This window comes from Deinococcus apachensis DSM 19763, assembly GCF_000381345.1.
Taxonomy (GTDB): Bacteria; Deinococcota; Deinococci; order Deinococcales; family Deinococcaceae; genus Deinococcus; species Deinococcus apachensis.
In genome coordinates, this window is record NZ_KB906413.1 from 52,853 (window position 1) to 105,111 (window position 52,259).

Annotated in this window: 50 protein-coding genes, 1 tRNA gene, 2 pseudogenes and 1 riboswitch (1 of these 54 cut by a window edge); of the genes and pseudogenes, 36 read left to right on the forward strand and 17 right to left on the reverse strand. The window is 68.3% G+C overall.

Translation table 11 applies throughout. The features are described from left to right. Positions 1-813 carry the 3' portion of a GGDEF domain-containing protein gene (locus F784_RS24820; protein WP_083939267.1) on the forward strand. It extends 273 nt beyond the left edge of the window, so only the last 813 of its 1,086 coding nucleotides appear in the window; the start codon falls outside the window, past its left edge; the stop codon is at positions 811-813. 13 nt (positions 814-826) lie between these two features. Here the strand turns inward: F784_RS24820 and F784_RS0117670 are convergent, their stop codons facing one another. Next, positions 827-1,492 carry a flavin reductase family protein gene (locus F784_RS0117670; RefSeq protein ID WP_019588063.1) on the reverse strand — a complete coding sequence of 222 codons (666 nt, stop codon included), beginning with the start codon at positions 1,490-1,492 and terminating at the stop codon, positions 827-829. Between the two features lie 45 nt (positions 1,493-1,537). Between F784_RS0117670 and xseB the strand changes: the two genes are divergently transcribed. From xseB to F784_RS0117700, 6 genes are all read left to right on the forward strand, one after another. Next, complete coding sequence (gene xseB, locus F784_RS0117675; protein ID WP_019588064.1) at positions 1,538-1,831, forward strand: exodeoxyribonuclease VII small subunit; 294 nt, start codon at positions 1,538-1,540, stop codon at positions 1,829-1,831. 37 nt (positions 1,832-1,868) lie between these two features. Continuing rightward, positions 1,869-2,501, forward strand: a complete 633-nt coding sequence (locus F784_RS0117680) for a lysophospholipid acyltransferase family protein (protein WP_026332564.1) — start codon at positions 1,869-1,871, stop codon at positions 2,499-2,501. 33 nt (positions 2,502-2,534) lie between these two features. Further along, positions 2,535-2,648, forward strand: a riboswitch (cobalamin riboswitch). A 140-nt stretch (positions 2,649-2,788) separates the two neighbouring features. Next, the gene (locus F784_RS0117685) at positions 2,789-3,658 is read left to right on the forward strand and encodes an ABC transporter substrate-binding protein (RefSeq protein ID WP_019588066.1); all 870 of its coding nucleotides are present in this window, start codon (positions 2,789-2,791) and stop codon (positions 3,656-3,658) included. 11 nt (positions 3,659-3,669) lie between these two features. Then, positions 3,670-4,695 (forward strand): FecCD family ABC transporter permease, encoded by a 1,026-nt coding sequence (locus F784_RS0117690; RefSeq protein WP_019588067.1) that lies wholly within the window; start codon positions 3,670-3,672, stop codon positions 4,693-4,695. After that, a complete protein-coding gene (locus tag F784_RS0117695) occupies positions 4,688-5,506 on the forward strand; it encodes an ABC transporter ATP-binding protein (protein WP_051086999.1) in 819 nt (272 codons plus the stop codon). The genes F784_RS0117690 and F784_RS0117695 overlap by 8 nt, the downstream gene beginning before the upstream one ends. 3 nt (positions 5,507-5,509) lie before the next feature. Continuing rightward, positions 5,510-5,857 (forward strand): (2Fe-2S) ferredoxin domain-containing protein, encoded by a 348-nt coding sequence (locus F784_RS0117700; RefSeq protein ID WP_019588069.1) that lies wholly within the window; start codon positions 5,510-5,512, stop codon positions 5,855-5,857. Between the two features lie 47 nt (positions 5,858-5,904). On the opposite strand, the pseudogene F784_RS27325 reads toward F784_RS0117700, so the two are convergent. The 6 genes and pseudogenes from F784_RS27325 to F784_RS0117725 all read right to left on the reverse strand — a co-directional run. Then, a pseudogene (locus F784_RS27325) lies at positions 5,905-6,219 on the reverse strand (M15 family metallopeptidase); the annotation flags it as partial. A 9-nt stretch (positions 6,220-6,228) separates the two neighbouring features. Beyond that, the gene (locus F784_RS0117705) at positions 6,229-6,486 is read right to left on the reverse strand and encodes a hypothetical protein (protein ID WP_019588070.1); all 258 of its coding nucleotides are present in this window, start codon (positions 6,484-6,486) and stop codon (positions 6,229-6,231) included. A gap of 30 nt (positions 6,487-6,516) precedes the next feature. Continuing rightward, the gene (locus F784_RS0117710; protein WP_019588071.1) at positions 6,517-8,892 is read right to left on the reverse strand and encodes a diguanylate cyclase domain-containing protein; all 2,376 of its coding nucleotides are present in this window, start codon (positions 8,890-8,892) and stop codon (positions 6,517-6,519) included. A 98-nt stretch (positions 8,893-8,990) separates the two neighbouring features. After that, on the reverse strand, positions 8,991-10,577 hold the full coding sequence (locus F784_RS0117715) for an HRDC domain-containing protein (RefSeq protein ID WP_026332565.1): 1,587 nt from the start codon (positions 10,575-10,577) through the stop codon (positions 8,991-8,993). A gap of 97 nt (positions 10,578-10,674) precedes the next feature. Beyond that, on the reverse strand, positions 10,675-11,454 hold the full coding sequence (locus tag F784_RS0117720) for an AMP nucleosidase (RefSeq protein ID WP_019588072.1): 780 nt from the start codon (positions 11,452-11,454) through the stop codon (positions 10,675-10,677). 206 nt (positions 11,455-11,660) lie between these two features. After that, positions 11,661-12,491 carry an isoprenyl transferase gene (locus F784_RS0117725; RefSeq protein WP_026332566.1) on the reverse strand — a complete coding sequence of 277 codons (831 nt, stop codon included), beginning with the start codon at positions 12,489-12,491 and terminating at the stop codon, positions 11,661-11,663. A 258-nt stretch (positions 12,492-12,749) separates the two neighbouring features. On the opposite strand from F784_RS0117725, the gene F784_RS0117730 reads away from it, so the two are divergent. The 5 genes from F784_RS0117730 to F784_RS0117750 are packed head-to-tail and all read left to right on the forward strand — an operon-like array spanning position 12,750 to position 16,374. Further along, the gene (locus F784_RS0117730; RefSeq protein WP_245557938.1) at positions 12,750-13,319 is read left to right on the forward strand and encodes a precorrin-2 dehydrogenase/sirohydrochlorin ferrochelatase family protein; all 570 of its coding nucleotides are present in this window, start codon (positions 12,750-12,752) and stop codon (positions 13,317-13,319) included. Further along, the gene (gene hemA / locus F784_RS0117735) at positions 13,316-14,419 is read left to right on the forward strand and encodes a glutamyl-tRNA reductase (RefSeq protein ID WP_019588075.1); all 1,104 of its coding nucleotides are present in this window, start codon (positions 13,316-13,318) and stop codon (positions 14,417-14,419) included. Before F784_RS0117730 ends, hemA begins: the two co-directional genes overlap by 4 nt. Before the next feature lie 52 nt (positions 14,420-14,471). Continuing rightward, positions 14,472-15,353, forward strand: a complete 882-nt coding sequence (ygfZ, locus tag F784_RS0117740) for a CAF17-like 4Fe-4S cluster assembly/insertion protein YgfZ (RefSeq protein ID WP_019588076.1) — start codon at positions 14,472-14,474, stop codon at positions 15,351-15,353. Next, a complete protein-coding gene (locus F784_RS0117745; protein ID WP_019588077.1) occupies positions 15,346-15,789 on the forward strand; it encodes a hypothetical protein in 444 nt (147 codons plus the stop codon). The genes ygfZ and F784_RS0117745 overlap by 8 nt, the downstream gene beginning before the upstream one ends. A 60-nt stretch (positions 15,790-15,849) precedes the next feature. Next, positions 15,850-16,374, forward strand: coding sequence for a GNAT family N-acetyltransferase (locus tag F784_RS0117750; protein WP_019588078.1), 525 nt, complete (start codon positions 15,850-15,852; stop codon positions 16,372-16,374). A gap of 60 nt (positions 16,375-16,434) precedes the next feature. Here F784_RS0117750 and F784_RS0117755 read toward each other — a convergent pair whose 3' ends face one another. From F784_RS0117755 to F784_RS0117765, 3 genes are all read right to left on the reverse strand, one after another. Beyond that, positions 16,435-17,451, reverse strand: coding sequence for an ABC transporter permease (locus F784_RS0117755; protein ID WP_019588079.1), 1,017 nt, complete (start codon positions 17,449-17,451; stop codon positions 16,435-16,437). Then, positions 17,451-18,473, reverse strand: a complete 1,023-nt coding sequence (locus F784_RS0117760; protein WP_019588080.1) for an ABC transporter permease — start codon at positions 18,471-18,473, stop codon at positions 17,451-17,453. Before F784_RS0117760 ends, F784_RS0117755 begins: the two co-directional genes overlap by 1 nt. Before the next feature lie 250 nt (positions 18,474-18,723). Continuing rightward, the gene (locus tag F784_RS0117765) at positions 18,724-20,442 is read right to left on the reverse strand and encodes an ABC transporter substrate-binding protein (protein ID WP_019588081.1); all 1,719 of its coding nucleotides are present in this window, start codon (positions 20,440-20,442) and stop codon (positions 18,724-18,726) included. A 207-nt stretch (positions 20,443-20,649) separates the two neighbouring features. On the opposite strand from F784_RS0117765, the gene F784_RS0117770 reads away from it, so the two are divergent. The 6 genes from F784_RS0117770 (at position 20,650) to F784_RS0117795 (ending at position 29,642) form a co-directional block, all read left to right on the forward strand. Then, entirely contained in the window at positions 20,650-21,669 is a 1,020-nt protein-coding gene (locus F784_RS0117770; protein ID WP_019588082.1) for a D-alanine--D-alanine ligase family protein, read from the forward strand. 60 nt (positions 21,670-21,729) lie between these two features. Then, positions 21,730-22,323, forward strand: coding sequence for a TetR/AcrR family transcriptional regulator (locus tag F784_RS0117775; RefSeq protein ID WP_019588083.1), 594 nt, complete (start codon positions 21,730-21,732; stop codon positions 22,321-22,323). Between the two features lie 72 nt (positions 22,324-22,395). Next, the gene (locus F784_RS0117780) at positions 22,396-23,832 is read left to right on the forward strand and encodes a TolC family protein (protein WP_019588084.1); all 1,437 of its coding nucleotides are present in this window, start codon (positions 22,396-22,398) and stop codon (positions 23,830-23,832) included. Next, on the forward strand, positions 23,829-24,866 hold the full coding sequence (locus F784_RS0117785) for a TolC family protein (RefSeq protein ID WP_019588085.1): 1,038 nt from the start codon (positions 23,829-23,831) through the stop codon (positions 24,864-24,866). Before F784_RS0117780 ends, F784_RS0117785 begins: the two co-directional genes overlap by 4 nt. 5 nt (positions 24,867-24,871) lie before the next feature. Then, on the forward strand, positions 24,872-26,131 hold the full coding sequence (locus F784_RS0117790; protein WP_019588086.1) for an efflux RND transporter periplasmic adaptor subunit: 1,260 nt from the start codon (positions 24,872-24,874) through the stop codon (positions 26,129-26,131). A gap of 85 nt (positions 26,132-26,216) precedes the next feature. Further along, a complete protein-coding gene (locus tag F784_RS0117795) occupies positions 26,217-29,642 on the forward strand; it encodes an efflux RND transporter permease subunit (RefSeq protein ID WP_019588087.1) in 3,426 nt (1,141 codons plus the stop codon). Between the two features lie 15 nt (positions 29,643-29,657). Here F784_RS0117795 and F784_RS26355 read toward each other — a convergent pair whose 3' ends face one another. Further along, the gene (locus F784_RS26355) at positions 29,658-29,828 is read right to left on the reverse strand and encodes a hypothetical protein (RefSeq protein WP_019588088.1); all 171 of its coding nucleotides are present in this window, start codon (positions 29,826-29,828) and stop codon (positions 29,658-29,660) included. 268 nt (positions 29,829-30,096) lie between these two features. Between F784_RS26355 and ypfJ the strand changes: the two genes are divergently transcribed. Beyond that, entirely contained in the window at positions 30,097-30,945 is an 849-nt protein-coding gene (ypfJ, locus tag F784_RS0117805; protein ID WP_026332567.1) for a KPN_02809 family neutral zinc metallopeptidase, read from the forward strand. A 51-nt stretch (positions 30,946-30,996) separates the two neighbouring features. Continuing rightward, positions 30,997-31,713, forward strand: coding sequence for a M48 family metallopeptidase (locus tag F784_RS0117810; RefSeq protein ID WP_157465344.1), 717 nt, complete (start codon positions 30,997-30,999; stop codon positions 31,711-31,713). A 15-nt stretch (positions 31,714-31,728) separates the two neighbouring features. Here the strand turns inward: F784_RS0117810 and F784_RS0117815 are convergent, their stop codons facing one another. Further along, positions 31,729-31,935 (reverse strand): hypothetical protein, encoded by a 207-nt coding sequence (locus tag F784_RS0117815; RefSeq protein WP_019588091.1) that lies wholly within the window; start codon positions 31,933-31,935, stop codon positions 31,729-31,731. 172 nt (positions 31,936-32,107) lie between these two features. Between F784_RS0117815 and F784_RS23720 the strand changes: the two genes are divergently transcribed. The 6 genes from F784_RS23720 to F784_RS0117840 all read left to right on the forward strand — a co-directional run bounded on the left by F784_RS23720 (position 32,108) and on the right by F784_RS0117840 (position 38,000). Continuing rightward, positions 32,108-34,324: a hypothetical protein gene (locus tag F784_RS23720; protein WP_157465345.1), complete on the forward strand. Its 2,217-nt coding sequence runs from the start codon at positions 32,108-32,110 to the stop codon at positions 34,322-34,324. Further along, on the forward strand, positions 34,324-34,797 hold the full coding sequence (locus F784_RS27900) for a pilus assembly FimT family protein (protein ID WP_040383516.1): 474 nt from the start codon (positions 34,324-34,326) through the stop codon (positions 34,795-34,797). The genes F784_RS23720 and F784_RS27900 overlap by 1 nt, the downstream gene beginning before the upstream one ends. Then, positions 34,794-35,258, forward strand: a complete 465-nt coding sequence (locus F784_RS0117825; RefSeq protein ID WP_019588093.1) for a type II secretion system protein — start codon at positions 34,794-34,796, stop codon at positions 35,256-35,258. The genes F784_RS27900 and F784_RS0117825 overlap by 4 nt, the downstream gene beginning before the upstream one ends. Further along, positions 35,255-36,094, forward strand: a complete 840-nt coding sequence (locus tag F784_RS0117830) for a PilW family protein (protein ID WP_019588094.1) — start codon at positions 35,255-35,257, stop codon at positions 36,092-36,094. Before F784_RS0117825 ends, F784_RS0117830 begins: the two co-directional genes overlap by 4 nt. 55 nt (positions 36,095-36,149) lie before the next feature. Next, positions 36,150-37,844 (forward strand): dynamin family protein, encoded by a 1,695-nt coding sequence (locus F784_RS0117835; RefSeq protein WP_019588095.1) that lies wholly within the window; start codon positions 36,150-36,152, stop codon positions 37,842-37,844. Positions 37,845-37,925: 81 nt separating this feature from the next. Next, positions 37,926-38,000: transfer RNA gene (locus F784_RS0117840), tRNA-Thr, on the forward strand. Between the two features lie 117 nt (positions 38,001-38,117). Here F784_RS0117840 and F784_RS0117845 read toward each other — a convergent pair. Genes F784_RS0117845 through F784_RS0117855 form a run of 3 tightly spaced genes read right to left on the reverse strand, consistent with a single transcriptional unit; the run spans position 38,118 to position 40,413 of the window. After that, positions 38,118-39,311: a tyrosine-type recombinase/integrase gene (locus tag F784_RS0117845; protein WP_026332568.1), complete on the reverse strand. Its 1,194-nt coding sequence runs from the start codon at positions 39,309-39,311 to the stop codon at positions 38,118-38,120. Further along, positions 39,304-39,525, reverse strand: coding sequence for a helix-turn-helix domain-containing protein (locus tag F784_RS0117850; protein WP_040383517.1), 222 nt, complete (start codon positions 39,523-39,525; stop codon positions 39,304-39,306). The genes F784_RS0117845 and F784_RS0117850 overlap by 8 nt, the downstream gene beginning before the upstream one ends. A gap of 36 nt (positions 39,526-39,561) precedes the next feature. Beyond that, positions 39,562-40,413, reverse strand: a complete 852-nt coding sequence (locus F784_RS0117855; protein WP_157465346.1) for a hypothetical protein — start codon at positions 40,411-40,413, stop codon at positions 39,562-39,564. A 174-nt stretch (positions 40,414-40,587) separates the two neighbouring features. Here F784_RS0117855 and F784_RS0117860 point away from each other — a divergent pair, with 174 nt between their 5' ends. The 7 genes from F784_RS0117860 (at position 40,588) to F784_RS24830 (ending at position 47,942) form a co-directional block, all read left to right on the forward strand. After that, positions 40,588-40,776: an excisionase family DNA-binding protein gene (locus F784_RS0117860; RefSeq protein WP_019588099.1), complete on the forward strand. Its 189-nt coding sequence runs from the start codon at positions 40,588-40,590 to the stop codon at positions 40,774-40,776. Positions 40,777-42,809: 2,033 nt separating this feature from the next. After that, positions 42,810-43,088: a hypothetical protein gene (locus F784_RS0117865; protein WP_157465347.1), complete on the forward strand. Its 279-nt coding sequence runs from the start codon at positions 42,810-42,812 to the stop codon at positions 43,086-43,088. 237 nt (positions 43,089-43,325) lie between these two features. Then, a complete protein-coding gene (locus F784_RS25545) occupies positions 43,326-43,817 on the forward strand; it encodes a phage tail protein (RefSeq protein ID WP_019588101.1) in 492 nt (163 codons plus the stop codon). A gap of 201 nt (positions 43,818-44,018) precedes the next feature. Then, complete coding sequence (locus tag F784_RS0117875) at positions 44,019-46,190, forward strand: hypothetical protein (RefSeq protein ID WP_019588102.1); 2,172 nt, start codon at positions 44,019-44,021, stop codon at positions 46,188-46,190. A gap of 132 nt (positions 46,191-46,322) precedes the next feature. Next, positions 46,323-46,835: a hypothetical protein gene (locus F784_RS0117880; RefSeq protein ID WP_019588103.1), complete on the forward strand. Its 513-nt coding sequence runs from the start codon at positions 46,323-46,325 to the stop codon at positions 46,833-46,835. An 85-nt stretch (positions 46,836-46,920) separates the two neighbouring features. Then, a complete protein-coding gene (locus F784_RS24825; protein WP_019588104.1) occupies positions 46,921-47,382 on the forward strand; it encodes a protease inhibitor I42 family protein in 462 nt (153 codons plus the stop codon). Positions 47,383-47,495: 113 nt separating this feature from the next. Then, entirely contained in the window at positions 47,496-47,942 is a 447-nt protein-coding gene (locus tag F784_RS24830; protein WP_157465349.1) for a CHRD domain-containing protein, read from the forward strand. A gap of 237 nt (positions 47,943-48,179) precedes the next feature. Here the strand turns inward: F784_RS24830 and F784_RS0117895 are convergent, their stop codons facing one another. Next, entirely contained in the window at positions 48,180-49,376 is a 1,197-nt protein-coding gene (locus F784_RS0117895; protein ID WP_019588106.1) for an MFS transporter, read from the reverse strand. A 29-nt stretch (positions 49,377-49,405) separates the two neighbouring features. Between F784_RS0117895 and F784_RS24835 the strand changes: the two genes are divergently transcribed. Together F784_RS24835 and F784_RS25550 are read left to right on the forward strand one after the other, a co-directional pair. Next, positions 49,406-50,083 (forward strand): winged helix-turn-helix domain-containing protein, encoded by a 678-nt coding sequence (locus tag F784_RS24835; protein WP_169405706.1) that lies wholly within the window; start codon positions 49,406-49,408, stop codon positions 50,081-50,083. Between the two features lie 210 nt (positions 50,084-50,293). Continuing rightward, a pseudogene (locus F784_RS25550) lies at positions 50,294-50,959 on the forward strand (IS6 family transposase). Between the two features lie 246 nt (positions 50,960-51,205). On the opposite strand, the gene F784_RS0117910 reads toward F784_RS25550, so the two are convergent. Next, a complete protein-coding gene (locus F784_RS0117910) occupies positions 51,206-51,757 on the reverse strand; it encodes a hypothetical protein (protein ID WP_019588109.1) in 552 nt (183 codons plus the stop codon). A 274-nt stretch (positions 51,758-52,031) separates the two neighbouring features. Here F784_RS0117910 and F784_RS27645 point away from each other — a divergent pair. Beyond that, positions 52,032-52,259: transposase (locus F784_RS27645; protein WP_019588110.1), on the forward strand; the 228-nt coding region annotated here is incomplete at its 3' end.

A 52,259-nucleotide genomic window follows, 5' to 3' on the forward strand; every position in this document is an offset into this window, starting at 1 on the left:
AAGCTGTGGCTGGCCCTGATGGTCGAACACACGGCCTACAGCCTGGGGGGCTACTCGTACTGGCTGATGCTGAACTACTTCATCGCCGCGCTCGTCTGGCGAGGCCGCGCGGCCCTGTGGGTGTCCCTGGGGTGGTTCGCGGTGCTGCTCACGCTGGGCGGCCTGTACTGGTTTTCCTCCAGCATTCCCCTGAGCACGAAGCAGCAGTATGGCAACACCCTCCTCCAGCTTTACCTGACGCACGCCACCCTGATCGCGTTCCTGACCCTCCAGGGCCGGTTGCTGGGGCAGTACCTCGCCGCCATTGTGCGGGCCGAGGGCGCGGCGCGGTTTGCCCATGTGGACGGCCTGACGGGCACGGCCAACCGACGGCAACTGGAGGCGTGGCTCCGGGCGCGGCACGAGCACGCCGGGCGAACGGGGGAACCCTGGAGCGTCATCCTGTTCGACCTCGACCACTTCAAGGGCGTCAACGACACGTACGGGCACGCGGCGGGCGACCGGGTGCTCCAGGCGACTGCCGCCGCCGTGCGCCAGGCCCTGTGGGAGGGGGACCAGATGGGCCGCTGGGGGGGCGAGGAGTTCCTGGTCATCCTGCCCGGAACGGGCCCGGCGGACGCCGTGCGGGTGGCGGAACGTCTCCAGGAGGCGGTGACCGCGGTGGAGTACCCGGACGTGGGCCGGGTGACCATCAGTTGCGGCGTGGCGCAGCAGGCACAGGGTGAGAGCGTCGAGGCCCTCCTGCACCGGGCAGACGAGGCCCTGTACGCGGCCAAGCGGGGAGGCCGGGCCCTCGTGGAGGTGGCGTGGTGAGAAGGAGCTTGACTCAGCGCCCTGCGCTGTCCTCCTGCGCCCGCTGCCACGCCGCGTAGCTCACCCGGTCGAGGGTGAAGGTGTCGCGCGTGCGGGTATACGTGCCCCGGCCCCCCATGCGCCCCACCAGATCGAGGGCGGCGGTGTCCACGTACATCCGTGCCTCGTCGAGCAGGGCGTCCGCGCGCAGGTGCAACCCCAGCACCTCGCCCAGGATCACGCGGGTTCGGCCGATCAGCACCGTCTGGACCTCGCGGCATTCCAGGGCGGCGGGGCTGGCGGCCACGCGCGGCACCCGAACGGTGATGCCGGGCGCGAGCGGCACGCCCAGGGTGTCCGGCTCCGCCATCCCCTGGGGAAAGTCGGTCGCCGTGGCGTTCATCAGGGGCGCGAGGTCCGCGCTGACGAGGCTGACCGTGAACTCGCCCCCGGGGCCGATGTGGAGCGCAGTGTCCTTGGGCGTGCCGTCCGCCCGGTCACCGGGCCCGAAGGCCACGACCGCCGGGTCCGACCCCATCAGCCCGAAATAGGAGAAGGGGGCGAGGTTGACGTGCCCGCCCTCGCCCAGCGTGCTGACCCAGGCGATGGGGCGGGGCACGACCACGTTCGTCACGAGCTTGTAGCGGTCGGCGGCACTCAGGGTCGTGAGGTCAAAGTGTCGAAAGGCAGGAAGGGTCATGGCCCAGGGTAGCGGCCCCCACGAGAGGGGCACTATCCTCGGCCTGTGCCGGAGAAGTCCACCCCCCTGAGCTACCGCGAGGCCTACACCCGGCTCTCGCGCATCGCCGCCGAGCTGGAGACGGGGGAGGCCGACCTCGACCGCGTGCTGCCGCTGCTGGAAGAGGCGCGGGCCGCCTACGCCGCCTGCCGCGAGCGGATTGAGGCGGTGCGCGCGGTGCTGGCGGGCGACTGGGCCGACGCGGAAACGGGCCCCGAGGATGAAGACGACGAGGACGAGGTCATGGGAAACGGGGCGCGGGACGCCTCCGGGGACGACCCCTACGCCGACCCATTCTGATCTGCCTTTCGGGTGGCTGGGGGCGTATCCTCGCCTCATGAGCGATGCTCGTCACTCCACCGCCGCTCCAGCCGAAGGGGCCCGGGTGCCCCGCGTAATCCCCTGGGTCTACCGCCTGGTCGTGTTCGCCACCACGCTGCCCATCTTTCTGCGCGGCCAGCGCGTCGAGGTGTATGGCCGCGAACATGTCCCGCCGCCCGGCACGCCGCTGATCGTGGCGGGGAACCACCGCACGGGCTTCGACCCCTTTCTGATCGCGTACAGCCTGCCGCGCGGCCGCTTCCTGCAATTCATGGCGAAAAAGGAGCTGTTCGTGCCGGTGATCGGGCCGATCATCCGCGCGGGCGGCTCCTTCCCGGTGGACCGCAGCGCCAACGACCTGGGCGCCGTGCGGACCAGCCTCCGCATCCTGCAATCGGGGGGCACGCTCGGCATCTTCCCCGAGGGCACCCGCGGCGGCGGCGAGATGCAAGGGGGTGTGGCCCTGCTCGCGCTCAAGGGCAAATCTCCCGTGCTGCCCGTGGGCCTCAGCCGCCAGGGCAGGCGCTGGATCGTGCGCTTTGGCGAGCCGCTGCCGCCTACCGGGAGCATGAAGGTGTTGACCGCCACCCTCGGCGAACGGCTGACCGAACTCGCGCGGCCGTTGGGCGAGAAGATCAGCGGGGCCTGAGCGCCCATCACAGTGCCCCTTCTGCGGGAAGGGCTATAGTGGCGCCGACGGGCGTGGGGGAAGACCGGCGAAAATCCGGCACTGTCGCGCAACGGTAACTGCTTCTGAAGCGGAAGTCCGAACACCTGCCCCGTCCCGGCCCGCGCCGCAAAGGCGGGGCCGGTGGCCTGACCTCTCGCGGAAAGAGGGACCGCCCGGACAACCCCAGGAGGGTCTACCGCCCGGATGTGTTCACTTCCGCCCCCCACCGGGGCGGCTTTGTTTTCCCTGAGGGCAAGGAGGAACGTATGAAGACCCTTCTGACCCTGACCGCCGTCACCCTCGCCCTGAGCGCCGCCGCAGGTGCGACGAGCTACCCCCTCACCCTGACGGACGACTTGGGCCGCAAGGTCACCCTCAAGGCTGAGCCGAAGCGCATCATCAGCGTGCTGCCCAGCACGACCGAGACATTGTGCGCCCTGGGTCTGTGTGACCGCCTCGTCGGGGTGGACGACTACAGCGACTTCCCGCAGCAGGTGACCAAGCTCCCGAAGGTGGGCGGCCTGTACAACCCCAACATCGAGGCGATGGTGGCCCTGAAGCCCGACCTCGTGATCGTGAGCAAGTACGGCAAGCTCGTCGAGCCGCTGACGCAGGCGGGCGTGACGGTCCTCGCCATCAATCCCGAGACCTATGACGAAGTGTTTTCCAAGACCCTCACGCTGGGCCGGGTCGTGAACCGCGAGGCGCAGGCCAAGGGGCTGGTGCTGAACATGCGCCGCGACATCGCGCGGGTCGAGATTCTGACGAAGAATGCCGTCCGCAAGCCCACGACCTACCTGGAGATCGACCCCACCCCGTACTCGGTCGGGCCGAACTCCTTCATGGGGGTGCTGCTCACCAAGGCTGGGGCGCGCAACATCATCCCCGCGAGCATGGGCGACTTCCCCAAGGTGGACCCCGAGTTCATCGTGAAGGCGAACCCGCAGCTCATGCTGGGTCTGGATGCGAGGGCGGCGGCAGGTCGCCCTGGATGGAATTCCATCCAGGCCGTGAAGACGGGCCGGGCGCTGGAGATTCCCAAGGAACTGGACACCATTCTGAGCCGTCCCGGGCCGCGTCTGCCGCAGGCGCTGCGAGGGCTGGCGCGGCTCGTCCACCCCGAACTCTTTAAGTAAGGCGGTGAGCCGTGAGCCTTGAGCAGGAGGCGGGGGCGCTCTCCCTCCCCACCCGCGGGCCGCGCCGATTGGGCCGCACCGCCGCGTTGGTGGCCGTGCTGCTCGCCGTGGTCGTCCTCGCGGTGGGGCTGGGCAGCGTGACGATCCCGCCCGGCGAGGTGCTGGGCGCCCTGTGGAGGGGCCTGAGCGGGGCCGACCTCGCCGGAAACGACGTGATCGTCTGGCAGATTCGCCTGCCGCGCGTGGCGATGGGCGTGGTTGTCGGCGCCTGCCTCGCCGTGTGCGGCGGCGCCTTTCAGGGCGTGTTCCGCAACCCGCTTGCGGACCCCTACCTGCTCGGCGTGGCGAGCGGGGCTGGGCTGGGGGCAACGGTCGGGATTGTGGCGGGGTGGCCGCGTGCCAGCATTCCCCTGGTGGCGCTGGGGGCGGCCCTCGGGGCGGTCGCGCTGACCCTCGGCCTCGCGCGGGAGGGTAGGCGCTTTCCGCCCACCCGGCTGATTCTGGCGGGCGTGGTCGTCGGAAGCATTCTCAGCGCCTTTTCCACCTTCCTGATCCTGCGCGGCGAGGACCGGGCGCGGCAGGTCCTCGCGTACACCCTGGGCGACCTGGGCTTCAGCGGCTGGCGGGACGTGGCGACGGTGCTGCCGTATGCAGTGGTCGGCTGCGGAGTGCTGGTTCTGCTGGGCCGGGCGCTCGACACCCTGGGGCTCGGCGACCTGACGGCGCGCAGCCTGGGCGTGCCCGTCGAGCGGCTGCGCTTGCTGGTGGTGATCGCCGCGAGCGTGGCGACCGCTGCCGCCGTCGCGTACGTGGGCATCATCGGCTTCGTGGGGTTGATCGTCCCGCACGTCGTCCGGCTGGCGTGGGGCGCGAGTCACCGCATCCTGCTGCCCGTCTCCGCGCTGCTGGGTGGGGCGCTCCTCGTGCTCGCGGACCTGCTCGCGCGGACCACCATCCTCTCGCAGGTCGGCGTGGTCACGACGCTGCTGGGGGGGCCGTTCTTCCTGTGGCTGCTGCGGCGGGGGCGGCATGAGTAGGGAGGTCAGCGGTCAGCCGTCTGCCGTCAGTGTAGACACGCTGGGAGCGCATGATCTCCACGTCCGGGCCGGGAGTTTCCCGGCGGTGCGGGGGGTCAGCGCCTGCTTTCAGGCCGGGCAGTTCGCCGCCGTGATCGGGCCGAACGGGGCGGGGAAAAGCACCCTGCTGCGTGCGTTGCTGGGCCTGAACACCCCGGAGACGGGGGAAGTGTGGCTCTCGGGCCGTTCCCTGCGCGGGTGGCCCCGCTCGGAACGGGCGCGGCGACTCGCCTACCTGGCGCAGGGGGAAGTCCTGCCCCCCGATGCGCGGGTGCGCGACGTGGTGGCCCTGGGGCGTGGGGCGGGCGAGTGGCGCTGGGGCCTGATCCCGACCCGGCCCTGGACTCAGGCCGACGAGGACGCCGTGACGGACGCCTTAACCCGCACCGACACGCTGAGATTTGCGGACCGACGTGTGTCGGAACTCTCCGGCGGCGAGCGGCAGCGGGTCAGCCTGGCCCGCGCGCTCGCCGGGCAGCCGCGCTTTCTGCTCCTCGACGAGCCGACGAACCACCTCGACCTCGCCTACGGGCTGGAGGTGATCCGCCACGCCCGCTGCGAGGCGGCGGGGGGACTGGGCGTGATCGCCGTGCTGCACGACCTGAACCTCGCCGCCCGGGCGGACTGGCTGCTGCTGCTGCATGAGGGCCGGGCGCTCGCGCAGGGCACGGCCGAAGAAGTCCTCACCCCGGCGAATCTGCACGCCGCCTACGGCCTGCGCGCCCGTGTGATGCGGGATGCGGACCGCCTGCTCGTGATCCCGGAGGATTAGCCGATGCCGCCGAAGTTCTTTTCCACCAGGGGCCACCTCCTCGTCTGCCAGGGGCCGAGCTGCCAGGCACGGGGCTCGGGCCTGTTGTACCGTGCCCTCTGGAATCACCTCGAACGCTCGGGCCTCGCCTACTACAAGAAGGGCGGCAGCCTGCGCCTCACGGAAAGTGGCTGCCTGGGCGCGTGCTCCTTCGGCCCGACCCTCTGTGTGTACCGCCAGCGGGAGGGCGGGTTGGAGGAGGGCTGGTACGCGGCGACCGACTTTCCCCTGGCCTCACGTATCGCGCAGGCAGTGCATGAGGGGATGGAGTTGCCGGAGGACCGGAAGTACGGGCCGGAGGGGGAGGGGTAGCCCGCCTCAGCCGCACGCCCCGTCAGCTCCGGGCGGTACTCGAAGTGCATGGTGTCGTGGTGGTACCAGCGGCCCCCCCAGACCCAGCCATATCGCTCGAACACGTGAACCAGGGCGGGGGGAAGGCGGTTGCGGGAGCGAATCCCGACCTGCCCCTCCCGGTAGCCCTTCGAGAGCCAGGAGTCGGCGTGGGCCGTGTTGAGGTCGATGGCGGCGCCCCAGGCGTGCAGGCTCAGGCGGGAGGTTCCGGCAATGTTGCGCCACAGAAGCGCCCCGGCGCTCGGCCGCGCGTAGGGCAGGAGGGCGGGCTGCCGGGCCAGTTCGGCGGCAACTGCCCGCAGGGACGCGGCGGCCCCGTTCACCCGCGTGACCTACCCCAACCAGTTCACCGCGTCGAGGTGGGCGGCCGCTTCCCGCGCCGAATCGCCGTACATCTTGCGGAAGAGGGACTCGTACCGCACCCGCGCGGGGACCTTCAATGGACGGCAGGCGGGGTACACCGTGTCCAGTTCGTAGGAGGCCGGGCCGGTCGAGCCGGGCGGAATACGTGGCCCCCCTCGCCCGCACGAGCCGCCCGGCAGCAGCAGGGCGACGAGGAGAGCGCAAAGCCTGCGGGAGCTGTCTCCCATGCCCTCAGGGTACGCCGTATTCTGGCAGCGTCAGGAGGCCTGGAGAGCGCGTTTTTCGGCCTTGTCCGCGTACATCCGCAGGTCGCTGAGGCGGACGAGGTCGGCGGTGTCCTGGGTGTCCGCCGGGAAGCAGGCCACGCCCGCGCTCGCGTCCACCCCCTCGAAGCCCGCCGCCCGCGTCCGGTCCACGGCGCCCCGCACGCGCTCCAGGATGATCGCCGCCTCGGCCGGACCCACGCCCGGCAGCACGACGGCGTACTCGTCGCCGCCCAGGCGGTGGACCCGGTCCTCCTCGCGCAGGCACTGGCGCAGGGCGCGGGCGAACTCGCGCAGCAGGGTGTCGCCGCGGGCGTGGCCCAGCGTGTCGTTCACCCGCTTGAGGCCGTCGAGATCGACCGAGAGCACGGCGACCGCCGCGCCCTGGCGGCGCGCCCGGCTGAGTTCCGCCGTGAGGTCAATCTCGAACGCCCGGCGGTTGCCCAGCCCCGTCAGGATGTCGGTGCGGGCCGCCGTCTCCAGGCTGTGCAGGTGACGCTGCCGTTCCACCCCGGCGGCCAGCGTGCGCGCCGCCGCCGCGAGCAGGCTGCGCTCGAAAGGAGACCACTCCTCGCAGGGGCCGGTCCGGTAGACCCCCAGCACCCAGGCCTGCTCGGGGAGGCCCAGGGCCACCGGGAGCAGCGCGGCCCCCCGCAGCCCAGCCTCTGCGCAGGCCGGGAGGGTCGCGGGCAGCTCCGTCGGGGTCAGGAAGACCGCCCGGCCACCCAGAACGCCCGCGGCCTCGACCTGCCGGGTGGGGAGGTCCCAGGTGGGCAGCGGGAGGTCCCCGTGGGTGGCGAGCGGACGTAGCACGTCCCCCGCGCGCTGCCACAGGACGAGCGCCCCCTCACCCAGGGCGCGGTTGACGGCGGCCAGGGCGGTCTGTGCCAGTTCCCGGGCGTCCGCCTGCCCGTCCAGCAGGTGGGAGAGTTCCAGCAGGGCCTCGGCCTGCTCGCGGGCGCGCACGGCCTCCCGCTGGGCCTGCACCGCCGCCGTCACGTCGTAGCCGGTGCCAACCAGTCCCGCCGGGCGTCCCCCGGCGTCCTGCAGCGGCCCGTAGTGGGCCTCGAAGACCTGCCCCCTCACCTCCACGTGGGTCGTGAAGCTCTCCCCGGCGAAGGCGCGGTCCAGATTGGTGAGGACCGCCGCGTCCCCGGCAAAGGCCTCCCGCACCGAGCGGCCGACCAGCCCCGCCGGGATCGCTCCCAGGGCGGCCAGGCCCCGGCCCTCGACGAGGGTAAAGGTGCCCGACAGGTCCGTCGTCCAGAGGACCACCGGGGCGGCCTCCAGCGCGAGGCGCAGCTTCTCCTGGCTCTCGCGCAGGGCGGCCCGCTGCGCGCTCTGGCTCAGGCTCTGGCGCACCGCCCGGCTCACAGCGTCCACGAGCTGGCGGTCCCGCGCGGTCCAGGGCCGCTCCTGGTGCAGCCGCAGCAGGGTCATCATGTAGGTCGCCTCCCCCTCCTGCCCCAGGCACACGCTGACTGCCGAGCGCACCCCGGCAGCGACGAGGTCCGCGTGGCTCCCGGGGTCGCGGGCGTAGTCGGAGACGAACAGGGGGGTGTCACACCCGGCCGCCTGCCACATCAGGCCGCCCTCCTCCCGCCGCATCTCCCGGGTGGCCTGCCGGGCGAGGTCCGCCCCCGCCGGGCTGTGCCAGGCGCTGCGCGAGGTGGCGCTATCCCCCCGGATCACCACCAGCCCCCCCCAGTCCACGTCGAGGGCGGCGCCGGTCAGTTCGACGACGTGTGGCAGCAGCTCCCCCGTCGGCAGGTCGAGGTCGGTGAGGTCGCCGATGCCCTGGAGGAGCCGCGAGAGGTTCAGGGCGTCTTGCAGGCTCCGGGCCTGCGTCTCCCGGAGCTGGGCCGCGCGGTCCGCCTCCAGCCTCCCCAGCCGCAGTTCCAGCTCGTCGATCACGAGCGCGGCGAAATCCTTCAGGGCGGCCCGTTCCTGAGCGGAAAAGCTCGCCCGCGGCCGCTCGTCCAGGATGCACAGGGTTCCCAGTGTGTGCCCATCCGGCGTGACGAGCGGCGCCCCCGCGTAGAAGCGCAGCCCCGGCGCCCCGGTCACGAAGGGGTGGCGCGCGAAGCGGGCGTCGGCGGCCAGGTCGGGCACCACCAGGACGTCCAGGCTGTGCAGGGCGTGGGTGCAAAAGCTCAGGGAGCGGTCGGTCTGCCGCATATCCAGGCCGAAGCAGGCCTTGAAGAAGGTGTGCTGCGACCCGACCAGCGAGATCAGGGAAATGGGGACCCCGAACAGCCGCGCGGCCAGCGCCGTGAGCCGGTCGAAGGCCGCCTCGGGCAGCGTGTCCAGCACCGCGTAGCGTTCCAGCGCCGCCAGCCGTCCCTGTTCCCGAACCGCAGTCGTTTCCATCCCCGTCAGCTTAGGGAGGAGCGTCTGTCACGGCTCTGACACGCTTTGCCGCGCCAGGAGGTGGAATTTTCGGCTTTGTCGGGGCCGGAGCCGCTTGCCTACCCCCGCACGACCTCCAGAATCTTGTCCCCGTACTTCCGCAGCCGTTCCGGCCCCATGCCGCGCACGGCCTTCAGGTCGTCGAGGGTGTAGGGCACCCGGCGCGCGATCTCGGCCAGCGTCGCGTTGCTGGCGATGATGAAGCGGCTGACCTCCTGGCGCCTGGCCTCGGCGTTGCGCCACTCGCGCAGCCGGGCGTAGATCGCGGCCTGCTCGTCGGTGAGGTCGGCGGCGGGGTCGAGCGCCCCACCCTCGCCCGCGTTGCTGGGCAGGTCAGGGGTGAGGTCGGGCGCGGCGGGGGCGGGTTCGGGTTCCGCCGGTTGGGAGGGTGAGGCGTCCTCCGCTGGCGTGTCCTCCACCTCCGGCTCGGGCTGCGGTTCCGCCTCCGGCACCTCGGCGGTGGCGAGGGGCGGCTGGACCTCCAGCTCGGGCTCGTCCGGCCCGCCGCTGACCGGGGTGGGGAGCGGGGGAAGGCTCTCGGGCTCGAAGTCGCTGAACACGATCTCGGGGGTCCAGGTCACCTCCTCCTCGGCGGGGGGGGCGGGCTCTGCGGGCGCGGCGTCCTCGACCGGCGGCGCGTCGAAGGTCACGCGGGCCGGGGCCTCGGGAGCGTCCGGGAAGGCCTCGTCCGGGCGGGGGAGGTCGGGCTGGGGCGAGGGCGGGCGGAACTCCCGTTCCTGGCGGGGGCGTTCGGGTCGGCTGTCGCGCCCGGAAACACGGGCGATGGGCTCAGCCTCCCTGACCTCCGTCAGCTCGCGCACGAGCGGCAGCGGGTCCGCCACCGGCCGCGGCTGGCCGCGCAGCAGGGCGAGGGCCGTCTCGGCGTCTTGCAGGCCGGGGGTGAAGACCACGCCGCCCTCCACGCTGCGGGTGGCGGCCAGCACCCCGCCGGGGAGCCAGGGCGTGTTGGGCGCCGCGTCGGGCGGGAGAAGCAGCGCCGTGGGGCCGAAGGGCAGCGCCCCGCCCCCCAGCCGCTCGGCGAGGAGCCCCACCGTGCGCGCGCTCCGGGCCAGCCGCAGCGGCAGCGTCGCCACGTCGCGCAGGGCGAGCGCGACCGTCACGTCGGCGGGGGCGGGGGCCGCGGGCGCGGGGCTCTCCCCCGTGCCGAACAGCAGCGCCAGCCCCCCCTCGCCGAAGCCGGTCAGCGTGACTCCGTCGCGGTACACCACGAGGGCGGCGCCCCGGGTGAACCACCCGCCCCCCGGCGCCAGGGTGGCGTCCACGATGACCGGCACCCCGGCCCGCTCGGCGCGGCGCAGAAGCCGCTCGTCGGGCTCGGCCAGCCAAGCGGCCCGGGCGCCGGTCCAGTCGGCGTCCAGCCCGGCGGCGGCCAGGCCCTGCTCGGCCAGCGCCGCGCGGTTCACGCCCAGCCGCTCGTCCACCCGCACCACGCCGGGACCCAGCAGCGCGGCGAGTTGCCGGGCCAGAGCGGCCTCGCCCCCCAGCGTCAGGCCCCAGTCGGCCCCCTCCAGGGCGGCCAGCGCGGCGCTCAACCGGGCGTGGGGATCACCCCGTTCGGCGTGCAGGCCGACCAGCCGGGCGTCGGGGCGGGGATCGGGACGGGGAAGGTCGGGCGAGTCGGTCATGCGCCCCATTGTGCCGCACGGGACCGCCATGGCGCGGAGGACGTGCGCGGGAAAAAGTTCATGCGGCAGCACCAGCCCCCCGCTCAAGGTGTTCTCCTCAGGTGCTCTCGAAGCGCAGGTGCCGGACGCTGCGGCCCACGCTGCGAATCTCGCGCAGGGCCTGCATGCCGATCTTCACGTGCTGAGTGGCAAAGGTCTCGGTCACCCAGCGGTCACTCTCGGTCGTCTTGACCCCCTCGGGCACCATGGGCTGGTCCGAGACCAGGAGCAGCGCCCCGGTGGGGATGTGGTTGGCAAAGCCAACCGTGAACACGGTCGCGGTCTCCATGTCGATCGCCATGCAGCGGGTCCTGGTCAGGTACTCCTTGAAGGCCGCGTCGTGCTCCCACACCCGGCGGTTCGTCGTGTAGACGGTGCCCGTCCAGTAGTCGAGCCCCGCGTCCCGGATGCTCGACGAGATCGCCCGCTGGAGGCTGAACGCCGGGAGCGCCGGAATCTCGGGCGGCAGGTAGTCGTTGGAGGTGCCGTCGCCCCGGATGGCCGCGATGGGCAGGATGAGGTCCCCCACCTTGTTCTTGCGCTTGAGCCCGCCGCACTTGCCCAGGAACAGGACCGCCTTGGGCTCGACGGCACTCAGCAGGTCCATGATGGTGGCCGCGTTCGCGCTCCCCATCGTGAAGTTGATCAGGGTGATGCCGTCCGCCGTGATCGTCGGCATGGCCTTGGTCGGGTCGTGGATGCTCCCCCCGGTCAGCTCCGCGAAGATGTCGAGGTAGCCCAGAAAGTTGGTCAGGAGGATGTAGTCCCCAAACTCGGAGAGCGGCAGGCCGGTGTATCGGGGGAGCCAGTTTTCGACGATCTCCTGTTTGGTTCGCATCTGACCTGCCAGGGTAGGAAGCGGCCAGTACAGTGTCAATCGGGACAAGCCTTACCCAGAACGCCGACCGGGCTCAGGGCCTCCAAAAGTTTCGGGCGGACCCGTCGAGGCCTCACGTACAGGTACGTGGCAAAACGGTCTCTCGACCCTCCGGGCCAAGTCTGACCTCTGCCCTTGGACTCGCCCGGCTTCCCCCCCCCCTCAGCCTACTTCCCGAATCGGCGCTCCCGGCCCTGGAACTCGCGCAGCGCCCGCAGGAAATCCACCCGCCGGAAGCCCGGCCAGTACACGTCACAGAAGTAGAACTCGGAATACACGCTCTGCCACAGCATGAAGCCTGAGAGCCGAATTTCGCCGCTGGTGCGGATGATGAAGTCGGGATCGGGAACCCCGGCCGTGTACAGGTGCGCGCTGATGTGCTCGGGCCTCAGCGTCTCGATCACCTCGGGGAGTGTGTGGCCCTGCGCCGCCTGCCCGGCGAGGTGCTGCTTGACCGCGTCCACGATCTCCTCGCGGCCCCCGTACCCCACGGCGATGTTCAGCAGCATGCCGTCGTACCCGGCGGTCCGGGCCTCCAGCTCGCGCAGGGCGTCGAGGACGTGCCCGGGAAAGTCGTGGTGCTGGCCGATGGCGCGCACCCGCACCCGGTTAGCGTGGATGCGGGGATCGGTGGCGAGGTTGCGCGCCTCCCGCTCCAGCAGGCTCAGGATGTGGGCGAGTTCCTCCGGGGCGCGGCTCACGTTGTCGGTGGACAGCACCCAGATCGTCACGGTGGGAATGCCGAGTTCCAGGCACCACTGCAACACCTCGTGCGCCTTGTCGGCGCCGAAGGTGTGGCCCATCTCGCGCTGAAGACCGCTGGCCCGGGCGAAGCGGCGGTTGCCGTCGAGGATCAGGCCCAGGTGGCGGGGCAGCCGCCCGTGGGCCCCCACCTCGCGGGCAAGGCGCTGCTCGTACCCCCACAGCAAGGCGCCGCGGGCCACGTCGCGCGTTTTTTTCGCGGTGCGGACGGCGAGCTTAAGGGGCCTACGGCTCATAACGCGGGCCAGTGTAGCGCGTGGGGGGGAGGGGAGCGTCTATCAAAAGGGGCAGGGGTCCTGGAACGAGTGGCCCACCCCAGTTCCCCTGAGGCCCGCACCCCGCAGGCCAGGGGGAAGGGGGCCCTTCCTCAGGCCCTCGCCACCTCCTGACCCCCGCGAGTGCCGCCCAGTCATCCCGAAAATCCCGTCCTGCCCGCATTCTTACCGGTCGGTCGGGGACGCCCGCCCCGGCCGGGACGCGGTATGCTGCGCCCCGTGAGTTTGGCGGCGTTCCTCGATTTGCAAGGCGAGCGGGCCCTGGTGGTGGGCGGCGGCCCGGTCGCTCTGCGCCGGGTGCGGACCCTGCTGGGCGCAGGCATGGGCGTGACGGTCGTCGCCCCCGAATTGCACCCCGACCTCCTGGGCCTGCCGGTGCGCGCCGAGCGGCGGCCCTACCGGCCGGAGGATGTTCGGGGGGTGCGCGTGGTCGTTGCCGCCACCGACAGCGCTGCCGTGAACGACGCCGTGACCGCCGATGCGCGGGCGGCGGGCGTTCTGGTCAATCACGCGGGCGACGCCGCGCGGGGCACCCTGCGCTTTCCGGCGGTGATCCGGCGCGGAGGGGTGCAGGTGGCCGTCACGACGGGGCGCGAGCTGCCCCTGCTCGCGCAGGCTGTAGGTGAGCGCGTTGCGGCGCTGCTGCCGGACGATTCCGCCGTGGAGGCCTGGGCGGGGCGGCGCGAGCGGGCGCTGACCCTGGCCCCCGCCGAGCGCGAGCGCGAACTCGCGGGGCTGCGGGCCGACATCCGCGCGGCGTTGGGCCTGGCCGCTGGGGGGGCCGCGTGACGCTCGCCTGCCCGACCGCCCGCGCCTTTCTCGCGCAGCCGAGAGCTCTGCCCCCCGCGCCGCTGGACTTCGTGGTGGTCGGCCTCAACCACCAGACCGCCCCAGTTGAGGTCCGCGAGCGCGCCGCCGTCCGCGCGGGGGAGGAGGGGGCGATCCTCTCGCACCTTTCCCTCCACGCGCGGGAGGTCATGCTGCTCGCCACCTGCAACCGCACCGAGGTGTACCTCGCCGGAATCGAGGGTGACCCCGTCAGCGCCTTCGAGGGCGCCTGGGGCCACGCGCTGGAGGGCCACCTCTACGTCCACCGGGGGGACGCGGCCGTCGCGCACCTGTACCGGGTGGCGGCCGGGCTGGACAGTCTGGTGATCGGCGAGACGCAGATTCAGGGCCAGGTCAAGCGCGCTTGGCAGGAGGCCCACGCCCGGGGCCTGTCGGGCACGCTGCTGAACAAGATCGCGCAGGGCGCCCTGGCTGCGGGGAAGCGTGTTCGCAGCGAGACGGGCCTGAGCGACAAGGTGGTCAGCGTGTCGAGCGCCGCCGTCGAACTCGCCCAGGCCGCGCTGGGGGACCTTACGCGCCGCACGGCCCTGATCCTCGGTGCGGGCGAGACGGCCGAGCTGACGCTGACCCACCTGCGGGCCGCGGGTGTGCGGGACGTGATCGTGGTCAACCGCACTGAGGCGCGCGCCCGGCAGCTCGCTGACAAACTCGGGGGCCGCGCCTGCGCCGCCGAGTACCTGCACGAGGTCCTGCCGGAAGCCGACGTGGTGATCGCGTCGAGCGCGGCGCCCCACCATGTCCTGAACGGGGTGGGGGTGGAGGCGGCCCTGGCCGGGCGCCCCGGGCGGCCCATGTTCCTGATCGACATCAGCGTGCCGCGCATCCTGGCCCCGGACATCGCCGCCGTGCCCGGCGCGCACCTGTACAACCTCGACGACCTGACCGCCATCGTGAGCCGCAACCTGCAAAGCCGCCGCGCGGCCCTTCCTCGCGCCGAGGCGATCATCCGCGAGGCGGTTTCGGATCTGGCGCGCTGGCACCTCACGCGGGAGGCGCAGATGAGCCGTCAGGAACGGCAATTGGCGCTGGCGAGCGACTGAGCTGGGGAACCACGCCACGAACCGCCTCCCCGTTTTCCCGTACCCTGCCCTCATGTGGACCCGGCTTCCTTCGAGCGCCCTGCGCGTAACCGGCGCGGACCGCGTGGACTTCGTGCAGGGGCAGATGACGAACGACCTGCGGGGCGCCCCCACGCCCGGGGTCGTGGCCTGCGGCTTCCTGAACGTGCGCGGCCAGATCGAGTTCTTCGCGCGGGCCTACAAGCGCGAGGGGGACGTGTACCTCCACCTTGACGCCGGGCAGGCCGAGGCCCTCGCCGCGCGGCTGCGGCGCTACATCATCTTCGACCAGGTCGAGGTGGAGGACCTGTCGGGGGAGTTGCGGACGGTCCACGTCTGGGACGAGGCCGCTGTGCCTGGCTGGAACCCGCAGGGAGGGAGCGCGCAGACTTTCGAGCTGGCGGGGGGAACGGTCCTCGCGGGCCGGGTCGACCGTACGGGAACTCCCGGCGTGGACCTGCATTTCCTGGCCCGCCACGAGGAGGCCGTCCTCGCCGCGCTCGGGGGAGGAGAGGCGCCGCTGGATGCCCTCGATGGGGCGCGGGTCCGGGCGGGCATCCCTGACATCACCCGCGACGGCTTCGTGGGCGTTCTCCCGCAGGAGGTCGGATTGGACGTGGGCGGCCCCCTGCCCTCCATCAGCTACCGCAAGGGCTGCTACGTGGGGCAGGAGATCATGGCCCGGCTGGAGGCGAGGGGTAACGCTCGCTATCACCTCGCCCGATTGCGCGGGGAGGGGCTGCCCGACCACGCCGCGGTGACGCGGGAGGGCCGGGCCGTCGGGCAGGCGGGCCTGCAGGCGGGGGGCCTGAGCCTCGCCCGGCTGCGGAAGGAACTGCTCGCGGGGGATGTGGTGGAGGTCGGCGGCGTGCCCGCGTCCGTGGAGTTCCTGGCCCCCGCCCCCGCCGATGCTTGAGGCCTTCGCCCGCGAGCTGCGCTCCGGGGAGCCCGCCGACCTCACCCGCGCCGCCCGCCGCGCGCAGGTCGTCGCGTTCCTGGCGCTCGCCCTGCCGGGGCTGCCGTTGGGGGGCCTGTACCTGCTGACCCGGCCCACCCCGCTGACCCTGCCCTGGGCCGCCGGGCTCGCCGGGATGGCCGCGCTCCTCGCGCTCGTCGTCCTGCGCCTCGCCCGGCGGGCGGCCCACGGCGGTGCCCAGCCCCCCTCCCACGCAGCCCTCACGGCGGCCATGCAGGGCGGCGCCGCACCCGCCGTGCCCTTTCTGCTGGGGTGTGCCTTCCTGAACCAGCCCGCTGTCCTCGTCCTGCTCTGGGGAGTCGCGGCCCTCGCCCTCGTCCTGGCCTGGTCGAGCGTTCCCCGCTGGGTACGGGCGGCGATAGCCCGGGGCAGCTGACGGGGGCGCTGAGCCATTCGGCGGACGGACCCGGGGCCTGCCTCCCCTACCCTGGGCCCCATGTACGCCGAGACCCCCCGCCTGCTGCTCGTCCCCCTCACGCGCGAGGTCATCGAGCGGCGGCTGACCTGCGACCACTTCACGGCGGAGGTGCCGACCCCCGCTGGCCCGCTGACCGTCACCTACCCGCCCGCCTGGCCCGGCGACCCGCTCCCGATGTTCCCGCACAAGCTCGCCGCCCTCGACCCCGGGAAGGAGGCCTGGAGTGCCACCCTGGTTGAGCGCGCCACCCTGACCGCCGTCGGGCAGATGGGGGCCAAGGGCCAGCCGAGTGAGCAGGGAGACGTGGAGATCGGCTACGGGCTCAACCCGGAAGTCTGGGGCCGGGGCTACGCGACCGAGGCAGTGGGCGCCCTCGTCGCGGCCCTGCTCGCCCGGCCGGACGTGCGGCGGGTCACCGCGCAGACGGCGACGACCAACCCGGCCAGCGCGCGGGTGCTCGAAAAACTGGGCTTCACGCGGGTCGGCACCGCGTGGGACGAGGAGGATGGGGACCTGACCGTGTGGGCGAGAGGGGCGGGGTAGTCGCCCCCCAAACGAACACGCCCCAGCCTGTGCGGCGGGGGCGTGCCTTGGAGGTGCGGCTTAACGGCTCTTGGGGTCCAGCGCGTCGCGCAGGCCGTCACCGAACAGGTTGAAGGCGAGGCTGAAGGTCACGATGAACAGCGCCGGGAAGACCAGCACGTACCAGTAGTCGGGCTTGAGCCAGGGGCGGGCAAATTCGACAAGCTGGCCCCACTCGGCGTACCCGCTCTCGAAGCCCAGACCCAGGAAGGACAGCGCGGCCACGCTGAGGGGCACGGTGCCCAGGTCCAGCACGGCGAGCGTCAGCACGCTGGCGAGGCTGTTGGGAATGACGTGTCTCAGGATCAGACGCCAGTCGCGTGCCCCGAGGCTCCGGGCGGCGTCCACGTATTCCAGTTGCCGGGTCCGCAAGACGTCACCGCGCACCACACGGGCATACCCGGCCCACCCCGCAATGCTAAAGGCGAGGATGATCGGCCCTGTGGGATCGCCCCCGGGATTTTTGGCGCGCAGGATGGTGAGCAGCACGACCGTCAGGATCAGGGGCGGCATGGCGAACAGCACGTCGATGAACCGCTGAATCAGGTTGTCGATCCAGCCGCCGTAGTACCCGCTGACCGCGCCGATGACGACGCCCACCACCAGCGTGATCGCCACGATGATGAACGACATCTTGAGGGCAGTGCGGGCCCCCCAGATCAGGCCGTAGAAGATGCTGTAGCCGTTGGAGGTGCCGAAGATGGCCTCGGGACCGGGCGGCGTGGGCGTCGAGGAGAAGCTGAGGCGCTCAATCTGGTAACAACTGCGCGGGGGAGCGAGGACGGCCTGCCAGAACGCACCACCCAGCGGGTTATAGACCGCGGTAGGGGTGGAGATGTTCAGGTCGCGCAGGCAGTTGCCCTGCGGTGGGGCGATGAGCGGCGCGAACAGGGCGACCAGACCGAACAGCAGCGTGATGACCAGGCCGGTCACGGCCAGCTTGTTGCGCCGCAGCTTCCGCACCGCCGGGCCGGTCCAGAACAGCTCCCAGCGGCTGCGCTTGGGGGCGGGGGCAGGAACAGGAGCAGTGGTCGTCATCAGTCGAACCTCACGCGCGGGTCAACGACCCCATACAGGATGTCCACGACTGTGCTCACCACGACCACGATCAGCGCCGAGAGCAGCGCGAAGCCCAGCACGGCGGGGATGTCCAGGCGCAGCCCGGCGTCCACCATCCACAGCCCCACACCCGGATACCCGAAGATAAACTCGGTGATCAGAGAGCCGCCCAGCAGGTTGATGATCAGGAAGCCGCCCAGCGTCACGATACTCAGCAGCGCGTTGCGGCGGGCATGCTTGTTGTTCACTGTACGGTTAGACAGGCCCTTGGCGCGCGCCGTCCGCACGTAGTCGCTCGTCAGCGCCTCCAGCATATTGTTCCGCATCACCTTCACGATCGTGGCGGCGCTGACCACCGTCAGGGTCGCTGCGGGCAGGATCAGGTGCTGAATCACGTCCCAGGCGATATCCCAGCGGCCATTGAGGGCAGCGTCCAGGCTGAGCAGCCCGGTGTAGCGTCTCAGGTCACCGATGGAGAACTGGTTGATGACATTGACCTGCCCGGCACCGGGAAGCCAGCCCAAATAGCCGTAGAACACCGCCAGCAACACGATGCCCAGCACAAAGGTCGGAAGGCTATAACCGATAATAGTCAGGACACGTAAGATCTGGTCGATCAGCTTGTCCTTGTTCAGGGCACTGAGTGTTCCCAGCCAGATGCCCAGGAGCAGGATCGGGAGGGCCGTGAGCAGCGTCAGCTCAATGGTATTCGGCAACCTCTCACGGATAGTGTCGGTCACGTCCTGGCCGCTGGCACGCGAGAAGCCCAGGTCACCCTGAAGAGTACTGCCGAGCCATTTGCCGTACTGCGTGATGAACGGGGCATCCAGTCCCCGTTCCCTGATAATCGCCTCCAGGCGGGCGGCCTGCTGGTCGCTGCGGATATACCCCGCGGCGCGCTGCTCAGGCGTCAGCAGTTGCGTCAGCCCGACGATCAGCAGGGAGAGCGCGAGCATGACCAGGGGAACCTGGAGCAGCCGCCTAACGATGAAATTGAGCATGGATTCCTCGGGAAGTGGGCCGTGGTCTTCCGGTCAGGGGCGCGGAAGGGGGCCGGAGTGAAAAGCGTGGAGCGAAGGAGCAGCCGGACAGGACGGTCGAGCAGCCTGGGAAGCGAAAGACAGTGTAAACCCTTCGCTGCCGGGGCCGGGAGACCAACCGCCCATATGAGCAGGCAAAGCTGAAGGCCGGATGAAACGAGGTGGCGGGGGGATGGCTGTCCTCTCGCCATCCCCCCGCTGCCCGAGCAGCTTACTTCTTGCTGAGGTTCTTCCAGAAGGTGCCCAGGTCGAAGCTGATCAGCGGGTTGTAGTTGGCCGCACTGGCACCGACCAGGTTGTTGCGGAAGAACATGTAGTTCACACCCGCCGGGACGATGATGTAGGGTGCCTGCTCGTAGGCACGGTTAGCAACCAGGCTGTACAGGCGGTTACGCTGCGGGCCATTGGGAATGGTGCGCGCCTGCTTGAGCCACGCGTCCACCTGCGCGTCCTTGAAGTTGGCGCGGGGAGCGTAGAAGCCGTCCGAGGCGTAGAAGGTGTACATGAAGTTGTCGGGGTCGGCGTAGTCCGGGACCCAGTCGAAACGGATCATGGCTTCCTTGCCCGCGCGGGCGCTGGAGAGCATCTCCGACCACTGCTTGGCCTGAATGTTGACCTTGAACTTGGGGTTCAGGGATTCGATGTTGCGCTTCAGGATCTCCATCGTGGTCTGGCTGGGCGTGCTGCCAGCGCGGTAGTTGGCTGTCAGAACGAAGCCGTTCTTCCACACCTGGCCGCCAAAGGCCCGCTGGAAGTACCGCTTGGCCGCCGCCGCATCGAACTTGTAGGTCTTCACCTTGGTGTCGTACCCCGGGAAGATTTCGGGAAGCAGCATCGTGCGCTGCTTGCCCTTGCCCGCGTTCACGTCCCGGGTGTACTGGTCGTAGCCGAAGGCGTAGCTGAAGGCGCGGCGCACGTTCGGGTCGGCGAAGAAGTTGGCGGGAATGCCCTTGCCGTCCAGCTTGCCGCTGCCCAGCACCTTGGGGTCCGCGATCTTCTCGTTCATGAAGACGGCGCCAGCGTTCACGTTGGGCAGGTCATCCACCCAGGTCACGCCGGACTTGCCCTTGACCTGCTCCTGATCCACAGCGCGGCCGCCACCCTCGATGGCGTCGGCGTCACCGCGCAGGAAGGCCTGCTGGCGCGCAGCGAGTTCCGGCACAATCTGGAAGACGACGTTCTTGATCGCGGGCTTCGTGCCCCAGTAGCCGTCGAAGGCCTGGGCCAGCAGCGTGTTCGCGTCGCGGCGAACGATGCGGTAGGCTCCGGTGCCGCTGGGGTTCTTGCTCAGATTGCTCCCCGTGAGGTCCTTGCCGACCCAGTTCTTCCAGTCGGCCTCGGTGCCCTTCCACTCGCCGTTGGCAATGGCGTACTTGCTGTCCACGATGCTCTGGCCCACGAAGGCCAGCTTGGCGAGGAATGCCGGGTCCACGGCGGGCAGCGTGAAGACGAGCTGGCCCGCGTTGTTGCACTCCACCGCCTTGTCGATCTTGGCCCAGGTGATCGACTTGTCGTCGCTGGCGTTGCTCCCCGTGCCCAGCAGGCTCTCGGACAGGAACCAGTTGCCGCTCTCGGCGCTGTTCGTCACCAGGTTGCGCTCGAAGGTGTACTCCGCGTCACGGCAGGTCATGGTGTTGCCGGAGTGGAACTTCACGTTCTTCCGCAGATCGAAGGTGTACGTCTTGCCGCCATTGCTGGCCGTCCACTTCGTGGCGAGCAGAGGCTGCAAGTCACGCGCACTGGAGCCCTTGTAGGTCACCAGCGTCTCGTACACGTTCTCCACGACGGAGCCCGACGACGTGTCGTAGGTCGCGCCGGGGTCCAGGGTAGGAATATCCGCCGACTGCTGGTACACGAACGTATCCTTGGGCGTGGCTGCAAAGGCCGCGCCAGCGAGAAGGAGGGTGCTGAGAATCGCCAGTTTCTTCATAGCTTCTCCTACAGAACGGTGCCGATCACGCTCCCGTTTCGGGAGTCATGCCAAACACCTGTTAGGTAAACGGTAAGCATCATAGCGTAGGCTGAGCAACAGATGTGAGAAAACTCGGAGAAGCCAAAGTGGCAAAGCCCGCAGTCCCGCGCGCGTCTCTTGCTCTCCTTGAGCCCCTTGAGCCTTGACAGTGCCATACTGCGCCCCGTGAAGAAGCGCATCCTGCTGCTGGCGGGCGGACAGTCCGGGGAACACGAGGTCAGCCTGATGAGTGCCCGCAGCGTTCTGAGTGCCCTGCCGCGTGATCAATTCGACGTCACCCCCGTGGTGATCAGTCCTCAGGGCCGCTGGCTGCCCCCCACCGACACGCAGCGGGCACTGGAGACCGGTCAGGCCCAGCGCGGCGGCGACCTCGTGCTGCACCGCGCCGCGAGCGCCGAGGGCTACGACGTGGTCTTCCCGCTGCTGCACGGCCCGATGGGCGAGGACGGCACTATCCAGGGCCTGCTCACTCTGGCAGGCATTCCCTTTGTGGGCTCGGGTGTGCTGGGCTCGGCCGTCAGCATGGACAAGGTGATGACCAAGCAGGTGCTCGCCTCGGCGGGACTGCCGCAGGTCGGGTGGCGCCTCGCCGTGCGCCGCGAGTGGCAGGACCGCCCGCAGGAGGTGTGTGCCCGCGCGCAGGAGCTGGGCTACCCCCTCTTCGTGAAGCCCGCCAACCTGGGCTCCAGCGTGGGGATCAGCAAGGTGAACCACCCCGACGAGCTGACGCGGGCGCTCGACCTCGCCTTCAGCCTCGACCGCCGGGTGATCCTGGAGGCGATGACTCCTCACCGGCCCCGCGAGGTCGAGGTGGGTATCCTGGGCAACGATGCGCCCATCGCCAGCCCGGTCGGCGAGCTGCGCTTTGACGCCGAGTTCTACGACTACGAGACGAAATACACCGAGGGCCGCGCGGTCATGCACATCCCCGCGCCCCTGCCGGGTGAGGTGGCCGAGCGGGTACGGACATTGGCCCTCACGGCCTTCCGGGCGCTCGACTGCGCCGGGCTGGCCCGGGTGGATTTCTTCTACGTGGAGGAGACGGGCGACCTCTTCCTGAACGAGGTGAACACCATGCCCGGCTTCACCACGACGTCCATGTACCCCAAGCTGTTCGAGGCGGCGGGCCTGAGCTACGGCGAACTCGTGACCCGGCTGGTGGAGCTGGCCCTGGAAAGGCGGTAGCCCGGCCAATGTACCCTGCCTTACAGCCGGGTAGGTGAATTAGCGAGTATCTCCTCACTTATGGCCCGCCCCCGCTCCATCACCGATGAGCAGATCGTGGCGGCGGCCCGGGAGGCGTTTCTGGAGCAGGGGTTTTCCGCCACGACCCTGGAGATCGCCCGGCGCGCGGGAGTCTCGGAGGGCACCCTGTTCAAACGCTTCGCCACCAAGGAGGATCTGTTCGAGGAGACGGTGGGCCTGCGCGACTCTGCCGGGTGGCGCGAGGAGTTGCGCGGCCTGGTCGGCACGGGCGACGTGCGGCGCAATCTGGAGCGGTCGGCCCTGCGCTTTCTCGAGACCGCCGAGCGGATCGTGCCCACCCTGATGCTGATCTTCTCGCGCGGGCATGCCCCCGCCCACAACCCCATGCTCGAACGCCTGGGCAATCCCATCCGCCACGATGCCGACGCCCTGGCAAGTTACCTGCGGGCCGAGGTCGCGCTGGGCCGCGTCCGCCCCGTGGACGCCGACGTGACGGCGCTCACCCTGATGGGCACCCTGACCCACTACGTCCACCGCGAATTGATGACGCCCGAGCCGGGCCGCGAGCCGCTGGACTCCGGGCGCTTTGTGCGCGGGCTGCTGGACGTCCTGTGGCCCGGGCTGGAGCCCTGAGCGCGTACCCTGGCTGAGTAAGTAAGTCCCGACTCACTCATCCTCCCCTTTCCCCTGATCCCGAGGTTCCCGATGCGTTCCCCACCCGTTCTGCTGCTCCTCTCGCTGGCGCTGCTCGCCCCCCCGGCGGCGGCCCAGTCCACGCCGCCGCCTGCCCAGTCGGCCCCCGAGGCGACCCCCACCCCCCTCACCCTGGCGCAGACCCTGGCGCGGCTGCGGGGGAGCCCTGGCTGGCTCAGCGCCGATCTCCAGTACCGGGGAGCGGAACTGGCACTGGGCAGCGCGCGGGCACGGGCCGGGGTAAACGTGACGGTGGGCGTGGACGCGAGCGCCGTGAAAGTCCCCGTGAGCACCGGGGAGACCACGCTGGGGGCGACCGTGACGGCGCAGGTGTCGGTGAGCGTCCTGCCCTGGTCCCCGACGCTGGAAGCGGTTCGCGGCGCCGAGCGTGACCTCGCCCGGGCGGGGTCGGATCGGCGCGCCGCCCAACTGAGCGCCACTGTGAATGCCGTACAGGCGTACTACGCGGCCCGGAACGCGGCGGTGAACCTCGCGCTGGCGGGGGAGCAGGTTGCCCTGGCCGAGCGGCAACTTGCGGTGGCGCAGGCGCAGCGGACGGCGGGCACCCTGCCCCCGGAAGGGCTGCTCGCCCGCCAGGGGGCTCTTGACGACGCGCGGGCGGCGCAGCGGCAGGCCCAGGCGAACGTGGACCTCGCGGCGCGGTCGCTGGCGAACCTGCTGGGGGGCGCGGTGACCCTGCCCACCGATCCCGCCGCCTTCAGCCCCCTGCCCGCCGCGCCCAGTGACCCGGGACCGCTGGACGCGCTGGTGGCCCGGGCCTTAACGGGTCGTCCAGAAGTCGCCCGGGCCGGGAACGACCTGGCGGACGCGCGGGCGAGGGTGCAGGCCGCTCAACTCGACGCCCGTCTCCCCGACCTCACCGCCAGCGCGCAGTACGGCGAACTCGCGGGCGCCCAGGGGACGGCGGGGCGAGTGGTCGGGGCCAGCCTGAACGCGAAGACGGGCGTGCTGGCCGGGCAGATCAGCGTGCCGCTGCGCGATTCCGGCGAGCGGCCGACCGGCCTGGCCCTGGGCCTGAGCGGCTCCTTCCCGGTCGTCGGTGGAGGGAAGGGGACCGCCCTCGCCTCCGCCGAGGTGGGTGTGCAGGCGGCTACGCTCGCCCTGGAGACGGCGCGGCAGAGCGTGGACCTGGAGGTGCGGCAGCGGTACGCCGACCTCCAGAGCGCGCGCGATTCCTTGAGCAGCGCCCAGAGTGGCCTGATCCGGGCGCAGGCAGCGCTGACGACCGCGCAGGCCCGGCTGGGAGCGGGCCTGGTGACCGAACTCGACGTGCAATCCGCTCAGCTCAATGTGGCCCAGGCGCAACTTGCCCTCGACAACGCGGTGGTGAACGCCTACCTCGCCTCGCTGCGGCTATCTCAAAGCACCACTGACCTCGACCCCAGGCTCCTGACTCCCTCGTCCCCCGCCCCGGAGGCCCGCCCATGAACCGCTTTGCCCTCGCGCTCGCCCTGACCCTCGCCGCTCCCCCCGCGCTCGCGCAGGCGGTGACGCTGACCCTGCCCGACGCGGTGGCTCGCGCCCTCGCGGGCGGCCCCGACGTGACGACCGCCCGCGCCAACCTGCAAAAGGCACAGGCGACCCTAAGGGCTGCGCAGGCCGACCCCACCTCCATCATCACCACCCTAACGCAGGCGCAGCAGGGGGCTGCCGCCGCCACGGCCACCCTGGCGGGCACCAAGCTCAATGTCGGGCAGACGGTGATCAACCAGTACCTCGCCGCGTTCGAGGGAGCCGGGGCGGTGACGTTGAACGAGGCGCAGGTGAGGCTCGACGAGCGCAACCTCCAGATCGCCCAGGCCCGGCTGCGGGCGCGCGTCGCCACGCAGCTCGACGTGAACCGGGCGCAGACCAGCCTGAACCAGAACCGCCAGGAACTCGCCAACGCCCGCGCCCAGCTCCCCGTGCTGGAGGCGCAGCTCGCCCGCACCCTCGGCCTGAACACGGGGACCGACCTGCGCCTCGCCGCGCCGCCCGCCCCGCCCAAGCTCGGCCTCACGCTCGCGGCGCTCCAGAGCGGGCTGGAGGGGCGCCTGCCCACCCTGGTGCAGGCCTTCCAGGGGGCCGAGTTCGCCTCCCTCCAGGTGCGCCTGGCCGACAACGACTACACGCCCGTCCGCACCCTGCAGGATGCCCGGGTCGCGCTGGAGAATGCCCGCCGTGACCTCGAAGGCGCGCAGCGGGCCGCGAGCACCGGGGTGCGCGACGCCTACCGCGCGGTGCAGGACGCCCAGGAACGGGTGGCCCTCGCCCGGCAGAGCCTCGCCAACGCGCAGACCAGCCTGACGCAGGCGCAGGCCCGCCTGAAGGCCGGGACCGCCGCCGCCGTCGAGGTTCAGCAGGCCCAGGTGCAGGTTCAGCAGGCCAGCTTCGCGGTGACCCAGGCGCAGGACAACCTCTGGCGGTCGCTCGCCGCCCTCTCCACCGCGGCGGGCACCGACGTCACCGGACTGGTGAGGTGAGGGGGATGGCCCGCCACCTCCTTCCCCTCACCCTGCTCCTGCTCCTCGCCGCCTGCTCGCCGGGCGGGGGACAGACGCAGTCCCAGGCGTCCACCCCCGCGGGCAACAATCTCGACGCCGCGCCCGCCAAGACCACCGCGCTCGCCGTGCGGACCCTGACGACGCGGGAAGGTACCCTGACGGTGGAGCGTACCCTGGCCGCGACCCTGCGCGCCGCCCGCGACAGCAACGTGGCCGCCCAGACGGGCGGGACGGTGACCAGACTCCTGGCCGACGAGGGCGAACGGGTCCGCGCCGGGCAGGTCGTCGTGCAACTCGACGACACCCAGGCGCGGCAGGCGCTGGAGAACGCGCGGCTCCAGGTCCGGCAGGCGCAGATCAACCTCGACCAGACCCGCACGAACACCGGGGAGGCGATCACCTCGCTTCAGGCCGCCGTGCAGGCGGCCGAGGCGAGCCTCCAGAAGGCGCGGCAGGACGCGCAGAGTGCGGCGGACCTCTACCGGCTGGGCGGGATCAGCCAGGCGGACCTCACCGCCGCCCGCAGCGCCCAGGCGCAGGCGGAAAGCGCCCTGGCCCAGGCCCGCAACAATCTCGCCCAGAACGGGCGGGGTGGGCAGGGCAGCCTCGCGCTCCTCCAGGCGCAGCTGGAGTCCGCCCAGGCGGGCGTGCGCCAGGCCGAGGAGAACCTGGCACGGACGGGCGTGAAGGCCCCCTTCGCGGGCGTGGTCGTGTCGCGCGCGGTGGAGGTCGGGGAGTTCGCCGGGCAGGGAAGCCCCGTCTTCCGCCTGGTGGACCCCGGCAGCCTCAAGGCCACCTTCAACGCGACCCCGCAGGACGCGCGGGCCTTGACCCCCGGCACCCGCCTCAACCTCGACTATGGCGGCCAGACGTACCTCGCCGTCGTGCAGGACGCGACCGGTGTAGCGGGCAGCGACCGGCTGGTGCCTGTCACCGCGCGGGTGGAGGGCGGCGGGAAAAACCTCCCCGTGGGCGGCAGCGCGCAGGTGCGCTACCGGGCCAGCCTGGGGGGCGGCGTGCTCGTGCCCAGCGGGGCGGTGCAGACCGACGGCGGCGAGAACGCGGTGTACGTCGCCGAGGGTGGGGTGGCCCGCCGCGTCCCCGTCACCGTCGTCGCCGAGGCGCAGGGGCGGGTCGCCGTGCGGGGCCTGAGCGCCGGGGCACAGGTGATCTCGCCCGTGCCGCCCAGCCTGCAAGACGGGGCGAGGGTCCGGGCCACACCCGGGGGAGGGGAGACGCCGTGAACCTGCCGGACCGCCCTTCGTTCCGGGGACCCGGTCCTCTCTCCTGCCCGCCCCGGCCCGGGTTCCCGGGCGCCCCGGAGGTCGTATGAGCACCCACGATCCGCCCGAATTCAGCGCGCCGCGTGGCACCCTCCCCGACGGCACGCCCGAACCCGCCCTGCACCCCGCGGTGCGCTTCAGCGTGCGGAACTACGTCTTCTCCATCGGCATCTTCGTGGTGGCGGTGCTGCTGGGCCTGATCGCGGCCACCCGGCTGGGAGTGGAACTCCTGCCCAACTTCGAGGTGCCCGTCCTCGCCGTCTCCACGGCCTACCCCGGTGCGACGCCCGACCAGGTGGACCGTGAGGTGAGCCAGAAGGTCGAGGACGCCGTGAGCACGCTGGGCGGCGTGGTGGACATCAACACGACGAGCGTGAGCAACCAGTCGGCGGTCGTGATCACCTTCGCCGACGGGACGAACATCGACTCGGCGGCGAACAGCGTGTCGCAGGCGGTGGCGGCCATCCGGGCCACCCTGCCGGACGGGGCCGAGGCGCCCGTCGTGCAGAAGTTCGACCCCAACGCCACGCCCATCCTGACGCTCGCACTGCTGGGCGGCTCCGCCCGTGCCGCGGACGTGACGACCTACGCCGAGGACACCCTGGTACCCCGGCTGGAGCGGGTCGAGGGCGTGGCCGACGTGAGCGTGTCGGGCGGCCCCGAACGGCAGATTCAGGTCCTCCTCGACCCGGCAGCGCTCCAGGCGTACAACCTGGCCCCCGCCCGGGTCACCGCCGCCATCGGCGCCTCCGCGCTCGACCTTCCCGCGGGGAGCCTGACCCAGAATGGCAACAGCATCGGCTTCTCCACCCGCAACACCCCGACCTCGCTCGCCGACGTGGAGCGGATCGTGGTGGACCCCGCCTCCGGCCTGCGCGTCTCGGACGTGGCGACGGTACGCGACACGACCGCCCGGCCGACGACCTACGCGCGGGTGAACGGGCAGCCCGCCGTGCTCCTCGACATCCGCAAGGCGAGCGGCACGAACAGCGTGGCCGTCGCCGACGCGGTGCGGGCGGCGATGGAGGCCCAGCCCCTCCCCAAGGGGTACGAACTCACGCTCGCCAGTGACACGACCCGCACCACCCGCGCGACGGTGAACGACACCTTCAAGGAATTTCTGATCGCCGTCGGAGCGGTCGGCCTGATCGTGCTGCTATTCCTGGGGCGGCTGAACACCGTGTTCGCGGTCATCCTCGCCATTCCCATCTCGATCAGCGCGGCGCCGCTGCTCTACAGCGTGATGGGCTTTTCCTTCAACATCATCTCGCTGCTGGCGATCATCGTCGCCATCGGCATCGTGGTGGACGACTCCATCGTGGTCGCCGAGAACGTGCAGCGCTACCGGGACATGGGGTACAGCCTGCTGAGAAGCGTGCTGCTGGGCGGCTCGGAGGTCTTCTCCGCCGTCACCGCCGCGTCCTTCTCGCTGCTCGCCGTGCTGATCCCGCTGAGCTTCATGCCGGGCATCCTGGGGCAGTTCTTCAGCCAGTTCGGCCTGGGCCTGGCCGCCGCGATCACCCTGAGCTGGCTGGAGAGCCTGCTCTTCCTGACTGTCCGCATGGCGTACACCCGCGACCCCGAGCCCCTCGGTTGGGGGCAGGTCCCCGGCGTGCTCGCCCGGCTGCCGCGCTTTTTCCGGGAGGCGCTGTCAGGAGTCCGCACCCTGCCCGGCCTGCTCCTCCTCGCCCTGTTCGGGGCCGCCGGATGGATCGCCCTCGACCGCGCCACCTCGCTGCCCGTACCCGCCGTCGCCGTCCTAGCCATTCTCCTCGCGCCCGTGCTCCTGACGCTGGTGCGATATGTCCTGACGGTCCTCCTCGCCCTGCTGGAGGCCCTGACCGGGACGCTGCACGGGTGGACGAACCGGGTGGTGATGGGGACGGCCCGCGCCTATGCCCGCACGGTCAGCCGCGTCCTGCGCCGCCCCTGGGTCGTCATGCTCATCGCGGGGCTCTTCCTCCTCAGCGTGCCGCTCGCCCTGCGCGGGGTTGGCTTCTCCTTCGTGCCCAGGAGTGACAGCGGCATCCTCAGCGTGGACGTGGAGTTGCCCGTGGGCACCGACCTCGCGCGCACAAATGCGCTGACCGCCCGCGTGGAGGACAGCCTCCTGAACCGCCCCGAGGTGAGGCTGGTGCAGACGAGCGTGGGCTCAGGCGGCGTCCTGGGCGGCACGAACGCGAACCGGGCCAGCCTGACCGTGACGCTGGTGGACCGGGCGAAACGCCCCCCCATCGACACCCTGATCGCGCGCTACGCCGCCGACCTCGGGCGGCTCGCGGCTCCGCTGCCCGGGGCGGAGGTCCGCGTCGTGGCCGAGGAGACCGGCCCCGGCGGCAGTTTCGACCTCAGCCTCGCGCTTACGGCTCCCAATCAGGCCCTGCTCGTTCAGCGCAACCGCGAGGTCGTGCGCCTGCTCTCCGCCGATCCCAACATCACCACCCTGGAGAGCAGCCTGAGCGCCACCCGCCAGGAGCGGACCTTCGTGCCCGACCCCAGCCGCCTGGCGGGCAGTGGCCTGAGCGCCAGCGACGTGGCCCAGGCCCTGCGGACCTACAACGACGGATCGGTCGCGGGCACCCTGCGCGACGCCGACCGCAGCGTGGACATCGTGGTCCGGCTCGACCCCGCCCAGGTGCAGGGCGAGCAGAGCCTGCTCTCGCAGACGGTGTACTCGCAGGCCCTGGGCGCGAACGTGCCGCTGTCCGAACTCGGCGCCTTCCAGCTTCGCCAGGCGCCCGCCACGCTGAGCCGCCTGAACAAGGCGTACACCGCGACGCTGAACATCAACCTGCAAAAGGGAGGCCCCAACCCCTTCGCCTACCAGCGCACCATCGTCGACAAGGTGCGGGCGGCGGGACTCCTCAGCGATAACGTGACCCTGGGGAACGCCTCGGCCTTCGGGAGCGCGGGACTGACCGCCGACCTGGTGTTTTACGGGCCCATCGTCCTCGTGCTCGCGGTGCTGCTGACGTACCTGGTGCTGGGGTCGCAGTTCAACTCGTTCCGCTACCCGGTCTACCTGCTGCTGCCGGTGCCGCTCGCCATCGTGGGGGCGCTGTGGACCCTGCACCTCTTCCGGGTGAACCTCGACGTGATCACGGTGCTGGGCATGGTGATCCTGCTCGGCCTCTCGACGAAGAACTCCATCCTGTACCTGGAATTCGTGACCGAGCGGATGCGCTCGCTGCCGCTGCGTGAGGCGCTCATCGAGGCCGCCGAGCTGCGCTTCCGGCCCATCCTGATGACCACCCTGACGGTGCTCGTGATCAGCCTGCCCCTCGTCTTCGGGCAGGGCGAGGGCGCGGAGTTCAGGCGGGGCCTGGGCATCGTGATCCTGGGCGGGGTGATCACCTCCACCCTGCTCACCTTCTTCGTCGTGCCCAGCGTCTTCTATCAGTTCGAGCGGCGCCGGGCCGGTCCGCGGGAGGCCGCCCCCACGCCGAACACCCTGGCCCCCACGGGCGACTGACCGGGGCGAGCAGCCTCAGCGGGGACGGGGGCTCTCCTGTCCCCGCTCCCATTCCTGCCGGATCGCCTCCCGCTCGAAGAGCCACGACTGGAGGTCCAGCTCCCGCCGCCTCGCCCGTTCGGCCTGCGCCCGCACCCGGTCCAGAAGCTCCTGGATGGTCCAACTGTTCCAGGGAGCACCGATCAATCCACCGTCCTGCACCTCCTCAGTCTGATCAGGAAAGCTGACGGAAGGTGCATGTTTTGTTACTCAACGTCAATCGACTGTGGGGGTACACCCGTTACGGGGGGCGCCGAGATACGGCCGGGTTCATCCCCTACGGCACAACTCCCGGCTCCGCACCCCACAACCTTTGCTAAAGACTGCCCGTTTCAGGCGCGCCTAGAATGCCTCTCAAACACGCGAGAAGCTCTGGGCCGCGCTGGGTGCGGCCTGATCGGAGAGTGAGGCGACTATGGATTGGCAGAATCTTCCCGGAGGGGGGAATATCGAGGATCGCCGTGGGGGAGGAGGCATTCCTGGCGGCGGGATCGCGGTGGGTGGGGTCGGCGGGCTGATCATCGCTCTGATTGCCATGTTCTTCGGCGTGGACCCGGGCGCGATTCTGGGCGGCCAGGGCAGCGCGCCCACGCAGACCCAGACGCAGACCGCACCCGGGCAGCAGGACACCTCCTACCAGTTCGTGGACCGCATCCTGGCGAGCACCGATCAGGTGTGGTCGGGCATCTTCGCTCAGGCGGGGCGCACCTACACCAAACCGACGCTGGTCCTGTACAGCGGGGCGACGCCCACCGCCTGCGGGCAGGGCAGCGCCGCCGCTGGCCCCTTCTACTGCCCGCTGGACAACAAGGTGTACCTTGACACCTCCTTCTTCGCGCAGATGGACCGCCGACTGGGGGGTGGCGGCGACTTCGCCTACTCGTACGTGATCGCGCACGAGGTGGGGCACCACGTCCAGAACGAACTGGGCATCGCCGATCAGGTCACCCGCGCCCAACAGCAGGCCCGCAGCGAGGCCGAGGCCAACCGCTACAGCGTGGCGCTCGAACTCCAGGCCGACTGCTTCGCGGGGGTGTGGGGCAACAAGGTTTCCAGCCTCGCCAACCTGACTGAGGCCGACGTACGCGAGGCGATCAACACCGCCACCGCCATCGGGGACGACACCCTCCAGCGTCAGGGCCAGGGTTATGTCGTGCCCGATTCCTTCACCCACGGCACCAGCCAGCAGCGTGTGAACTGGTTCATGACGGGCTTCAGGAGCGGCGACCCCAACAAGTGCGACACGTTCAACGGGCAGCTCTGACGCGGTTTCGTCTCTCACCCACCTTGCCCGGCCCTCCGCTTTCATAGGGTCATGTCCACCCCCACCCGCCCCCGATCCCAGCCCGGCTGGATGGTCGGGGGCGTTCCCGTGCAGCTCAAACGCAGCGCTCGGCGCCGCACCGTGACCCTGCGGGTGCAGCCCGGCGCGGTAACCGTTCATGCCCCGACCCGCACGCCCCTCGACCTGATCCAGGCCTTCGTCGAGGCGAAGCGCGGCTGGGCCGAGGGTCACCTCGCGCGGTACGCGGCGCAGGCCGTTGCCCCCACCCCCCTCGCCGACGGCTCCCCCCTGCCCTTTTTTGGGGAGACGCTCGTGCTGCGCCCCCGGCCCGGGACGCGCGCTCCATTACGCCTCGGTTCAGAACTGCACGTCCCGCCCGGCGACCCGGACACCCTCGCCCGTGCCGTCGAGGCGTGGTATCGCCGCGCCGCCCTTCCCGAACTGCGAACGCTGACCGAGGGCTATGCGGACGCCCTGGGTGCCCGGGACCGACTGGGCCAGGTCCGCCTGAGCCGCGCCCACACCCGCTGGGGCAGTTGCACGGCGGGGGGTGACATCCGCCTGCACTGGGCGCTGGCCCGCGCGCCGCGCGAGGTGGCCGCCTATGTCGCCCTGCACGAGGCCGCCCACCTCCTCGAATTCAACCACTCACCCCGCTACTGGGCGCACGTCTCACGCCTGATGCCCGACCACGCGCACCAGCGGGCCTGGCTGAAGGAGCACGGGCAGACGCTGGCGCGGCTGTAGAAGGGGAGACCCCAGCTACATGGCGGGCATAGGGCTGGGGAGGCCCGGGGTGTCCGGGTTGTCGGTGGGAGTCGGCTCCGGCATGCCGGGCAGGTCCGGGTTCATGGGCGGGTCCATGATCGGCCCGGTGTCGTCGCCGCTCGGCAGGCGCTCGGGCATGGGCGCGGGCGTGTCAGTGGGCTCGGTGGCGGGGGCAGGCGGACGGTCGTAGGGTCCGGTCATGGGTTTACCTCCGGGGTGGGAATGGGTGCAGTCTCGCCCCCTCATGTTCCAGGAACGCGAGAGGGGTGTGAAGAAAGCTTCACTTGCCCCCCAATTCAGGGGCTAGGCCGGGGGGGCGCCCCGCCGCAGACTGGGCAGGATGAGAGGCTCAAGATCCACAGAAGGCGCGACATTGATAGTCGTCGTTCTGTTCACGATGTTGCTACTGGCGGCGCTGCTGGCCGCCTCGTCGCAACTGACTCTGTCAAGCAGGCGTACGGTCGCGGATCAAGCGGCCACACTACGCGCTCAATATGTGGCCGAGTCGGGGGTGGCGGTCGCTACAAGTCGTCTGCTGGATATTCAGGCTTTGCTTTCCAAGAAGTACCGAGACGACGAAACCCAGGAGAACTTCGACGTCCCCGGCACCACCACGCCAGCGGTGATCAAAACCCACGCGGAAAATTTCTGTGGCAAAAGTGGGGCCTCGGCCTGGACTCAGACCAACGAGTTTGCCACGGCACCAGAGGGTCAGAAGGCTTACCCGAATGCTCTGGTTTGTGTTGTGGATTCCAGCAGTACCTTTACGGCAGAGCGCAGCTCCGTTCTGGCCGACTTCCTTAAGACAGGTGCGTACTCGGTCCTGCCTTCCGACGAGCGCCCTAATCCACTCACGGACCGCAATACCCGCAGAAATTGGTGGAACGCCTTATTGGACGGCACCGACAAAACCGTGCCTGACTGGGAGGCCAAGTACAGCCTACGTGCCGCGCGCGTGGTACAACTTACCCCCACCAACTACCGCTTCTACGTGCGGGCACAGGGAGTGCGGGCACGCGGGGTGCAGGACAACGCGACGCGGGTGCTGCTCGCCAACCGCGCGCAACAGGGCGAGTGGTGGTTTGAGATCGTGCTGCCCAGCCTCCTGGACGACGTGCTCATGACGAACCACCACCGCGCCAGACCCTCAGGCAACTACGATCCTGCGGGCGCGCCAGGAGTGAACTTCACCGATCAGGTGTTCGACGGCTCTATTCATACCAACGAGAAGTTCCTATTTCTGGACTCCTCCAGCGCCCAGTTCATGGGCAAGGTCAACAGCGTCGGTTGCACCAACCTGCCGCAGTCGGGCATGCCCTCGGGTGGAGACTGCTCCAAGACGGCGGGAGTGTATATCGGAAGCAGCCTGAATGAGCCCCCTGCGGGTACCACCAACGTCGACAAGTGGGTGGCCGACAAGGTCACGGAGTCTCCCCGAACCGTGAAGTTCGTCCAGACGGGGAACCCCCCGGCCACCGACTACACGCAGACCGACTTCACGGCGGCGTACAAGCCCCTGCCCATCAACGAGAACCCCCAGAAGGAGAAGGCGGAGGAGGGCGGCCTGGTTCTGGGAGGCAGTAATCTAGGTGTCGAGCTCACTGTGGGGGGCAATGATGGTCAACCCCTGAGCACATATAACACCACAACGAAGAAGTGGACGGAGCCCAACCCCGTTTACCAGTACATCCGTTTCCTCAAGGCGGGGAGCCGGACGGTACGGGAGTGTTCATGGACTGATAACACTGTTTTTTCGGACTACCAGGTGAATAACCGTGGACCTTACTACCCAAACAACGATTGGAATAACACGCTCTCGGCGAAAAGGGGAACGATCAACTACTACGGCTCCACCCGCTACTGGCGCTACACTCAGGAGTGCCGGGACGTCGCCGAAAAGATCGTGGACCCGGATAACGAGTACCGAGTGGATCAGGATGGCAACCTGTCCAAGAAGGTGAGCGGAAGTTGGGTGTCCCAGGGCCGGAAGTTTAACGGCGTGATCTACGGTGAGTCCTTTCAAAGTGTGCGTGGTCCGGCGCGCAAGGACGGCACCGTGACCAACGGCAACCTCACCAACGTGCCGCCCGCCGTCGCGTCCTTTGCGGGTCTGACCTTGGCTGCGTCCAACAGCCTAACAATCGACAGCGACCTGACGCTCTCCGACACGCCCTGTTCCCTCTCCGAAACCAAGGCGACGCCCCCCTGCACCAAGAGACCCAAGAACATTCTGGGGCTCTACGCCCAGAATGGAGATGTGGTGCTTTCCGAGAAGACAGGCAACGATCTCAACTTGCACGCCTCCATCATGTCCAGTGAGGGACAGGTCACGGCGGCGAACTTCGACAATCGAGTTGACCAGGGTGACGTTAAACTGATTGGAAGCGTGATCGAGAATTGGTACGGCGCTTTCGGCACAACGCGGGGCACAGGGTATGGCCGCAACTTCACTTATGATCAACGGCTTGCAGAGGGCACCATTCCCCCCTTCTTCCCGGTGTCGCCACGCTGGCAGGCCGAAGATGCCGCGACGACGGGCAGTAGCTTGAGCAACTTAATCTTTGAACAGACCAGTGCGGGGAACTACTAATGACGCGTCACGGTTTTACGTTGGTCGAGTTACTGATTGTTCTCGCTATTCTAGGAATTCTGATGAGTATTTTCAGCGTGTCCTACCTTCGTAGTATTCGCGCCGCTGAGGTCCGTGAAGGCGCTGGTCAAATCGCTGCTGATTTGCGGGCTGCACGATCCAGCGCGCAGAGGCAGAGCATGCCGGGTGCTTTCAAGTGGGCTGGCACGGGCAGTTTGACAAGCTACACCCTAGAACTGCCCAGCGGTACGGCAACACCCAAAACAGCCAGTCTACCGCGTGGAGTAACTTTCCGGTGTCTGGATGGTTGCCCTTCCACGCGGACGTTGGTCTATAACGCGCCCTACGGTGAGATGACTTCGGCCATCAACGGCACCCGATTCATTGTGGAAAGCCAAGCGCCGAATATTCCCTCTATCGAAGTGCGGGTGGTGGGGGTTACTGGACGGGTCATGCTTGTGAGGGCTCCATGACCAGCAGACAACAGGGGTTGACCCTGGTCGAGGTGCTCGTCGCTCTGGCCCTGTTCGGCGTCTTGATGGCAGTGCTGCTTCCCAGCATCACGGCGCTGCTGGGCATTAACCGGCAGGGCGAGCGGCAACTTAATGGCACCACCCAAGCGCAACAAGTGATTGAATCGGTCAAGGGGGCTTGGCAGGACACTCCTGGAATGACAGCAGCGCAGTTGCAACAGGCGCAGGATCGGTTCGACGCCAACTGCGTGCCAGGACTGTCGTTACCCAGCGGAGTCACCGCGCGCAGCCAGGAGCGAACCTCCCGCGCCGCTGTCATCACCGGTAAGACTCTAGTCGACATTGTCGCGGCCTGCCCAACCACATCCACGACATCCCCCGCTATGCGGCGTGTTCAAGTTTCGGCTGGCACGGGAGCCCAAATGGTGACACTCACCCTCGACGTGTTGAGGCCGCAATGAAATCACAGCAGGGATTTACACTGGTGGAACTGCTGGTCGTGATGGCGATTCTCGGAATCGTGCTGTTGGCGCTGAGCAGCACCTTCATCAGCGGTTCCCGCACCACGACCCTTTCGGCGGCACGAGCTGAATTACAGCAGGAAACGGTCAATGCCGAGCAACTCATCGCCGGGCGGGTCAAGGAGGCGTGGTACGTCTTTCCCCCCGGACAGACGCTGAACCTCGGAAACGGGGATACTCGTCGTAACCCCTTGGTCACCCCTGCCAGCGGAAGCTGGACTGTGTACACCCATCCCATTCTGGCGATGGTGTTGCCACCTCGCATTCCACCGGGAACCACACCGTCGACAACCTGCGCGCCAGGCACCAATGACTATTGCTACCGCTTTTACGCGTATTACCCGGTGAAACGCTCGGTCTGGGTGGGTGCAACCAGTGGCGCCTCCAATCCCGGCGCGGACACACTTAATGACGCCTCCACCTGGGTTTTGGTCGAGTATCGCAGTTACTACTATTCCGGCGGTCCGGCTACTCTCTCCTATTCCACCGTTGTGACGACGCCCAGCCTGCTTTCTGCTCCACCCATCACCGCAACCCAGGCAGGGGACGCCAACCTTCTGTCCGACTACATCGTTCCGACTAACGCGACGGGAGGCCCTTACACCATGTTCAGCTACGTGCCCTCTACCGCCGCCACCACGGGAGTCACGGGCGTCAATATCAACCTCGCCACAGGCCGTCAGGTGAACGGCAAAGCCGTGCGTCTGCCCAGTGCGACCGGCACGTATAGTCTCAGTGCTTACCCCCTCAATTTGGGGCGCGTGGCGACGAACTGAGCGAACTCAACAATCTCCAAAAATCGGAAGGCGTGGGGGCGGCTAGACTGCCCCCATGCTCGTTTCCGGCCCGGTGCAGGACCTCCTCTCGCGTGAGCGGGCGCTGCTCGCTGACCTCCAGGCTTTTCTGGAAACGCAGGGGGCGCCCCCTGAGGCCGTCGAGTACGCCCGGGGGGCCGTACGTTCCCTCGACGAGAGCTTCCTGTTGGTGGTCGTCGGCGAGTTCAATGCGGGCAAGAGTTCCTTCGTGAACGCGCTGCTGGGGGCGACGGTGCTGCCGGAAGGGGTGACGCCCACCACCGACCGCATTTACGTCCTCGTCCACGGTGACCAGCCCGGGCAGATGGAGCCCACCCGCGACCCCTTCGTGAGCCGCCTGACCTATCCCCTCCGGAGCTTAGAGGGGGTGGCGCTCGTGGACACGCCGGGCACGAACGCGATCATCCGTCAGCACCAGGCGCTTACCGAGGGCTTTCTTCCGCGGGCAGATCTCGTGCTGTTCCTGACCTCGGCTGACCGACCCTTCACCGAGTCCGAGCGGCAATTTCTCGCCCTCGCCGCGCGCTGGGGCCGCAGCGTGGTGCTCGTGGTGAACAAGGCGGACCTGCTGGAGACGCCCGAGCAGCGCGAGCAGGTGCGGCAATTCGTGGAGACGGGTGCGCGGGGGGTGCTGGGCCTGACGCCCCCCGTCTTCCTGATCAGCGCGCGGGGCGAGCAGCGGGGGGGTGATCCCGGCTTTGCGGCCCTGCGGGATGCCCTCCGCACCCGCCTCTCGGAGACGGAACGGACCCGCCTCAAGCTGCAAAGTCCCCTGGGCACGGCGGCGGAGATCCTTTCCGGGGAGGAAACGCGCGCGGAGGCGGCCCTCCGCACCCTCACCGAGGACCTGAGCATCCTGCGCGACCTGGAGGCCCAGCGCGAGCGGCACCGGGAAACCATGTTGGGCGAACTCGACGGCCAGCTCAACCGCCTGGGCCGCCTGCTGAGCGAGTTCGAGGTGCGGGCCGACCGCTTCATCGACGCCCGGCTACGCTTTTCCAACCTGCGCGGCCTGATGAACAGCCGCGAGCTGGAGGAGGACTTCCGGCGGGAGGCAGTGGCGGACCTGCCTGACGCCCTCGACCGGCAATTCGGCACCATGATCGACCGCTTCGTGGAGGCGAACTTGCACTTCTGGGAAGACGTGCAGGCCTTCCTGATCCGCCGCCAGCCCAGCAATGAGGTCGCGCGCACCCGCTTCTCCTACGACCGGGGAGCCCTGCTGGAGGGAATTGCCGGAAGCGCCCGCGAGCATCTGGAGACGACCACCGAACACGAACTCGCTCGTCAGCTCGCGCGCGACGCCGAGGACGCGCTCAAGGGCGCGGTGGGCGGCCTGGCCGGGGGCATCGGCATCGGGGCGGGGCTGGGAGCACTCGTTGGCGCCTCGGCGGTGGACTTCACTGGGGGCATTCTGGCGGGGCTGACACTGGGGAGCCTGGGGCTGTTCGTGCTGCCCAACAAGCGGCTTCAGGCGCACCGTCAACTGCGGCAGAAGGTTGCTGGGCTGCGCGAGGCCCTGGAGCGCATCGTTCGCCGGGAGTACGAGCGCGAGCAGGAGCGGGCCGACGCCCGGCTGCGCGACGCAATCAGCCCCTACACCCGCTTTACCCAGCAGGAGCAGGCGCGCCTGGCCCAGGCCGGGGCACGCGCCGCCGAACTGCGTGCTCGCCTGGAAAGCCTGCAGGCCGACGTGAAGGCGCTGGCGTAAGCCCGTTTGACAAGCCCGGGATCATCGTCTACCCTTGTCGGTGCAGTCTTTTCGCCCCAGGCGAGTCTGCCCACCCAACCCGCCAGTGTAGCTCAGTGGTAGAGCAACTGATTCGTAATCAGTAGGTCGTCGGTTCAAATCCGACCCCTGGCTCCAGAAAAAATCCCGCACAGCGCGGGATTTTGTCATTTCAGAACGACCTTACAAACGGGCACAACAGGCCGATTGTCACTACTGCGTCACTACTGGAAACGGCGCCTCAGCTCCGGCAACTCAGACCAGATCGGCGATGTCGAACGCGGCTTCCTCTCGCTGGGCATCGTACAGGTGGGTATACGTGCGCAGCGTGAAGGCCACGTCGCTGTGCCCCAGACGCTCACTGACCGTCTTCGGCGGGATGCCCACGCTGATCATGAGGGACGCCGCCGTATGCCGCATGTCGTGGAACCGGATAGGCGGCACGCCCGCCTCCTTCACCAGATTGGTGTACGCCTTGGCCAGCGCGCTGGGCCACACCAAGGCTCCTGTCACGGTCGTGAACACGAAGCCCTGCTCCGTCCACGCTTCGGCCGCATGCTCGCGCCACGCCTTCTGCCGGGCCTGCTGCTCGCGGAGTTTCTGCACCGTGCCTTTGGACAACACGATGGTGCGGCGGGACGCCTTGCTCTTGGGTGTGGAGACTTCCAGACGTACCGACGACGTGGTGGCCTTTTTCAGGCGGGTCTTGCCTTCAATCGGCGCGCCAATGACCTCCACAAGGTTGTTCCTCACGGTCAGACGCGCCCGGTCCAAATCAACGTCTTCCCACTTCAGCCCCACAAGCTCACCGCGCCGCATGCCGGTCATCAGGGCCAAGTAGAACGCGGCGTGCAGGGGATGAGCTTCAGTGGCCTTCAAGAAGTCCGCCACCTGCTGCCGATCCCAGACCTGCATTTCCTGACGCTCCATCTTGGGCGGCTTCACCGCGTCGGCCACGTTACGCGGCAGCATCTGCCAGCGCACAGCCTGTTGAAGCGCCATCTTCAGGACGCGCAAGGCATACACCTGCAGGGATGTGCTCTTGCCATCCCTGCGTAGGCCCGTCAACATGTGCTCGACGTCCAGCGGGCGCAGTTTTTCCAGTTTCACCCGACCGAGCTTCGGGGTGATGTAGCGGTTGACCGTGTCACGGTAACTCTGCACCGTGTTTGGCTTATTGCCTTCGCGCTCCTTGTGCGCCACCCAGTGGTTCAGGAAGTCGGCAACCGTCATCCGATCCGTGTCTGCCAGGGTGCCCTGATGAAGATCGGACTGCAGCGCGCGGAGCTTCTCCTGTACTTCGCCCTGGGTTTTCCCACTCACCCAGCGCCGCTTCTGTGACCCATCCTCGGCTATGCCGACGGTGACGCTCGCGCGCCACCCAATGGTTTTACCGCTGCTGTCTTTCCGGCGACTCATGGTGCCTTCGCCGTTGGCCCGCTTAGCCATGACGCTCCTCCTCAATCGGTCGCACGTCCACACGGAGAGCCAAGGCATTCAGCACCGCCAGCAGGCTTTCCGGCACCTTGCCCCGGCGTCCACTGAGAATTTGCGCCAGAGAGGGTGGCTTGATGCCCAGCTGCCGAGCCAGCTCCGCCTGGGTCAACCCGCGTTCCTGCATGCGCGCCCGGATACGCTGACGAATAAGATCATCGGTGTCCACAAGCCAATATTAGTCGTATTGACTAATTGCGCAAGCTTACGCCGTGTTCCTTCTGCGTTTACTCGCTGCGGCTGCAGCCTGCTGTTTGGCCTTCTCGGCGTGACGTTGCACGCCCGCCGCGTTCCGGCATCGATCCGAACAGTACCGCTGCTTCGGTGACATGTAGGCCACGACCTGGCACGTGGGGCGCGCACACTCGCGAATCAGCAGGCTGCGCCCCAACCGCTGATCCTGTAAGGCCATGACTAAGAGCGCTTGCATTCCCGTCGGCACATTGATCTGCAGCGTGGTCATCTCCTCGTCCAGGCGCAGATGCGGCAAGCCCAGCCTGACGGGGACTCCCGGAAGCTCTACAGGCGGGAACCACAGGTGGTCTATCAAGCCACTCAGGTACTCCTCTCCCTGGTGACGCGGTGATATTCCGGGGGAGGCCTTGTAAGCCTCACTGAACTGGCGCTGCTGCTCCGCTGTGAGCGAGTCCCACTCGCCGGGGTACATCGCTTCCCCTGCTTGTAACGCCCGACGTTTCCGCGCCGTCTTCGACCCATCTCGCGACAGTTGCGGGAGGCGTTCGAGCATACGGCCCATCTCCTGAACGGACTGCGCCGCCTTCCACCAGGCTTCGACCGATTCCTCCAGGAAGACGGCCTCCGCTGCCCGGTGCCCTGGGAGCAGCGAGAACAGGGGACCCAGGTCCTGAGCCACGCTCCGCAACACCGCTTGGAACGACTCCGATGCCCATTCGTACCGTCTATACGTGGCCAATCGGAGGAGCAGGTTGACCGGTTGAGGTGCCGCTTTCCCGGTCAGCGACTGGCGGAACCAATGGGTGAACCATTCCCGGCGCAGCACCGCCCCACGCCCCCGTTTTGGAAAGAAGCGCAACAAGCCCCCATCCTGTCCGGGGAGAGGGGGGACAAGTTCCACTGAGAACTCCGCACTCCAGTGGCAGAAAAGCTGCACGGGAACGTTCATTTCGCGCACCATACCAGCTAATGGGCAACCTAAGAATGTTTTTTTAGCCGTGGAGGTGGGACGCTGTGGGCCACAAGGAGCGCTGCCATGATTGAACCCACCCAGGAGAAGCTCGTCTACAACCCCAAAGAACTGGAACCCCTGCTGCAGCTGTCCAAGAACACCATCAACGCCCTCCTGCGTTCCGGACGGCTGCGCAGCGTCCGGGTGGGTCGGCGTTACCTCATTCCGAGGGACGCCGTTCAGCAGTTCCTGGCTGGCACCGCTCAGTCCTGACCTGAGTCCACCTGACCCATAAAGACCGACGTACTCGTCGGTCTTTGCTTTAACGCACCCTCCACACGCTTCCACCCGCTGTTCAGCGGGTGGTTGGAGTCGTGTTGCCGTTCGGAGATTCCCGTGATTCTGCTGGCCGAGCACGCCATCCACCCCCGCACCTACGGGTTTCAAACCGCGCAGCCCCTGCGCCGGGTGCATGGTTGGGTGCCGGATGCAGTCACGGACACCACCGCCAAACGTACCCGGAAAGCGGCAGCCCTGCTCGGGGAAGGGGCAGGGGTACTCCCTCGGCTGTGGACGCTGCCCGGCCATGACCTGTTCCACGTGGTGCTGACGTTACCCAGCCCCATGGACTTCTACACCCAGGCGCCAGCAGCGGGCCGGGCCGAGATGGATCGCCTGTTTCCCCAGGCGCCGACGCTGGCCCAGGTGGCGTATGGGCGCAGCGGACACATCCATATTCACGCAGCGGTAGCCCTGCCTGAGGGAACAAGACCACCCGCAGCAGGAACGTTCGGTCGCCTCCATGCTGTGCCGGTCACCACCGCATCCCAGCTGACGCGCCTGGCCTGCTACTTTTCTCGACCGGCAGACGAACGGGCCGCACGGCCTAATCGCCAGGCCACCTTGCTCTACACCAAGCGGGAACTGCAAAGGCAGCGTCTAGACGCAGCGGAGATGTACCTGGAGACCCGCTCACGTGTTAGCCGCCTGCCTCGCACCCGGTGGCGGAGGAACATCCCTCGCGACTTGTGGGAAACCGCCCCGCAGCCCGTGCGAGCGCCGCGACAGCCGAAGCCCTGGACACCGCGCGTGCCGCACGTAATCCTGCTGCCTCATCGACCAACATCACAGAAACGGGGACCGTTGCCGTGTCCCACGTTGGGCGTGACCTTGCCTCAGACCAAGCACCTTCCGGTCCTGCCGCAGGCGCGGAGCCCACCGGGCATAGGCGGGGAGAGGGGTCTGACCATTCCCCTGCCCCGCTATGAAACCCGTCTGCCCAATGGTCCACCGCCGCCCACCAGACACCTCGGCCATGATGGGGCCACCCTTGGAGCCCACCTGCTCAATACCCTCCGTGCGTTCATCCTCACTCGCTATGACCCTCTCCCACCAGGTCCGTTGTCCGGTGGGAGAGGTGTTCGCACGCCGCACTGGCCTGGGCCCCAGCGTGACTGGCCATGAGCCGTGCTCATCTGCTCCCTCCTCTTCCTTCCAAAAGTGATCCATACGGTTGGGCCTGGCCACCGGGCCGTCGCGACCGGCGAGACACCAACGTGCGTATCTGACCTCTTCCTGGAGGGAAACCTATAGTCATCCCCATGGGGATGAGGGATGACGTCTGACCTCATCCCCGCAAGCTCGCAGAACCCCCTCCCCCCTGACCATTGGAACCGTTTAGACGGTGGTCCCGGCGACCTGGCAGATCGGGAATCTGCGACCACGGGGATGGTGGACGGTCCGTTTTAGAAGCTAACCCCATGGACCATCCCCAGCAGGTGTTAATTCGACCATCCCCTTGGTCCCTAGAGCCGCTGGCCTCACCCTTTATGGAAACGGGACAGACGTCGACTCTCCTGGTGCCCTGGCGAGAGCGTCCAGCGTTCGCATCTGCGCCACTGCCTCCTCTGCCAGATACGAAGGGGCGCGCCGTTCAGCACCGCGTCCAGCAGGGCATCACTTGTGATCGCTCTAAATCTAAGTTCACCCGCGCCCCTAGGCCGAGCCACCCCTCATGAGCAAAGCGTAAGCTGCAGATGGAGGTCGTTCATGGACCGAGGTCCCTGAGATCCGATTGGTAGTGGCCGCAGAGGGTTCAGCCTCACCCGCCTACAATTCATGACCCGCAGTCTGGAGGTATTCCGTGAGCCGCGAGCGTCGACCTGGCTTGAGCCCTCCCACTCCTGCCACTCCTGTGCCCGTTGCGGGTGCTGAGGTGAGGCCGCACCTCACAGCCCACCCGCGCACCGTTGCGGAGCAGTTCCTGAACTCCGCGCTGGTGTGGCTCGCCCTGATGGCCCTGTGGGTTGCTCAAGCCCGCTACCCAGGCCGAGCGAATGGCGGGGGAGCAGATGAACGGCGAGCCCGGCTTTATCCGGTACGGTGAGGGCGTCCTTCAGCTCGGACCCTTCTGCGGGCACAACGGAATCATCTTCGGGTTCAGCAGCGAGGCTTTTTACCTGCCCGTCCGAGACGCCGTCATCGTCATGAACGTCAACCGGCTCGACCTTGACGACCAGAGCCAGTCCACCGAACTGTTCCTCCAGCTGACCAAGCTGCTCTTTCCACAGGAGGTGCCCTGGTGAGGGTTCGTGACGAGAGGAAGCTGCCCCCACAAACGGGAGGATGGACACGCTTCGCCGGGTCAGCCCTGCTGCTCACCCTGCTGCTGGCGGCCTGTGCCGAAGGCCCGCCCTCTGGGGTCGGAGGGACGCCTCCCGCGCGCTGGGACACGCAGGACGCCCAGTGGGACGCTCCCGCCGCGAGGTGGGGCCCTTGACGAGGAGCGCTGCTCCACCCCGAACGTCCTGCAGGAGGACGTCATGAACGGACGGTATCTGAGAAACATCATCCTCGGTCTGGTGCTGGGCGGCGCGGGGCTGGCCGCGACGTCCGTGCCGAACATCTTCCAGGCGGGCAGCGTGATCAGTTCGGGTCAGGTCAACCAGAACTTCGCGGCCCTGGCGAGCGCCGTGGACGGGGTGCAGGCGAACGTGGACCGGGTGGCGGGCCGGTTCGGGGGCGGCGCTTCAGGGTTAGGGCCGAGCGGCTGCCTGTCGTCCGGGTACGTCGGCCAGGTGTTCATGTTTGCCGGTGAGTACGGGCCTGAGGGGGCCATGGTGGCGGACGGGCGGCTCCTCCCGATCGCACAAAACGTCGCGCTGTTCTCGATTCTCGGCACCCGGTATGGGGGGGATGGAAAGACGACCTTCGCCCTCCCGGACCTGAGGGATGTCGTGCCCAGATCGGCGAACGGCGTGCCCGTGAACTACTTTATCTGCGACGTGGGCATTTATCCGTCCAGGAAGGATTGATTACAGGGCATCCGCGCCCGGTTACCTCATCTGACAGGACGCTTGGGCGGTGGGTGAACGGTGTAGGCCGCGAGTCGGGGATGCCCACCCCAGTCGGGGTCACCCTGGAGGGAGGCGAGGCCCAGTTCCACGGGGGCGGCCTGATCCCGCCACCACTGCAACCCGGAGACCCTTGGGCATCGAGCGCAGGAGGAAAAACAGATGCGGCAGGTTATGCCCCTCAGGAAGTCCCAGCGAGGCCTCACGGCCGGGGTCGCGGCAGTTGTCACCGGTTTCATGCTGGCCGGATGTGGTCAGCAACCCACCGAATCCCCTCCACCCGGCAACGCTCCCCACGCCCTCGTGCTGGGGCAGGTGAGCAGTTACGTTTACGACGAGCTCAAGAAGAGCGTGCGCATGACGTCCTACAGCGGGAGCGAGAGGGCGTCCGACCATGATCTGGTCATCCTCGATGGGGACACCACCACACCTGAGGCCGTGCAAACGCACCCACTCGTCCGGGAAGCGCTCCAGGCGGGAAAGGCCGTCCTGCTCCTGGACGCGTCCGAGTCCCATAAGCGGGAAGGCCTGGGCCGGTACCTGGGGTTTGCGAGCAAGAACCGCAGCCCGGGCTACCTCGCCCGCCTCACCCAGGACCGGAACGGCCGGGCCGAGGTCCGGGTGGTGGAGTTTCCCCACGCGGATACCCTCAAATTCTCGGGGGGCCTGTCGATGGGTGCCCTGACCCTCGGGGCCGTCCAGGCCTTTGCAGCCCAAGTGCTCGCCAGTATGAATGTTCCTCGGACCGGGCTGCAGGACGGCTACAGTCCCTACCCCTGCGGCGGCAACCCGAATACTGCGGCCCTCCATACACCAGATTTGCGGGCGCAGGACGGCACAGGGGAAACGATTCCCGCCGGGGCGATCTACAAGCATGTCTATTACTGCGTGCCCGTGCAGTGGCAGGCTGGAAACACCTTGCTCGTCAAGGGCACCCAGAACGTCTATTTCAATACCAACTACACCTTCACTATCATCCTGGACAACGGGAACGAACCCCAGGGGAATTTCCAGTGGGTGGCCGCCCAGATGGACGTGACAGCGGTGCCCTCCGGGACCCCCACCAGCGGGGTGCAGCCGATCCTCAGCGATTCTGAAAAGGAGAAGGGTTGGTTCCAGGATCGGATCAGGGTAGGTGTTCAGCCGGTCAGCGCGACGTCATTCAGTTCCCAGTCGGACTCCCCGGCGAATGCCAACAATGTCACGCAGGTCACGACCTCCACCAGTTTCAACGTCGCGTTTACCACTCCCAACTCGGCCAACGTTACGGGCGGGTACAGCAACAGCCAGACAGTCAACATTCCGGACTGGCAGGTGACCAACAACAGTGTCGGGGTTAACAAGGCCTGGGACTTTAAGACCCTGAACCCAATTGACGCCGACAACCTCAATGGGGGGTTTGCCTGGACCGACATGCCCAAGACGCCCAACGGCCTTTCCATGACCCAGCTTCAGTTTTCCGCGCAGGCCTCCTGGAGGACCGGGGGCGTCCAAACTGGGTGGACTGACTTCAACGCCTACACCGAGCAGGACGTAGCCGACCTCGCCTGCTCGCTGTGGACCCAGTATGGCTGCCAGCCGCAGACCCAGACCGGAGGCGTCCGGCAGTCGCCTGACCTCAGCCTCTACCTGGGAGCAGTCGTACCGGTGCCCATTCAGGCGATCACCTTCAGTCAGAATCCTGCGCCGGTCATCACCTCGGGAACGGTGACGGGAACCATCGTCCTCAGCGCACCTGCCCCGGAAGACATCACCATCCCGCTGAGCTCCAACGACCCTACACATGCCGTGGTGCCGCCCACGGTCACCGTTCAACAGGGCGAAACGAGCGCCAGCTTTCCGGTGGCCATCATTTCGAACGGGGGCGCGGTGGGAACGACCTTCGGCGTGGTGATCTCCGCTTTCTACGCTCAGAACTACCTGGGGACGCTCAACATCAAGAACGTCTCCATCTTGCCACCCACGACCGCCCCCAGCTATGACCCGCTCGACTGGTACGACAACGCCCCCCAGGGATCGCGCTGGGTGGTGGGGTACCAGGTCCGGTACGCGGTCACGTTCGTGGATGCAGCGGGTAACGAGACCGACCGGGGTCCCTGGACCAACTGGTTTAGCGGAAACTACGTGGACAACAACGGAACGCCGCAGGCTTACGTGGAGCCGAAGCTGATCAACATCGCCACCGACCCCACCGGAAAGGCCGTGGCCCGGAACGTGTACCGGCAGTTCCTAGTGGACTACAGCAGTACCAATCCCTCTGCTGGAGTGACGAAGGTGCTGACCCTCAACGACAACACGACGACCAGCGCCGCTGACACCAACATTCCCCAGTAGGTTCGCTGACGTGTGTTGCGGGCAGAATTCAGAGGCTCCGCGGCTCGAAGCTGTCCGCATGGTGCAAATGAAGACAAGGAGCATGAGGGAATGGCACGAAGAGCAGCTCGGCACGTCCTTCGCCTGGTTCTGTTGACCCTCGGCGTGAACTCCTCGCCCGCCCTGGCTCAGGGGGTGGCAGGGGCAACTCAGGCGACCGGCCTCCACATCTACACGCCCTTCCAGCCGGGCGGAGGCCTGGTGATCGGCGTCGCCGTGACGGGCCGCACCCGCGGCTCGTGCTTCGCCACCTCCGCCGCCGCCCCCAATCGCCCCGACGCCTACCGCTGCACCGCCAGCAACGCCATCCTCGATCCCTGCTTCGCCCCGCTGAACGACCAGACCTCGCTCGCCTGCTCGCGCGACCCCTGGAGCGCCAATGCCATCCTGCTGACCCGAAGTGGGCCGCTCCCTTTCAACGCCCGGCTCAGCGCGGCCGATCCCGATTACGCCCAGGCCATGCCGTGGGCGCTGGAACTGGCGAACGGGCAGCGCTGCACCCGGATGACGGGGGCGACTGCCCCTGTCGCGGGCCTCAGGATCAACTACGGCTGCCCAGGGGGCGGCGTGGTGGCAGGCGGAATCGACCGGACCCTGCCGCTGTGACGGGTGTTCTATCAGTCGGAGAACCGCAGCCTCTCACTCTCCCAGGTGGGCGTGAATGTCGCCTGGTACTGAAAGGAGGAAACCCTTGCTCCGGTTTCTCGTGTTAACAGGGCTGGGAACGGCACTGCTGCTCAGCGCTTGCACCCCAGCGGTGATGTCGGGCCGGGCAGTCTCCTCGGCCAACGTCCAGCCCACCCCCGTCCCCGTGCCTCTTCGGCCTGTGCCCAAGACCATCCGACTGGGGCAGGAAGCCAATGGCAGCATTGTGGACCTGAGGGTGGGGGATACCCTGGAACTCAGCCTTCCCGGCAACCCCAGCACCGGTTACGGCTGGTCGCTGAACACCCCGCTGGGCCTGGTGCTGGAACAGCTGGGGGATGCGGGGTTCAGGCCGTCCTCGACGGGGCTGGGCGCCGGTGGCGAGGTCATCCTGCGTTACCGCGCCGTCTCGGCGGGCCAGTTCCTGCTCTCCCTCACCTATGGCCGCCCGTTCGAGGCCCTGCCTCCCAACCCGGAGACCTTCGATCTGTTCGTGTTCGTGCGGTAGGTGGTGTGAAGAACCCCGTGGCAGCACCACCCCCCTGCCCTGGGAGGAGAAACCATGAAAGAGCGCCCTTGTTTCCCACGCTCCTGTCCTTCTCGATTCCCCGGGAGAAGACCATGAACAAGCTCACCCTCGGTGCCCTGGCCAGCCTCGCACTCACCGTCACGTCCTGCAACCATCTGGAGGTGCCGACCGCCTACTCGGCGAATCTCTCCGGGGCGAACCAGCGGCCCCCCGTTACCACCTCCGCGACCGGCCTGGTCGGCCTGACCCTCAAGGGCCGCACCCTGACCGTCCTGGGGACCTTTCAGAACCTGTCCTCAGAGGCAATCGGGGCTCACATCCACGGACCGGCCGACGAGAACACGAACGCCTCGGTGCTGTTTCCCCTGACCATCGATCAGGTGACCAACGGGGCGAGAAGCGGCCGGGTCACGGGGACCTTCACGCTCACCGATCAGCAGATGGAGTGGCTGAATAACCGCATGCTGTACGTGAATGTTCATTCGCAAGCTCATCCGGACGGTGAGATTCGCGGGCAGGTCGAGCGGCTGCTGAAGTGACCGGGGGCGGGTGCGGGAGGGGCAGGCCGGACCGTGCCTCTCCCGTACTTCCGGTGAGCGCCGCGCGCTGCCGCTTTCCGTGCCTGGAGGTCACGATGAGAACAAGCCTTGCTCTGATGCTTGACGGCCTGAACTTCAGGCCGTCTGCATTCCTCCCACTTTTATGCTTCCTTGAAGCCAACAACTTGCCACAACCCCCGCGAGTGCAGTTCCCACACGAGCTCGTCGAACACCTCTTCACTCCCGCAGGCTGGATCGCACGGCCAACGGCCAGACGAACCCCAGCAGCAGCAGCGTGACCGCGAGGCCGGGCATCAGCCAGGTGCTGGGCACGTTCAGTCCGGCCAGGGCCGCGCCCAAGCTCAACCCGGCGGCATTACTGGTCAGGAGCGCGCCCAGCGCCCGGCCACGGACCTCCTCCGGGATGGTGCGTTGCAGCCGGGTCATGCCCGCCACCTCCAGCAGCCCCAGGCTCAGGCCGAGGACAGCGCCCCCCACCCACCAGCCCTGGAGGTGCGCAGCCGCGAGTAGGGTCAGGCCGGGCACGACGAGCAGCCGCCCCAGATTGATGAGGGCATCGGTTCCCAGCCGACGTGACAGCGGGGTCACCATCGCGATCCCCGCCAGGGCACCCAAGGCAACCAGCATCTCGAACACGGCGTAGTCGGGCGCGCCCCGCCCCAGCGCCGTCATTGCCAGGGGCGCGCGGACGTTGACGACGTTGAGGGCGAGGTTCATCAGTCCACTGAGGAGCATGACCGCCCGCAGGACCGGGTGACTCAGGCACAGTCGCAGGCCGGTGAGAATGTCCTGCAAGGCCCCCTGCCGTCTTCCCGGCTGCCCTGGGTGGTTGCGCCGGAGAGGCAGCAGGGGAGTGGCGGCGGCCAGTGCGAGGATGAATGGTACGGCGAGCAGCAGTGTACCCCCACTCCCCAGCAGCTTGACGAGCCCGCCGCCCACCCCATACCCGATCAGCGGGGCTCCCATTAGCGCCGCGCTGAGCAGGCTGTTCGCCCGAGGCAGGTCGTGTTCGGGCACCAGCTGGGGCAGCAGGGCCGCCCCGGTCGTGAAGGTCAGGGTGGCCAGGGCTCCGTTGAGAAAGGCGAGCAGGCACAGGGCGAACAGTGGGACATGGAGGTGGAAGGCGAGCAGGCCCACGAGGGTGATGCCCAGGCCCCGAACAACCGAGCACAGCGTCAGCAGCAGACGCGGGGAGTGGCGGTCGGCCAGCAGGCCGTACAGCGGGCCGAGGAAGCGGGGTAGGCTGCCAGCCAGCACCACGGCCCCTACACTCGCGGCGCCACCCCCAACAGCGAGGGCCAGGAACGGAACAGCCACCGAAACGGCAGCGTCCCCCAGAGCGCCAGCGCTCAGCGCACTCCAGTAGGCGAGGAAGGAGCGGCTGAGGGGCCGGGAAGTCCATGCGGCGGTCATCCCTTAGGGTGTGCGGTACGCTCCTGAAAATGCGACAGACTATTTTGGGTTCGGTGCTGGGGGAACCGTGGACCGTGGAGGACCCCGAGCAGGCGAGACTCTTGGTGGATCCCGTGGCTCTGCGGCTGTTCAGTCCCTTTCTGGCACGCGAGGCCAGCGCCTCCCAGGCAGCACGGGAGGCCGGGGTGAGCGTGGAGCGCATGCTGTACCGGGTGGGACAGTTCCTGAGGCATGGCCTGCTGAAGGTGGTGCGCGAAGAGCCCCGCGCGGGACGGCCCGTCCGGATCTACCGCTCGGTGGCCGACGCCTACCAAGTGCCGTTCCACCTCACGCCCTTTGCCGACCTGGAGGCACTGATTCACGAGCAGGCAGATCCTGCCGACCGCAGGCGAAATCGCGCGATGGCTCGCCTGCTGAACCGTCAAGGCCTGACCAGACGGCTGGTCTACCGTGATGCCCGCAGCGGTGATGTCCACACGGTGACGGACCTGCCTCAGCAGTCCGGGTGGGACGGACTGATCGGGTGCTGGCCCGCAGGCGACTTCACCGGTATTTTTTGGCTGGAAGAGGAGACCGCCCGGGAGATCTCCAACCGCTTCCGTGACCTGCTGGGGTTGCTGCGTCAGGCCACCCTCCCCGAGGGGAGAGGTCGCCCCTTCCAACTGCAGGTGGCCCTGACGCCCCTGGAACCTGAAGACCTCTCCTGATCCGGCCCTCCGGTCATGGGGCCTGCTGCCCGAGTGGAGCCGATCATTCGCCGTGCCCTGCGGGAACCCGAAGGCTTTGCCCAGCGCTTCGCCTCCTGCGGGGTGGCTCGGGTCGTCGTGGACCACCTGCACCCGCGGGCCGGTGACCCCAACCAGTCGGGTAGCACCTGGGACGGTTGTGGCCAGTTGTTGGAGTAGGGTGACGCGGTGCTGAGCAGTCAAAAGCTCCCCGGCTACCGATTCCCCCTCGCGGTCATCGGCTACGCCGTCTGGCTCTACCACCGGTTCACCCTGAGCTACCGCGATGTCGAAGAACTCCTGCTGTAACGGGGTATCTGCGTGACCCGCGAGTCCATTCGGACTTGGTGTATCAAGTTTAGCGATCTCTTCGCCCAGGGCCTCCGTCACCGGGAACCCCGTCGGGGTTCCCGATGGCATCTCGGCGAAATGTGCGTGGACGTGGGCGGCATCAAACACTGGTTGTAGCGGGCAGTCGACGAACACAGCTCCATGCTGGACGTTTTCCTTCAGCAAGACCGCGATACCAAGGCGGCTAAATCGTTCTTTGGTCGGTTGCTGGGGCAATACGATGTGCTGGAGGTCATTCATACCGACAAGCTCTGGAGCTATGGTGCGGCCCTGCGTGAGCTTCCCGTGCTTCACTCCGCGGAGTACGTCCAGGTGGTCTCCACAGCCCGCTGCAACAACCTCGTCGAGCAGTCCCATCGCAGGGCACGGTGGCAGGAACGGCAACAGCACGGATTTCGCTCACGAAAACGGGCGCAAGGCTTTCTCAACCTGCACGCCCGCATCAGCCACCTCCATCACACGGCTCGCTCCACCGTTTCCGCTCCCCACCGTCGACATCATCAATAAGCTGCTTTCAAGACATGGCAAGAAACCGTGAGGCAGGCGGCCTGACCTTCAGGCCGCCTGCCTTCCTGAGGCCCCGCTGCTTCCTTGATGCCAACAACTTGCCACAACCCTCTACCCCAACCCAGCCTCTTTTCACGGACCATCTTAGGGTCCTGCGGGACGCTTAGAGAGCAGGCCGACCTCTGGCTGGAGGTGTAGAAGCAGTGAGGGAGGCCTCCTCTGTGCAGGACGGCCTCCTGCCGGAGCCTAGTCCCAATCGGCGATGTACTGCCGCCGGGGGTCGGCCCCAGGTGTCAGGGTCGAGCGTCCTCCCGTGTGCACCAGATGGTCCATGTACCGCTGCGAGAGCCCCTGGACGAGCATCTCGGCCACGTGCCCGACGTCGGTCCCCAGGGGATGAACAAAGACCTCGGGGACAGTGAACTCGTTGATCTGGGCGCCCTGCACCCGCAGCTCTCCCCCGTAGGTGACGGCGAGCGGGAGCTGCACCCGGAAGACCGGGCTCTTGAGCCCGTCCAGCGGCAGCCGCATCAGAACGAGCCACGTGACGCCTCCCGCCTCGTCTGGCGTAGTGGGGGGACCGTCGAGCGGCCGGACGCGGATGTCTTCGTATCCCCGCTGTTCCAGGGCGGCCTGGATCTGGGTTTGCAACTCGGCCAGGTAGGTTTGAGCCCGGCGCTCCACCTCCTGGCGAGCGTGGAGGAGCTGGGCGAAATCCAGGGCGCAGGGCGTGGGGGTGTTCAGGGGTGGTGTGGAGGACTGGTCTCCGCGTCCGCCGGGGGTAGGTGAGGTCGTCATGGTTGCCCCAGCATGACGGGATCGGGGAGGCAGGCGCTCCTGACGGGTTGAAGGCGGATTGACGGGGGTTGCGGCGTGTTCCCGAATTACCTGAACGCAACTTCATAAAAGCGGGGAGGGAGGTGGATGCCGGGACCAGGAGACTGCTTCTCAGCTCATGGGAAAGGGCCGAGGAGGTGAGGGGTGAACCGCTTAATTGAGCGAGGCTGGCCGAGCGTGCGCAGAAGTTTGTGGGTTGGGCTGGCAGAAAGCATCCTGAAGAAAGGAGCTCTGTATGCCCAAACCGAAGGACAAGCCCCTCTTCGACCCCGCGCTGCTCGACGCTGCCCTCGAAGGCCGTCGTACCGCTATGGACGTCGGCGACCTCATCCAGCAGTTCACCAAGGCGATCCTGGAACGCGCTCTGGATGCCGAGTTGACGCACCATCTCGGTCATGAAACCCGGCAGGCCGTGGGCAATCCGAGCGGCAACATCCGCAATGGAAAAAGCAAAAAGACCCTG

Bases quoted from the DNA above. Each gene is read 5' to 3' on its own strand.
- F784_RS0117670 (WP_019588063.1), bottom strand. From the start codon at position 1,492: ATGACCCTTCCTGCCTTTCGACACTTTGACCTCACGACCCTGAGTGCC.
- F784_RS0117680 (WP_026332564.1), top strand. From the start codon at position 1,869: ATGAGCGATGCTCGTCACTCCACCGCCGCTCCAGCCGAAGGGGCCCGG.
- F784_RS0117685 (WP_019588066.1), top strand. From the start codon at position 2,789: ATGAAGACCCTTCTGACCCTGACCGCCGTCACCCTCGCCCTGAGCGCC.
- F784_RS0117695 (WP_051086999.1), top strand. From the start codon at position 4,688: ATGAGTAGGGAGGTCAGCGGTCAGCCGTCTGCCGTCAGTGTAGACACG.
- F784_RS0117700 (WP_019588069.1), top strand. From the start codon at position 5,510: ATGCCGCCGAAGTTCTTTTCCACCAGGGGCCACCTCCTCGTCTGCCAG.
- F784_RS0117705 (WP_019588070.1), bottom strand. From the start codon at position 6,486: ATGGGAGACAGCTCCCGCAGGCTTTGCGCTCTCCTCGTCGCCCTGCTG.
- F784_RS0117710 (WP_019588071.1), bottom strand. From the start codon at position 8,892: ATGGAAACGACTGCGGTTCGGGAACAGGGACGGCTGGCGGCGCTGGAA.
- F784_RS0117715 (WP_026332565.1), bottom strand. From the start codon at position 10,577: ATGACCGACTCGCCCGACCTTCCCCGTCCCGATCCCCGCCCCGACGCC.
- F784_RS0117720 (WP_019588072.1), bottom strand. From the start codon at position 11,454: ATGCGAACCAAACAGGAGATCGTCGAAAACTGGCTCCCCCGATACACC.
- F784_RS0117725 (WP_026332566.1), bottom strand. From the start codon at position 12,491: ATGAGCCGTAGGCCCCTTAAGCTCGCCGTCCGCACCGCGAAAAAAACG.
- ygfZ (WP_019588076.1), top strand. From the start codon at position 14,472: ATGTGGACCCGGCTTCCTTCGAGCGCCCTGCGCGTAACCGGCGCGGAC.
- F784_RS0117745 (WP_019588077.1), top strand. From the start codon at position 15,346: ATGCTTGAGGCCTTCGCCCGCGAGCTGCGCTCCGGGGAGCCCGCCGAC.
- F784_RS0117750 (WP_019588078.1), top strand. From the start codon at position 15,850: ATGTACGCCGAGACCCCCCGCCTGCTGCTCGTCCCCCTCACGCGCGAG.
- F784_RS0117755 (WP_019588079.1), bottom strand. From the start codon at position 17,451: ATGACGACCACTGCTCCTGTTCCTGCCCCCGCCCCCAAGCGCAGCCGC.
- F784_RS0117760 (WP_019588080.1), bottom strand. From the start codon at position 18,473: ATGCTCAATTTCATCGTTAGGCGGCTGCTCCAGGTTCCCCTGGTCATG.
- F784_RS0117765 (WP_019588081.1), bottom strand. From the start codon at position 20,442: ATGAAGAAACTGGCGATTCTCAGCACCCTCCTTCTCGCTGGCGCGGCC.
- F784_RS0117775 (WP_019588083.1), top strand. From the start codon at position 21,730: ATGGCCCGCCCCCGCTCCATCACCGATGAGCAGATCGTGGCGGCGGCC.
- F784_RS0117780 (WP_019588084.1), top strand. From the start codon at position 22,396: ATGCGTTCCCCACCCGTTCTGCTGCTCCTCTCGCTGGCGCTGCTCGCC.
- F784_RS0117785 (WP_019588085.1), top strand. From the start codon at position 23,829: ATGAACCGCTTTGCCCTCGCGCTCGCCCTGACCCTCGCCGCTCCCCCC.
- F784_RS0117790 (WP_019588086.1), top strand. From the start codon at position 24,872: ATGGCCCGCCACCTCCTTCCCCTCACCCTGCTCCTGCTCCTCGCCGCC.
- F784_RS0117795 (WP_019588087.1), top strand. From the start codon at position 26,217: ATGAGCACCCACGATCCGCCCGAATTCAGCGCGCCGCGTGGCACCCTC.
- ypfJ (WP_026332567.1), top strand. From the start codon at position 30,097: ATGGATTGGCAGAATCTTCCCGGAGGGGGGAATATCGAGGATCGCCGT.
- F784_RS0117810 (WP_157465344.1), top strand. From the start codon at position 30,997: ATGTCCACCCCCACCCGCCCCCGATCCCAGCCCGGCTGGATGGTCGGG.
- F784_RS0117815 (WP_019588091.1), bottom strand. From the start codon at position 31,935: ATGACCGGACCCTACGACCGTCCGCCTGCCCCCGCCACCGAGCCCACT.
- F784_RS27900 (WP_040383516.1), top strand. From the start codon at position 34,324: ATGACGCGTCACGGTTTTACGTTGGTCGAGTTACTGATTGTTCTCGCT.
- F784_RS0117825 (WP_019588093.1), top strand. From the start codon at position 34,794: ATGACCAGCAGACAACAGGGGTTGACCCTGGTCGAGGTGCTCGTCGCT.
- F784_RS0117830 (WP_019588094.1), top strand. From the start codon at position 35,255: ATGAAATCACAGCAGGGATTTACACTGGTGGAACTGCTGGTCGTGATG.
- F784_RS0117835 (WP_019588095.1), top strand. From the start codon at position 36,150: ATGCTCGTTTCCGGCCCGGTGCAGGACCTCCTCTCGCGTGAGCGGGCG.
- F784_RS0117845 (WP_026332568.1), bottom strand. From the start codon at position 39,311: ATGGCTAAGCGGGCCAACGGCGAAGGCACCATGAGTCGCCGGAAAGAC.
- F784_RS0117860 (WP_019588099.1), top strand. From the start codon at position 40,588: ATGATTGAACCCACCCAGGAGAAGCTCGTCTACAACCCCAAAGAACTG.
- F784_RS25545 (WP_019588101.1), top strand. From the start codon at position 43,326: ATGAACGGACGGTATCTGAGAAACATCATCCTCGGTCTGGTGCTGGGC.
- F784_RS0117875 (WP_019588102.1), top strand. From the start codon at position 44,019: ATGCGGCAGGTTATGCCCCTCAGGAAGTCCCAGCGAGGCCTCACGGCC.
- F784_RS24830 (WP_157465349.1), top strand. From the start codon at position 47,496: ATGAACAAGCTCACCCTCGGTGCCCTGGCCAGCCTCGCACTCACCGTC.
- F784_RS0117895 (WP_019588106.1), bottom strand. From the start codon at position 49,376: ATGACCGCCGCATGGACTTCCCGGCCCCTCAGCCGCTCCTTCCTCGCC.
- F784_RS24835 (WP_169405706.1), top strand. From the start codon at position 49,406: ATGCGACAGACTATTTTGGGTTCGGTGCTGGGGGAACCGTGGACCGTG.
- F784_RS0117910 (WP_019588109.1), bottom strand. From the start codon at position 51,757: ATGACGACCTCACCTACCCCCGGCGGACGCGGAGACCAGTCCTCCACA.